At 64.9% G+C, this 57,671-nt stretch carries 50 protein-coding genes and 1 pseudogene (2 of these 51 only partly in view); 18 read left to right on the top strand and 33 right to left on the bottom strand.

The window, feature by feature from the left end; genetic code table 11:
* From CLV78_RS02560 to CLV78_RS02525, 8 genes are all read right to left on the bottom strand, one after another.
* Nucleotides 1-682, bottom strand: the 5' portion of a protein-coding gene (locus CLV78_RS02560) for a hypothetical protein (protein ID WP_106203189.1). Its footprint begins 149 nt before the window's first position; 682 of the gene's 831 nt are visible here — the first part of the coding sequence; the start codon lies at nt 680-682; its stop codon lies beyond the left edge, outside the window.
* On the bottom strand, nt 675-1,055 hold the full coding sequence (locus CLV78_RS02555; protein WP_106203188.1) for a hypothetical protein: 381 nt from the start codon (nt 1,053-1,055) through the stop codon (nt 675-677). The genes CLV78_RS02560 and CLV78_RS02555 overlap by 8 nt, the downstream gene beginning before the upstream one ends.
* A 91-nt stretch (nt 1,056-1,146) precedes the next feature.
* Nucleotides 1,147-2,265 (bottom strand): dynamin family protein, encoded by a 1,119-nt coding sequence (locus CLV78_RS02550; protein WP_158263404.1) that lies wholly within the window; start codon nt 2,263-2,265, stop codon nt 1,147-1,149.
* A gap of 17 nt (nt 2,266-2,282) precedes the next feature.
* Nucleotides 2,283-4,379, bottom strand: coding sequence for a dynamin family protein (locus CLV78_RS02545; protein ID WP_106203186.1), 2,097 nt, complete (start codon nt 4,377-4,379; stop codon nt 2,283-2,285).
* A gap of 153 nt (nt 4,380-4,532) precedes the next feature.
* A complete protein-coding gene (locus CLV78_RS02540) occupies nt 4,533-5,747 on the bottom strand; it encodes a hypothetical protein (RefSeq protein WP_106203185.1) in 1,215 nt (404 codons plus the stop codon).
* Nucleotides 5,744-6,691 carry a PP2C family protein-serine/threonine phosphatase gene (locus tag CLV78_RS02535; protein WP_158263403.1) on the bottom strand — a complete coding sequence of 316 codons (948 nt, stop codon included), beginning with the start codon at nt 6,689-6,691 and terminating at the stop codon, nt 5,744-5,746. Before CLV78_RS02535 ends, CLV78_RS02540 begins: the two co-directional genes overlap by 4 nt.
* On the bottom strand, nt 6,675-7,730 hold the full coding sequence (locus tag CLV78_RS02530; RefSeq protein WP_245924808.1) for an FHA domain-containing protein: 1,056 nt from the start codon (nt 7,728-7,730) through the stop codon (nt 6,675-6,677). Before CLV78_RS02530 ends, CLV78_RS02535 begins: the two co-directional genes overlap by 17 nt.
* 2 nt (nt 7,731-7,732) lie before the next feature.
* The gene (locus CLV78_RS02525) at nt 7,733-9,043 is read right to left on the bottom strand and encodes a serine/threonine protein kinase (protein WP_106203183.1); all 1,311 of its coding nucleotides are present in this window, start codon (nt 9,041-9,043) and stop codon (nt 7,733-7,735) included.
* A 368-nt stretch (nt 9,044-9,411) separates the two neighbouring features.
* On the opposite strand from CLV78_RS02525, the gene CLV78_RS02520 reads away from it, so the two are divergent.
* From CLV78_RS02520 to hypE, 9 genes are all read left to right on the top strand, one after another.
* Complete coding sequence (locus CLV78_RS02520) at nt 9,412-10,434, top strand: Bug family tripartite tricarboxylate transporter substrate binding protein (RefSeq protein WP_170111640.1); 1,023 nt, start codon at nt 9,412-9,414, stop codon at nt 10,432-10,434.
* A 96-nt stretch (nt 10,435-10,530) separates the two neighbouring features.
* Nucleotides 10,531-11,016, top strand: coding sequence for a tripartite tricarboxylate transporter TctB family protein (locus tag CLV78_RS02515; RefSeq protein ID WP_106203182.1), 486 nt, complete (start codon nt 10,531-10,533; stop codon nt 11,014-11,016).
* A complete protein-coding gene (locus CLV78_RS02510; RefSeq protein ID WP_106203181.1) occupies nt 11,016-12,536 on the top strand; it encodes a tripartite tricarboxylate transporter permease in 1,521 nt (506 codons plus the stop codon). The genes CLV78_RS02515 and CLV78_RS02510 overlap by 1 nt, the downstream gene beginning before the upstream one ends.
* Nucleotides 12,537-12,855: 319 nt before the next feature.
* Nucleotides 12,856-13,083: a HypC/HybG/HupF family hydrogenase formation chaperone gene (locus CLV78_RS02505; RefSeq protein WP_106203180.1), complete on the top strand. Its 228-nt coding sequence runs from the start codon at nt 12,856-12,858 to the stop codon at nt 13,081-13,083.
* The gene (gene hypA, locus CLV78_RS02500; protein WP_106203179.1) at nt 13,076-13,468 is read left to right on the top strand and encodes a hydrogenase maturation nickel metallochaperone HypA; all 393 of its coding nucleotides are present in this window, start codon (nt 13,076-13,078) and stop codon (nt 13,466-13,468) included. The genes CLV78_RS02505 and hypA overlap by 8 nt, the downstream gene beginning before the upstream one ends.
* Nucleotides 13,461-14,213, top strand: a complete 753-nt coding sequence (hypB, locus tag CLV78_RS02495) for a hydrogenase nickel incorporation protein HypB (protein ID WP_106203178.1) — start codon at nt 13,461-13,463, stop codon at nt 14,211-14,213. The genes hypA and hypB overlap by 8 nt, the downstream gene beginning before the upstream one ends.
* A gap of 2 nt (nt 14,214-14,215) precedes the next feature.
* The gene (gene hypD, locus CLV78_RS02490) at nt 14,216-15,325 is read left to right on the top strand and encodes a hydrogenase formation protein HypD (protein ID WP_106203177.1); all 1,110 of its coding nucleotides are present in this window, start codon (nt 14,216-14,218) and stop codon (nt 15,323-15,325) included.
* Nucleotides 15,322-17,628 carry a carbamoyltransferase HypF gene (hypF, locus tag CLV78_RS02485; protein ID WP_106203731.1) on the top strand — a complete coding sequence of 769 codons (2,307 nt, stop codon included), beginning with the start codon at nt 15,322-15,324 and terminating at the stop codon, nt 17,626-17,628. Before hypD ends, hypF begins: the two co-directional genes overlap by 4 nt.
* A complete protein-coding gene (gene hypE / locus CLV78_RS02480; protein ID WP_106203176.1) occupies nt 17,625-18,641 on the top strand; it encodes a hydrogenase expression/formation protein HypE in 1,017 nt (338 codons plus the stop codon). Before hypF ends, hypE begins: the two co-directional genes overlap by 4 nt.
* A 972-nt stretch (nt 18,642-19,613) precedes the next feature.
* Here the strand turns inward: hypE and CLV78_RS02475 are convergent.
* The 14 genes and pseudogenes from CLV78_RS02475 to CLV78_RS02420 all read right to left on the bottom strand — a co-directional run bounded on the left by CLV78_RS02475 (nt 19,614) and on the right by CLV78_RS02420 (nt 34,279).
* Nucleotides 19,614-21,689: a M13 family metallopeptidase gene (locus CLV78_RS02475; protein WP_106203175.1), complete on the bottom strand. Its 2,076-nt coding sequence runs from the start codon at nt 21,687-21,689 to the stop codon at nt 19,614-19,616.
* An 887-nt stretch (nt 21,690-22,576) separates the two neighbouring features.
* Nucleotides 22,577-22,915: a hypothetical protein gene (locus tag CLV78_RS02470; protein WP_106203174.1), complete on the bottom strand. Its 339-nt coding sequence runs from the start codon at nt 22,913-22,915 to the stop codon at nt 22,577-22,579.
* 577 nt (nt 22,916-23,492) lie between these two features.
* Nucleotides 23,493-24,983, bottom strand: coding sequence for a sensor histidine kinase (locus CLV78_RS02465; protein WP_106203173.1), 1,491 nt, complete (start codon nt 24,981-24,983; stop codon nt 23,493-23,495).
* Nucleotides 24,980-26,035, bottom strand: coding sequence for an adenylate/guanylate cyclase domain-containing protein (locus CLV78_RS02460; RefSeq protein ID WP_106203172.1), 1,056 nt, complete (start codon nt 26,033-26,035; stop codon nt 24,980-24,982). The genes CLV78_RS02465 and CLV78_RS02460 overlap by 4 nt, the downstream gene beginning before the upstream one ends.
* A 1-nt stretch (nt 26,036) precedes the next feature.
* Nucleotides 26,037-26,396 (bottom strand): group I truncated hemoglobin, encoded by a 360-nt coding sequence (locus CLV78_RS02455; RefSeq protein WP_106203171.1) that lies wholly within the window; start codon nt 26,394-26,396, stop codon nt 26,037-26,039.
* Between the two features lie 36 nt (nt 26,397-26,432).
* The gene (locus CLV78_RS02450) at nt 26,433-27,281 is read right to left on the bottom strand and encodes an alpha/beta fold hydrolase (RefSeq protein ID WP_106203170.1); all 849 of its coding nucleotides are present in this window, start codon (nt 27,279-27,281) and stop codon (nt 26,433-26,435) included.
* A gap of 103 nt (nt 27,282-27,384) precedes the next feature.
* A complete protein-coding gene (locus CLV78_RS02445) occupies nt 27,385-28,560 on the bottom strand; it encodes an NAD(P)/FAD-dependent oxidoreductase (protein WP_106203169.1) in 1,176 nt (391 codons plus the stop codon).
* A 15-nt stretch (nt 28,561-28,575) separates the two neighbouring features.
* Nucleotides 28,576-29,826 carry a flavin-containing monooxygenase gene (locus CLV78_RS02440; RefSeq protein ID WP_106203168.1) on the bottom strand — a complete coding sequence of 417 codons (1,251 nt, stop codon included), beginning with the start codon at nt 29,824-29,826 and terminating at the stop codon, nt 28,576-28,578.
* A gap of 18 nt (nt 29,827-29,844) precedes the next feature.
* Complete coding sequence (locus CLV78_RS24715; protein ID WP_281261120.1) at nt 29,845-29,970, bottom strand: hypothetical protein; 126 nt, start codon at nt 29,968-29,970, stop codon at nt 29,845-29,847.
* Between the two features lie 313 nt (nt 29,971-30,283).
* Nucleotides 30,284-30,862, bottom strand: a complete 579-nt coding sequence (locus CLV78_RS02435) for an OsmC family protein (protein ID WP_106203730.1) — start codon at nt 30,860-30,862, stop codon at nt 30,284-30,286.
* Between the two features lie 237 nt (nt 30,863-31,099).
* Nucleotides 31,100-32,512: a pyridoxal phosphate-dependent decarboxylase family protein gene (locus CLV78_RS02430; protein WP_158263401.1), complete on the bottom strand. Its 1,413-nt coding sequence runs from the start codon at nt 32,510-32,512 to the stop codon at nt 31,100-31,102.
* A 46-nt stretch (nt 32,513-32,558) separates the two neighbouring features.
* Nucleotides 32,559-32,903 carry a glutaredoxin gene (locus tag CLV78_RS24390; protein ID WP_281261129.1) on the bottom strand — a complete coding sequence of 115 codons (345 nt, stop codon included), beginning with the start codon at nt 32,901-32,903 and terminating at the stop codon, nt 32,559-32,561.
* A 108-nt stretch (nt 32,904-33,011) separates the two neighbouring features.
* Nucleotides 33,012-34,049, bottom strand: a pseudogene (cysK, locus tag CLV78_RS02425) (cysteine synthase A); the annotation flags it as partial.
* Nucleotides 34,050-34,090: 41 nt separating this feature from the next.
* Nucleotides 34,091-34,279, bottom strand: a complete 189-nt coding sequence (locus CLV78_RS02420; protein WP_106203165.1) for a hypothetical protein — start codon at nt 34,277-34,279, stop codon at nt 34,091-34,093.
* 268 nt (nt 34,280-34,547) lie between these two features.
* On the opposite strand from CLV78_RS02420, the gene CLV78_RS02415 reads away from it, so the two are divergent.
* The 3 genes from CLV78_RS02415 to CLV78_RS02405 all read left to right on the top strand — a co-directional run bounded on the left by CLV78_RS02415 (nt 34,548) and on the right by CLV78_RS02405 (nt 38,156).
* Entirely contained in the window at nt 34,548-36,758 is a 2,211-nt protein-coding gene (locus tag CLV78_RS02415) for an ATP-binding protein (protein WP_106203164.1), read from the top strand.
* Nucleotides 36,755-37,471, top strand: coding sequence for a response regulator (locus tag CLV78_RS02410; RefSeq protein ID WP_106203163.1), 717 nt, complete (start codon nt 36,755-36,757; stop codon nt 37,469-37,471). Before CLV78_RS02415 ends, CLV78_RS02410 begins: the two co-directional genes overlap by 4 nt.
* 145 nt (nt 37,472-37,616) lie before the next feature.
* Nucleotides 37,617-38,156 (top strand): hypothetical protein, encoded by a 540-nt coding sequence (locus CLV78_RS02405; RefSeq protein ID WP_146136622.1) that lies wholly within the window; start codon nt 37,617-37,619, stop codon nt 38,154-38,156.
* Nucleotides 38,157-39,240: 1,084 nt separating this feature from the next.
* Here CLV78_RS02405 and CLV78_RS02400 read toward each other — a convergent pair.
* Nucleotides 39,241-39,852, bottom strand: coding sequence for a TetR/AcrR family transcriptional regulator (locus tag CLV78_RS02400; RefSeq protein WP_211300929.1), 612 nt, complete (start codon nt 39,850-39,852; stop codon nt 39,241-39,243).
* Between the two features lie 79 nt (nt 39,853-39,931).
* On the opposite strand from CLV78_RS02400, the gene CLV78_RS02395 reads away from it, so the two are divergent.
* Nucleotides 39,932-40,882: an SDR family NAD(P)-dependent oxidoreductase gene (locus CLV78_RS02395; protein WP_106203160.1), complete on the top strand. Its 951-nt coding sequence runs from the start codon at nt 39,932-39,934 to the stop codon at nt 40,880-40,882.
* A gap of 201 nt (nt 40,883-41,083) precedes the next feature.
* On the opposite strand, the gene lon is transcribed toward CLV78_RS02395, so the two are convergent.
* From lon to CLV78_RS02375, 4 genes are all read right to left on the bottom strand, one after another.
* Nucleotides 41,084-43,498 carry an endopeptidase La gene (lon, locus tag CLV78_RS02390; protein ID WP_106203159.1) on the bottom strand — a complete coding sequence of 805 codons (2,415 nt, stop codon included), beginning with the start codon at nt 43,496-43,498 and terminating at the stop codon, nt 41,084-41,086.
* Between the two features lie 392 nt (nt 43,499-43,890).
* Complete coding sequence (locus CLV78_RS02385; protein ID WP_106203158.1) at nt 43,891-44,502, bottom strand: DUF6854 domain-containing protein; 612 nt, start codon at nt 44,500-44,502, stop codon at nt 43,891-43,893.
* A 119-nt stretch (nt 44,503-44,621) separates the two neighbouring features.
* On the bottom strand, nt 44,622-45,752 hold the full coding sequence (gene tgt, locus CLV78_RS02380; RefSeq protein ID WP_106203157.1) for a tRNA guanosine(34) transglycosylase Tgt: 1,131 nt from the start codon (nt 45,750-45,752) through the stop codon (nt 44,622-44,624).
* Between the two features lie 60 nt (nt 45,753-45,812).
* Complete coding sequence (locus CLV78_RS02375; RefSeq protein WP_146136621.1) at nt 45,813-46,637, bottom strand: hypothetical protein; 825 nt, start codon at nt 46,635-46,637, stop codon at nt 45,813-45,815.
* Between the two features lie 211 nt (nt 46,638-46,848).
* Here CLV78_RS02375 and CLV78_RS02370 point away from each other — a divergent pair, with 211 nt between their 5' ends.
* From CLV78_RS02370 to CLV78_RS02350, 5 genes are all read left to right on the top strand, one after another.
* Nucleotides 46,849-47,208, top strand: coding sequence for an SUF system Fe-S cluster assembly protein (locus CLV78_RS02370; RefSeq protein ID WP_106203155.1), 360 nt, complete (start codon nt 46,849-46,851; stop codon nt 47,206-47,208).
* A 95-nt stretch (nt 47,209-47,303) separates the two neighbouring features.
* Nucleotides 47,304-47,675: a HesB/IscA family protein gene (locus CLV78_RS02365; RefSeq protein WP_106203154.1), complete on the top strand. Its 372-nt coding sequence runs from the start codon at nt 47,304-47,306 to the stop codon at nt 47,673-47,675.
* A gap of 286 nt (nt 47,676-47,961) precedes the next feature.
* Nucleotides 47,962-48,810: a LysR family transcriptional regulator gene (locus CLV78_RS02360; RefSeq protein WP_106203153.1), complete on the top strand. Its 849-nt coding sequence runs from the start codon at nt 47,962-47,964 to the stop codon at nt 48,808-48,810.
* 102 nt (nt 48,811-48,912) lie between these two features.
* Nucleotides 48,913-49,662 (top strand): triose-phosphate isomerase, encoded by a 750-nt coding sequence (gene tpiA / locus CLV78_RS02355; RefSeq protein ID WP_106203152.1) that lies wholly within the window; start codon nt 48,913-48,915, stop codon nt 49,660-49,662.
* 13 nt (nt 49,663-49,675) lie between these two features.
* On the top strand, nt 49,676-51,364 hold the full coding sequence (locus CLV78_RS02350) for an ABC transporter permease (protein ID WP_106203151.1): 1,689 nt from the start codon (nt 49,676-49,678) through the stop codon (nt 51,362-51,364).
* Between the two features lie 78 nt (nt 51,365-51,442).
* Here the strand turns inward: CLV78_RS02350 and CLV78_RS02345 are convergent, their stop codons facing one another.
* The 6 genes from CLV78_RS02345 to CLV78_RS02320 form a co-directional block, all read right to left on the bottom strand.
* Complete coding sequence (locus tag CLV78_RS02345) at nt 51,443-52,219, bottom strand: VPLPA-CTERM sorting domain-containing protein (RefSeq protein WP_106203150.1); 777 nt, start codon at nt 52,217-52,219, stop codon at nt 51,443-51,445.
* 412 nt (nt 52,220-52,631) lie between these two features.
* A complete protein-coding gene (locus CLV78_RS02340; RefSeq protein ID WP_106203729.1) occupies nt 52,632-53,654 on the bottom strand; it encodes a Fe(3+) ABC transporter substrate-binding protein in 1,023 nt (340 codons plus the stop codon).
* Nucleotides 53,655-54,028: 374 nt separating this feature from the next.
* Nucleotides 54,029-55,405: a TRAP transporter large permease gene (locus CLV78_RS02335; protein ID WP_106203149.1), complete on the bottom strand. Its 1,377-nt coding sequence runs from the start codon at nt 55,403-55,405 to the stop codon at nt 54,029-54,031.
* A complete protein-coding gene (locus CLV78_RS02330) occupies nt 55,405-56,061 on the bottom strand; it encodes a TRAP transporter small permease (RefSeq protein ID WP_106203148.1) in 657 nt (218 codons plus the stop codon). Before CLV78_RS02330 ends, CLV78_RS02335 begins: the two co-directional genes overlap by 1 nt.
* 208 nt (nt 56,062-56,269) lie before the next feature.
* On the bottom strand, nt 56,270-57,271 hold the full coding sequence (locus CLV78_RS02325) for a DctP family TRAP transporter solute-binding subunit (RefSeq protein ID WP_106203728.1): 1,002 nt from the start codon (nt 57,269-57,271) through the stop codon (nt 56,270-56,272).
* A gap of 365 nt (nt 57,272-57,636) precedes the next feature.
* Nucleotides 57,637-57,671 carry the 3' end of a P-loop nucleotide/nucleoside kinase family protein gene (locus CLV78_RS02320; protein WP_106203147.1) on the bottom strand. It continues 466 nt past the right edge of the window, so the window shows 35 of its 501 coding nt (coding positions 467-501); the start codon falls outside the window, past its right edge; its stop codon occupies nt 57,637-57,639.

Below are 57,671 nucleotides of genomic sequence, written 5' to 3'. Positions count from 1 at the left end.
TTGCATGGGGCCCCGGCTGTGCGATTGGCAGGACATCTTCCGCCGAAATCAGGATGTCCCCGAGCCCGGGCAGGATATCCTCCGCACCGTCGCCGGTCACGGAACCACCAGCCGGACGCGCTACCCAGGCCCGCACCAGCGGTGCGCAACGTTCGAGAAAGACCTGAAGCAGCGGCCCTTCCAATGTCGGGGTGTCGTCAAATTGAGTCTGGATCCCCGCAAGGGCATGGCGGAGCGTCGCAACAGAGACGCCGGTTTCCTCCAGGCTGGACTCCCGCACCGGCGGCGTTGCGCGCACGGTCATCCCGCCATCGGTGCAAAACGCCGCGAGTGCCGCCGCGAAGGCTTCGAGGTCCCCTGCCCCTGCATAGGTCAGCGTCCCACGGCCTGCGCCCAGCGCATCCGCCCGGCCTTCGGGGAGTCCCGCGATATCCGCCCAGAGCAGACGTCGCCCGCGCACCTCCAGCGCCAGTTCGTTGCCACTCTGGTTGCGGATCAACAGGCGACGGGCCATGACCGTTGCGTCGACCTCGTCTAGGAGCGCACCAGCACCGCCGGGAAGCGATCGCAGACCGGGCGATGAACCGGGGTCCGGCGGACGCGACAGCCGCCCGATCATGTGGGTGAGGCTGGCAAGGCGTGCGCTGCCATCGCCATCCGGAGGGCTCACCGCGTCACTCATCGGCCCGCGCGACCTCCCGGAGCGTCGCTCCAACGCCTTCCAGGGTCGTTCCGGCGTCGAGCGACACGCAGATCACCTCACCCTCCGTGGTGCCGGAGCGCAGGAACACACAGGTCTGCAGTGGCGCGGCAAGGATCGCCTGCGAGAGACGGTGCGGGGTGGCGCCCTGCCCGAAGACACGGGCAAGCAGCCGCTCGGCGCCTGGACCGAGACAGGCCGACGCCTCTGCCAGAAGTGCATCATGATCTTCCTGACGCAAATCCGCGTCGGCACAGGCACGCAATACCGTGCCAGCTTCCATATCGCCGAACACCGCCGCGCGACAGCCGGGGATGTCCCTGTGCAATCGGGTCAGCTGCTCGACGAGGGTCATTGCGCGGGGCCTCCTGGCCGGGACGAGGAACGAAGTCCTCGCCTGTATCGCGCAATAACCTTACGGGAACCCTACCGCGCGCCGCTGCGGATCATGTCGTCCGGAAAATATCCGCCAGGTCGGCCTGATCGCCCGTCGGACGCGCATGACGGCGCGTGTCCCCCTTCAGCGAAACCCTGCGCGGCACGATCCTTGGCCGCACCGGGGTAGCGTCAGCCTGCGCCGTGGCGTCCTGGGTCTCCGGCACCGGGCTTTTTGCATCGCGACCTGCGCCCGTTTGGGCATCATCCGCTGGCGATCGCACGAACGCGGCTTCCACTGGCATCCTTGCGGCAATTCCAGTGGCCGATTCCTTCTCCATGTCGGCGGATTGCGAACGGTCGGTCCGGGGTGCTGCATCGGCGCCGGTGTCGTCGGCCGTCCTCGGCACGGACAGCCCACCGGGCGGTTCATGGCCCAGTTGCCGGGAGAGCGACATCACCATGTCGAGCAACGCATTCATGAAAGTCTCCGCCCCGCTGGCATCCCAGGCCGACCTGTCGTCACCGGCCGCAAGCGCCTGTGTCAACGAGATCGGGAACACACTGGCGAACAGCCCCTCGGTCTCCCGCATCACCCGTGCGAGCACCCGCTGGCGGTCTCGCGGTTGGGTCAGCTTGTCCATCCGCGTGAGCAGCAGGAAACTGCGCTCGTACAGTTCTGGCGGGATCTCGTCCCAAACCGCTGCTTCGCTCTGGCGCCAGGCCTGAACCGCATGGCTGCACCAGATCACCGCATCCGCCTGCGAGATCACCCGCTGCCACACCTCCGCAGGCATGTTCGGGTCAGAAATGCCCGGAAAATCGATGATATCGCAAAGCTCCAGAACTCCGGCCGGGCGCTCCACCCGCAGGTATTGCGTCCGCATCAGCGCCACCTGGTCGAGATCCTCCAGATCAACGTCGAATTGCGTCCCGGAGAGGTCGACGCCATGGGCCGTTCCGGTGCCATGGCTGAGCCAGACCGGGGGCAGTTGCGTCGCCGTGACCTTTACCGGCAACGCGTCCGAGCCGATCAGCATGTTCGTCAACGTGCTTTTGCCGGCGCTGAACTCTCCCATGATCGCAATACGCGGCCGGCGGCCGGGTGCGGGCTCGGCCCCTTCGGGAAGACCCAGTGTCCCGGTCTCCGATGTCGGCACCTTCATCTTCAGATCCTTGCTGTGAAACATGGCGGGCTCCTTCTGGCTCATGCGGCGAAGCGGCTAAGTCGCACGACCGCCTTTTCAATCTGTTCCGGCGATGTCTCGCTCGGGGCTCCGCCGCGGCTGGCCGTGTCCTCCGACCTGCCAAGCCCGGCAAAGACCATGCGCTGATCGGCGAAGTACTCCCGCAGCGTCTGCCGGAGCTGCTCGGCGGCGGCCGCGCAATGGGTCTCCTTCAACCCCTGCACGATCGGCCGGGTCTCTGCCTCGATCATCTGGTGGAATTCCGGTGCAAACGCCTTGTAGCCACGCCGGCGGCTCCACCAGCGGCGCCACCAGCTGCCGCCAAGATCCAGCGCGATGGTCTGGCCGAGCAACACCGGCGGGGCAAAGGTGGGCAGCGTCGGGGGCTGCACCTGGAAGTCACCGGGCGGACGCCCGATGGCGCAGGCGTAGATACCGGCAATCTCGGATGCGGCCTGTTCCCCGGCAGCCTTTCCGGCACCACGGGCCTGTCGCACGAAGACCTGGTAGCCGGACCGCAAAAGCAACCGCAAACCAGTCGGGTCGTATTTCCACGGCGCCAACTCGCCGTAGAGATCGAGGTGTTGGATCAGCGCCGCCGTCGCACGGTCAAGGAAACTGTGATGCGCACGGTCCAACCGAGAGTCCGCGGCAGAGAGCGCACCAGTCAGCGCGGTGTCCAATTCCGACAGCACGCGCGCCTCTGCCCCGTCAAGTTCCCGAACCATCGCGTCGACGTCGATCTTCCCCGCATGGGCCGCCATGGCCTGTTGCGGATCGGACGCGGCGGCTGCCTTTATCCCCACGGCGAGGTTCATGGCGCTGCGGGCAACCGACTGGATCCGTTCGCGCCCCGCACCTTCGAGGACCCGGTTCCAGATCGCCGCATAGAGCGCGGGCACACCGGACAGCCACCAAATCAGTTCGAGCGGCTCGAAATCGCGGTCCAGCTTGCCGATGACATGCTCGGCATAGCTCAGCAGCACGTCACTCGACTCGCCGTCGAGGATGGAGAAATCGCCTTGCAGAGCCAGCGTCGCCCATTGCGCGCTGCCGAAGATGATCTGCGCCTCGTGCGGCCCCTGATGGGCCTTCAAGTTGGCACGGATGCTGTCGCGGATCTCCTCGATCTGCCGGGCCGGATCGGCAAGCTCGTCGATCCGGTTGACGAAGATGATCACCTCCCGCGACTGGACGTTGGCGATCAGCCGGATCAGCGCCATGTCTACCGAACTCAGCGCCTGGTGGGCGGAGAGCACGACCACGCACAGGCGGCTGTCGCGGATCGCGCCAATGGTGATTTGCTCGCGCATCATGAAAGTGTCGTTCACCCCGGGCGTGTCGCGCAGGCAGAGCCCCATGGGCCAGTCGTTTCGTGGCAGGCGCAGGTCCGCGGCCTTGGTGATGTCGGCAAAACGGCCCTGCGTCTCCGCCCCGGCGGCGGACTCCTCATCGAGGAAATCGTCACCGAGGCAGACATAGCGTTCCACCAGATCCTGCGTGAGCGTGCCATAGGTATGGCTCGTGCCCAGCAGCAATTCGAACTTCCGCCCGAGGCGGCGGCGGGTCTTCTCCCGCATGGCATCGATCTGGGCGCGGACTTTCTCCGCCTCTTCCTCTGCGCCGGATCGCCCGGCCAGTTCGCCAACCCGTCCCCCCTTATGGGTCAGCCGGTCCCAATCCTCGGGATCGAAGAAGGTGAAACGCGCGGCGTAGGAGGCGGTGCTGGCCTGGGGCCCGATGTGCAGGGAGGTAACGACCGAAGTCCATGGATTGACGTCGGCCGGCAGCAGTCCCGGCTCCCCCACCATGGCATTCACCAGCGAGGTCTTGCCCGCCTTCACCTGCCCGATCATGGTCACCGCAGGCTCCAGCGCGAGCAAGCTGCGATGCTGCCGCTGGCCCGCCTCGGCCGTGGCACGGTCCCCGCAGGCGATCAGGTCGTCCAGAACGCCCAGAACCTCCGCTCGTTGTGCGAGGAGCGGCGACAGCCCCTCCAGGCACATTCTGACCAATGGCCCGGACGGCGTCGCGGCCTGTCTGGCCACCTCCGGCGTTTGGCCGCCCGGTTCCGTGACCGGGATGCCGTTGGAATATGAACCTTCGTCCCGATACATTGTTGCTCCAACCCAGATAATCTCTCCCCACCCTGCAGTGTGTCGCTGCCTGCAACGGTGCGGAAATGTGGCGAGAGCTGGGCGAATGTCCGCAATGCGACGGGCTTGGTACGGGGGGCAGGCCCGGGTCGGGCACGGGATCAGGTATGGTGGTCAGGCGCAGAGCAGGCTCTCGCAATCGTTGCGGACCTGCAGGACAAGCGCCACGGCATCGCAGACGGCATCCGCGGTCGCCTCAAGCTGCATCAGCAGCATCAGGTCCGACGCCTCCGCCAGCACCAGCCCCGCCGCGCCACAATCCTCCGTGGCCATCCCGGCGCAGGTCTCGATCGATTCCATGCAATGGGCCAGAACATCCGGCGCTGCGGCCTCCAGCGCATCGCCCCCCGGCACATCGCACAGGCGCGACAAGGCCTCCGCCCGGGCGGAGAGGAAGCAGACAATCTCAGCCGGTGCCCGTGATTGCGCATCCGTTACGGGGTCGGGACGTGCCGCGTCCACACCCGGTGCGACATCGGTGGCGGGAGCCTTCGTTTCCAGCCCGGCATCCTGCGGCTCGGGCGTGGTTGCAGGGCCAACCTCTGGCACGGCCCGGTAGCGGTCGAGGAAGACGAGGGCGCTTTCGAGGTCCTCTCGCCGCGCCGTCGAGACATGATCGAACAGGTCCGCCCTGAACTGCGCGAGCCGTTGCGCCTGCCCTGCCCCGTCACCGATCCAGTGGAGACCGCGCACCTGCGCTTCCGGATCAAGCTCGACCGCCAGCGAATCCCCACCTCCGGTTCGCATGGCGACCGTGCCGGTGACAGCCAGAAAGGTATGATCCACAAGGGCCTCCGGCAGTCTTTCAAGGATCTCCTGCCCCTCAACGCCCGCCCCGGCAGCACCCGGCTCCGTCGTGCACAGCACCGCCATGTCCGCCCGCCGCGCAGCCCAGGCAATCGCGGCTTCGATATCCGGCATTCGGCCTTCGAGCGGAACCAGAAGGAAACTGGCTTTTTCCAGCAGTGGCACCGGGGCCGCGAGGGAAACCATCGCCAGATCCCAGGGGACAAGCCGCGCGAAGGTCGCGAGATCCACGGCGCTCTCCTGCCCCTCGGCAGTGACGACGCGGATCGCGGGATCGAGGCCGAAGGACAGGTCGAGCGGCGGCATGCCACTGCGGTCGGGCACGATGTCCCCCTCGAGCACAGCGTTCACGACCCCGGCCAGCCCGGCGTCGGGCGCGCCGAGGACCGCGATGCGCACGGGCGATGACACCCGCTCCAGAACCCGCCGTCCGAGGTCCTGCACACCTGTCGGGAGCGTGCCGGCGCCAACTACCGCGGCAAGCTGATCGGCAGACCTCAGGGCCGCAGGGGTCGCCTTCATTTGCCCCGCTCCGCCTCAGGCGTGCCGCCCGGGGGCGGGTCGAACTGCGCCCGGAAGGCATGTCCGACCCCGGCGGTCGAGGGGATGCCATCGAGGCCCAGCCAGGACATGAGCCCGCCGCGCTCGGACCGTGGCGCTCGTGCCGCGCGTTTGTCCGACGCCAGAACCCGGAGCACGGCGACGGAAAGGTTGTCCTGCCCCATCGCGTCACAATCCTCCACGCGCCCCATCAACCCGCCCACAAGATCGGAGGCGGCGGCGTTCCGGCGAGACGCCAGCCCATCGCGGATCGCCCGCTCCGACAGCGTCAGGATCCCGTCGCTGGCGGCAAGCAACACATCACCGGCGCGCAGGGGAAACGGCTCCAGCGGGCAGTCGATCTGGCGCAGCGGGTCCTGCCCGAGCGCCGAGGTCAGGCAACTGCGGTCCGGATGGTTGGCCGCAACCTCCGGGTCGAGCTCTCCGGCCGCGGCAAGGAAGTCGAACTGCGGCGCAAGGGAATGCACCTCGTTGAGCTGGCGGGTCTCCGCGTCCCGAAGCAGGTAGAACGGGCTGTCGCCGATCGACAGCCAATGCAGGGCGCTGTCCTGAACGACAACGAGCAGCAGCGTTGCCCCCATTCCGGCCGTCTCCGGGTTGGCCTCCGCATGGGACAGGATCGCATGGTTGGCCGCGAGCGCGGCATCCACCAGCAGGCCCGGGATTTCGCCCTCCAGACGGCCGTTGGCGGCCCGTTGCCGCGCCAGTTCATCCAGCGCCGTGGCGACCGCGAGCCGGCTGGCCAACGCCCCGGCAACATGTCCGCCAAGCCCGTCGGCCAGCACCACGAAACCGGCGCCACCGCCGCGCGGCACGTCGCACAGGACGGCGTCCTCCTGGCTCTCTCGCGCGCCGAGGCTCAGCCCCGTCGCGGCATCGAGGCACAGCTCACTCGGCGGCGACATGCGCATCTGCGGTCCTTTCATCCTCTGCGGTCCAGTCGAACCGCTCGCCGCAGAAGGCGACAAAGCGAAGGCTGGTCTCGCCGATGCGGATCGTGTCGCCCTCGGACAGGTCCTCGGTCGAGAGCACGGGCCGTCCGTTCAGCCGGACGATATTGGACTTGCCGCCCTGGCCGAGGAAGAACCGGCTCGACTCGTCGTCGAACGCGATCGACGCGTGGTTCTGGCGGGATATAGACCGGTCGCCAAAGTCGAGGCGAACGGTCTGGTCTTCGCCGCGCCCGATGCTCGAAACGCCGCTGCTGAGGGTGAAGGAGGCACCCCGTCCAGGTCCTTCGACCACCACGATCCAGCCGACCGGAAACATCGGGGCCGCAGCATCCCCCTGTCGGGCCGCGCCGGCAAAGGGATCGCGCTCCGCGAAGGCCGCGGACTGAAACCCGAGCACGCGCGTCTTGGCCCGGCCACCATCCGGGACCGCCTGACCGGGGGCGAGCCCGGCCTGCGAAAACCGGGCGATCTGCTGACGTGCAAGGGCCACATCGTCGGCCGGCGCCCCGGCCGGTGCGCTGGCGGCATCCATCGCCGGCGCCGTGTGTTGGTCCTCCGCACCGGAAGGGGCTTCGCCGGGCACGGCATGCGGCTCCTCCCGTTCCAGGTCCCAGATCCGCCGCCGGGCGGGCATGCTCTGCTGGTAGTTCGCCATCCGCGCCCGGGCGACGAAGGGCGCGCCGTCGGTGTCAACGGGCGCCACGCTCTCAGCGGCTGCCACCGGGGCCACAGCAACCGGCGGCAACGGCTCCGCGTCAGGCGGTGGAGGGTCCACGGCGTCCACAGCAGGAGCGGAAACTGCCGGCGGATCGGGCGGGTCGGCCTGAGACACTGCCTCGCGCGGGATCCCTAGCGCGGCATAGGGATCCTCTGGGCACCTCACGTCCGGCGCCACAGCGGCGTCGGGCCCGTCCGGCGCATCTGCGTCCTGATGCAATGCGTTGTCAGATGCGGTGTTTTCAATGCTGGGTTTCCTGCGAAACAGCTTCATGCTCAATACCCTTCCATCTGGCCCACGCGCCGGGTCGATGCGACCCGCCGCAGGCCGGAGAATGTCCGTCGGACCCAGCCCGGACGCCGTTCGGGATTGTCCCTGACAAGGCTGTTCCCATCACCGTCCCGCGCGACCGTGGCGGAATCGTTTCGTGCCGCTGCGAGGGCCGCCTCCGCACTTTCGCGTGCCTCCCGCAGGGCCTCCTCGCGGGCGCGGGCCCTGGCGGCCTCCCGCTCAAGTCGCTCGGCTTCCTCGCGGCGGGCCTGCTCCGCGCGCTGTGTCTCCGCTCGTTCCTGCTCGACCTTCACGATCGCATTCGTGTCGGCGACCAGTTCCCGGATCCGCCGCGCCACCTCCGGGTCGTCCGACACCTTCGCCGACAGCTTGCGGTGACGCACCGTGTCGTCAATCATCTCCAGCCATTCCTCGGCGCTTTGCAGGCGGTCCTTGGCAAAGACGTTCAGGGCCTTGTCGATCGCCCCGAGGAAATGCTTGTCGAAGCCGGGCACCCGACCGACCAGCGGGACGTAGGGATCGGGCTTTTGCTCGGCCAGCGCTGCCAGCCGGAACGTGGTGAAGATCGGCAATTCTCCCGTCAGCATGTGATGCAGCGTCGCCCCGAGCGAGTAGAGATCGCCCGACGGCCCCTGCTGGCTCCCGGCGAGGTAGAATTCCTGCGGCGAATACCCGTCCTTGACCACTTGCAGCGCCGAAAGCACGCGGCTTGCGCGGCGGGCCCGGTCGCGGGCGGCACCGAAATCGATCAGGATCGGCTCGCCTTTGCTGTCGAGCAGGATGTTGTCGGGCGAAATGTCCCGGTGCAGGATCCCGAGCCGGTGCACATGGCCGATCGCATCCAGCAGCTTTCGGGTGATCTGCCGGATTTCCGGCGGCCCTAGGCGGCTCGGCTCCAGTTCGATGATGTCGAGAAGGTCGTTGCCCTCAACGTAGTCGAGCACCATGTAGCCGGTTCCGCATTCCTCGAACACGTCCTGCACGCCCACGATATTGGGATGGTCGAGCTTTGCCAGCCGCCGCGCTTCCTCGCCGAAAAGGCGCACCACGAGGTCGAACTCCGTCTTGTCGGTGCGTGTCCGGGCATGGACAACGCTCTGGCTGCGGCAGCAGATCGAGGACGGATAGCATTCCTTCAGCACCACCCGCCGTTCGAGGCTGTTTCGCGCCAGGTAGGTGATGCCGAAGCCGCCCGCGTTCAGGAACGACTCGATCAGGAACTGCCCTTGCAGCAGCGGCGTGCCGGGGGGAAGGCTGTCGGGCGGCGCGCCCGGCATTGTCATACTGTCGGTCATGGTTTGCCTCTTCGTCCGTCCCAATGGGTCGCGGGGCCTGGAAGGGGGCTCTCGCTCTGTCTGGAGTCTGGCCTGAATTGTGGCCGGATTGCGGCGCGACGACCGCCGCAGGCGTGGCATACACCCTGCTTTTTATGGGAATTGCGCGGATCGGAACCGCCGGTCGAACCCGTCGTTCGCGGCGCCGGGCGGTCGCACTGGACCCGCCGCCCCATCGCTGGTTCGACTGCTGGCCGAACCGGGTGCGCCGGGTCGCCGGCAACCGGCATCCCGACAACTGCCGCGGCTTGGAGAATCTCTTGACTCAGCCGAAGTTACGACGTTACCGTTTCGTAAGTTACTACTTGGTAGCAAACTGGGAGGAAAACATGTTTGGCCACAAGGGAACACTCTTGGCGACGGTCGCCCTGGCTTCGATGGCGGTATCCGTTATGCCTGCAATGGCGGAATGGAAACCCGACAAACCGATCAACATCATCGTGCCATGGTCGGCCGGCGGCTCTACGGACCAGGTGACCCGCGTGGTCGCACCGATCCTCGAGGAGGCACTCGGCACACCCATCGTGATCGTGAACCAGCCCGGGGCCTCCGGCTCCATCGGCACCAAGGCCGCGCTGGACGCGCCGCGCGATGGCTACACCTGGACGGCAAACGCGATTGCCAACAATGCCACCTATTCGGTGACGGGCATGATCGAGGGCACCTCGATCAACGATTACTTCGTGATGCTGCACGTCGCGAACGTGCCGGTTGTCAGCGTCAATGCCGACCGCGAATACGCCGATTTCGGCGCCTTCCTCGAGGCCATGAAGACGCAGGACGTCACCATCGGCACCGCGGGCGTGAACTCGTCCGGCGGCATGGCGATGGCCGCGATCAAGGAAGCCGCCGGTGGCGAAGAGCTGATGGCGCGCATGGTCACCTATGATGGCGGCAACCCCGCTGTTCTGGCCGCGGCCGCCGGCGAAGTGGACGCAACGACCCAGCTTGCGACCGAACAGACCGAGATGATCAAGGCCGGCAAGATCAAGAGCCTGGCCGTGCTCTCGGACAAGGCGCTCGAAGTCGAGGGACTCGACCCGATCCCGCCGATCACGGACTGGCTGCCCGACATGCCGGTGGCGCCCGATTACTTCGGTGTGTTCATCCCGGTCGGCGCCCCGGACGAGGTCTATGAGACCGTCGGCAAGGTTTGGGAGGAGAAGGTCATGACCTCTCCGGAGATGATGGCCTATGCCTCAGAGCGTGGCGCCGTCTTCGACCCCAGCTACGGCGAGGCGGCCATGGAAAAGGCCATGCCAGTCGTGATCGCGGAAGCCTGCGCACGCGTGACACGCGGCGAAGCCGTCCTCGACCCGTCCGAGATCGGCATCACCTGCCCGGCCGAATAACAACACCAGACGACCACTCGCGAAACGCGTGCGGGGAGAGATCCTCGCACGCACCCTCTACAGGCAGAGTGCCGCCGCTCTTGAAAGTCCGTTCCGATGCGTTTCGATTCCGCAACTGCTGACCGCGTCACCGCGGCAGTGTTCTTTGCGCTGGGGGCCGCGATGGCCTGGGGCGGCTATGTGATGGACCGGCTGGAAATCCGCCAGATCCATCCCGCGTCCATTCCCGGCCTTGTGCCGATGATCCTCGGCGGTGCGCTGATGATCTGTGCCGCCCTGCTGGCGATAAATGCCCCCCGGACGCCACGCGACCCGGACGAGGTCGAAAGCGGATCCTGGGGCAACTTCCTGTTCACCCTGCTGTGGAGCTGCTTCTACGCGCTGGTGATGGTCGGACGGCTTGAGTTCGCAATTGCGACAGCGATCTTCATCACCGGTTTCGCCGGCTGGTTCCTGGTCCCCGCCGCGACCGACACTCCCTCCCGGCTCAAGGCGGCCGGCTTCGTGGCGGTGTTCGGGATCGTCGCGGCGGTCGCCATCTCGGCGCTGTTCCGCTACGGGTTCCTGGTGAGGTTGCCGTGATGGAAGGCCTGAGCAACTTCGTCGCCGCCATCGTCGCACTGGCCTCTCCGATGTCTGTGTTCCACGTCGCCTGGGCGACCCTGCTCGGGATTTTCGTGGGCTCCCTGCCCGGCCTGACCGCAACGATGGGCGTGGCGCTGCTGACCACGCTGACCTACACGATGGAGCGCGACACCGCGATCCTGGTGCTGATCTGCATGTATGTCGGCGCCATCTATGGCGGCTCTCGCAGTGCCATCCTGCTCAACATCCCCGGCACCCCGGCCTCCGCCGCGACCTCTCTCGACGGCTACCCGCTCGCGCAGCAGGGCAAGGCCGGCTACGCCATGGCGCTGGCCACCGCGGGCTCCGCCCTGGGAACGCTGGTCGGCATCCTCATGCTGGTGATCCTTGCCCCGCCACTGGCAGAGATCGCGCTCGATTTCGGATCCTTCGAGTTTTTCTGGCTGGCGGTCTTCGGGATCGTGATCTCGGGGCAGCTCACCGGTGGGGTCACACCACTCAAGGGCTACATCGCCGGTCTGCTTGGCCTGATGGTGGCGATGATCGGGTCCGAAGGGATCCATGCCCACGTTCGATTCAACCTCGGCTTCCACCAGATGAACGGCGGCATCGCGCTGATCCCTGCGATGGTCGGAGCCTTCGGCTTTGCCGAGGTGCTGACAGTGATGTGGCGCAACAAGCCCGAGCTGATCGAGAAGGAAACGACGAGCGACCGCATCCTGCCGCGCATCGCCGACCTGATCCGCTACAAGTTCACCATCCTGCGTTCCGGGATCATCGGCACGCTCGTCGGGATCATTCCCGGTGTGGGCGAGGATATCGGTGCCTGGGCCTCCTATGCCGCCGCAAAGAAGACCAGCCCGGAGCGGGACAGTTTCGGCAAGGGGTCACAAGAAGGCCTGACCGCCGCAGAGACCGGCAATTCCGCCGTCGTCCCCGGCTCCCTGATCCCGGCGCTGACCCTTGCCGTGCCCGGTTCTGCCCCGGCGGCGGTGCTGATCGCCGCGCTTTTCATCCATGGCATCCGGCCCGGTCCGATGATCATGTTCGAACAGCCGACGTTCATCTATTCCATTGCTGCGATGCTGGTCTTTGCGACCATCGCAATCGCGATCTACGGCCTGTCGCTGACGCGGCTGTTCATCCTCGTGCTGAAGATCCCCAGAGAGATCCTGATGCCGGTCGTTTTCACCCTCTGTGTGATCGGCCCCTATGCGCTGACCCAGCGGCTCTTCGATGTTTGGGTCATGGTGGGGTTCGGCCTCTTCGGCTTCGTGTTGCGCCAGATGAAGTACCCGATGGCGCCGCTGGTGCTGGGCATTATCCTCGGTGCCCTTCTCGACAAGAGCCTGCGGCGTGGCCTGACGCTCAGCAACGGATCGCTTGAGCCCTTCTTCACGCGCCCGATCTCTGTCTTCTTCGTCCTGGTGATCGTTCTTAGCATTGCCATGGGCCTTCCGCCCGTCCGTCGCGCGATGGGTCGGCTGACAGGACGTGGGCGGCCGACGGAGAAGTAACGCGCGGATCACCCACGCGCCCTGCGTGGTGACACCAGCGGCGCCGCCTGCAATCCACCGGGCCAACCGGCTGCACCGGTCGCCCGAACCGCCGGGATGAACAGGCTGGGCGCCTGCCCCGCTGAGCAATCTCCACCGCGGGCGAGGTGTCTTTCGGCACGATCGCCACCGGGGACCCTCGCCCTTCCCCCTCACTTCCTGTCCTGTTCCGCCTGACCGGCGACCATCCCCCTTCCGGGGCGGGTCAAAAGTTCACGTGTACTTGCCGTCAAAACGCATTAGAATTGGAGAATATATCGATTGGAAAAGGACAGATCCCATGTGCCTTGCCATTCCGATGCGGATCCGTGCGATCGAGGGTCTTGTCGCGACCTGCGAGGCCGGCGGCATCGAGCGCGACGTGAACCTGTTCATGGTGCAAGGCGAGGATCTGACTGTCGGCGATCACGTGCTGATCCACGTCGGATATGCCATCAAGAAGATCTCCGAGACCGAGGCCCGGCTCAGCTGGGAGGCCTTCGAGGAGGTCCTTCGGCACGATGCATGAACTCGCGCTCTGCCGGGCGTTGATCCAGCAGGTCAATGCCATCGCCCAAAGCCACGGTGCCCGGCATGTCCGCGAGGTCCACATCGACATTGGCCCACTTGCGGGGGTGGAGCCGGAGCTGCTCGCCCATGCCTTCCCTCTGGCCAGCGCGGGAAGCCGTGCGGACGGCGCCCGGCTGAGGATCGACACGCCGCCGGTCCGCATCTGGTGCCCTGCGTGCCAGGCCGAAAGCGACGCCACCGTGAACCGGCTGACCTGTCCCCGGTGCGGCGGCTGGCAAACGACGTTGCGCTCTGGCGATGAACTGCTGCTGCGGTCGGTCGTGCTGGAGAACGCGCCCCCTGCCCCGCGCCCACAAGAAAACTCGGAGGACCGACATGTGTGACACCTGTGGCTGCACCGAGACATGGCAGGAGAGCGGGACGTCCACTGGCAGGCAGGCCACGCAGATCCACTCCAGCCTGCTTCAGGCCAACAACGCCCAGGCGCTGCAAAACCGGGCGCATTTCAACCGGCATGGCGTGCTGTCCATCAACCTGATGTCCTCGCCGGGCACGGGCAAGACCGCGCTTCTGGAAGCAACTGCCGCGTATCTTGGCCGCGACCTCCGCATGGGTGTGATCGAAGGCGACCTGGAGACCGAGAACGACGCCGACCGCATCCGCGCCTGTGGCCTGCCGGTCGTTCAGATCTGCACCGGCACGGCCTGCCACCTCGATGCCCGGATGGTACATGACGCCCTGCACCGGCTGGATCTCGCCGCTCTGGACATTCTTTTTGTGGAGAACGTCGGCAACCTCGTCTGCCCTGCCGGGTTCGACCTCGGCCAACACCGGAAAGTTGCGCTGCTGTCGACACCCGAGGGCGACGACAAGCCCGCGAAATACCCGGTCCTCTTCCGGGCTGCGGACCTCGTGCTGCTCACGAAGCGCGATCTCGCGCCGTTCATGCCGGAATTCGACCCTGCGCGGGTCGCGACACATGTCCGTCACCTCGCAAACCCGGCGCCGGTGCTGGAGGTTTCGGCGAAATCGGGCGACGGGATCGCGCACTGGGCAAACTGGCTGGAGCGAAACCTCGCAGAGCTGCGTGCGTCCCATGCCGACACATCCGAAACGCCGGGAGGCTGACCATGGCCCTGACCGCGTCCGACTGGTTGCAGCGTATTCGCAGGCTGTATTTGCCGCAGAAGGTTCGGATCATGAATGTCTGCGGTGGGCATGAGCGGTCCATCACGCAGGCAGGGCTCCGCGCGGCGCTGCCACCGGCCATCGAGCTGATCCCGGGGCCGGGGTGCCCCGTTTGTGTCTGCCCGGAGGAAGACGTTCACCTTGCGATCCGGCTCGCGATGGAGGAGGAGCTGACGCTGGCGACCTTCGGTGACATGCTGCGGGTTCCGGTCAACGTGCGAAAGTCAGACGTCCGCTCGCTGGAGCAGGCCCGGGCCGCCGGTGCCGACGTGGTTGCCGTGGCCAGCCCGCAGGAGGTTGTCGGGATCGCACGGCAGGCCCCGGACCGCCCTGTCGTCTTCCTCGCCGCCGGTTTCGAGACGACAATCGCACCCGTTGCCGCGATGATGGCGCAGGGCGTGCCGCAGAACCTGTCGCTGCTGCTGTCGGGCCGGCTCACGTGGCCTGCGGTCTCGATGTTGCTGAACTCCGGAGAGGTCGGCTTCGATGCCCTGATTGCCCCGGGCCACGTGGCAACTGTCATGGGGCCGGAGGAGTGGGACTTCGTTTCCGCCGACCACGGGATCCCCACCGCCGTTGCGGGGTTCGACAGCGAAAGCCTGCTGGCGGCGATCTACGCGGTGCTGAGGCAGTTGCGTGATGGCGGGGCCTGTCTCGACAATTGCTATCCCGGCGTCGTCCAGCCCGGCGGCAACCCGATGGCGCGCAGGGTTCTGGAGGATGTCATGGATATCACGGACGCAGCCTGGCGTGGCATCGGCACGCTTCCCGCCTCCGGCTTTGCGCTGCGCGCGGAATATGCCGCCCATGATGCGCGAAAGGTCTTTCCCGTTGTCCGGGACGACACCCGCCGGCGTGCGGGGGAGATGCCCGCCGGCTGCGATTGCGCCCGGGTTGTGCTGGGGCAGATCCGCCCCGACCAGTGCCGGATCTTCGGCGGACCCTGCACGCCCCGCACCCCGGTCGGGCCCTGCATGGTCTCCGACGAAGGCGCCTGCCGGATCTGGTGGGCCGGCGGGCGGCGGAGCCGCGCGAAACAGGCAATCGCATGACCTGCACCCCGGACGTCCCTGCGCATGACGCCGATGCGTCCCCCGTGGCGCGGCGGATCGTTCTGACCGGCCATGTTCAGGGTGTCGGCTTTCGTCCGCATGTGTACCGCATCGCGGTCGCGCATGGCCTGCGGGGCTGGGTTCGCAACCGGATGGGCGAGGTGCACGCCCATGTCGAGGGACCGCAAGAGGATGTCGGGGCCTGGCTCCGGGACGTCGTGGACAAGGCCCCGCCCCTTTCCCGGCCGGCCCTGGGCAAGGTTGCCGATGCTGCCCCGCTGGGGATGACGGGGTTCACGATCCGCGACAGCGACGCGCGGTCCGATGCGTCGATCTTCGTTCCCGCCGACACATCCGTCTGCGCGGATTGCCTGCGGGAAATGCGCGACCCGTCGGATCGGCGCCATCGCTATCCCTTCATCAACTGCACCCAGTGCGGGCCCCGCTACACGCTGATCGAGGGGATGCCCTATGACCGGCCACAGACGACGATGGCCGATTTCACGCTCTGCGCGGCCTGTCGCAGGGAGTACGAGGACCCCATGAACCGCCGCTTCCACGCCGAACCCATTGCCTGCCCGGACTGCGGCCCCTCGCTGCGGTTCGCGCGCTGGGGACAGCCTGACATTGCGGGCACCGAAACAGCCCTTCAGGCGGCTATTGCGGCGCTGACATCCGGGGAGATCCTCGCCGTTCGGGGGATCGGTGGCTATCACCTGATGTGCGATGCTGGCAACGCGGCAACCGTTCAGCGTCTTCGCGACCGCAAGCGCCGCCCCGACAAACCCTTTGCCATCATGGTCGCAGAATGCGGCGCCGATGGTCTGGACAGCGCCCGGGCGCTCGTCACCCTCACCGCCCCCGCGGCCGAGGCGTTGCGGGCGCCGCACCGTCCCATCGTGCTGCTGCCACGCCGGGCAGAGACCGATCTGGCGCCCGCCGTCGCACCGGATTGTGGCGATCTTGGTCTCTTCCTGCCCTACAGCCCGCTGCACGTCCTGTTGCTGGACGCGCTCTGCCGACCGCTGGTCGCAACCTCGGCGAACCTCAGCGGCGAGCCGGTTCTCACCACTCCGGCGGAGGTCGACGCGCACCTGTTCGGCGTGGCCGATGCCGTCCTGCACCACGATCGGCCCATTGCGCGCCCCGCCGACGATCCGGTGCTTCGGGAGATCGGAGGAACGATTGTCCCGCTGCGAACCGGCCGTGGCACCGCGCCGCTCGAACTGGCGCTTCCACGGTCGGTCGCTTCCCCGGTGCTCGCCCTTGGATCCCAGATGAAGGCCACCATGACTCTCGGCTTCGGCAACCGCGCGGTCCTCTCCCCCCACATCGGGGACATGGACAGCCCACGTAGCCTTGAGGTGCTGCACGCGGTCTCGGGCAGCCTTCAGGACCTCTACGGTGCGCGGGCCAGCGTCCTGCTGTGTGATGCCCATCCGGGCTACACCACCCACCGCTGGGCGCGAAAGCAAGGCCTTCCGGTGGTGCAGATCCTGCATCATCACGCCCATGCCTCGGCGCTGGCCGCAGACCATCCGGAGGCCAGCGGAGACTGGCTGACCTTTGCCTGGGATGGCGTGGGACTGGGCGAAGACGGCACGCTCTGGGGCGGCGACGTGCTCTGGGGCCAGCCCGGGCGCTGGCGTCGCGTCGCCCGGTTCCGGCCATTCAGACTCACCGGCGGCGTGCGGGCGGGGCGCGAGCCCTGGCGCAGTGCCGCCGCGCTCTGCTGGGCGGAGGGGCGCGACCTCCCCAACCCGCCCGACGGGGTCAGGATCGCCTACACCGCCTGGAAACAGAGCATCAACACAATCGAAACCACCGCCGCCGGGCGGATCTTCGATGCGGCGGCCTGCATCGTGACGGGCATCACCCACGGCAGTTTCGAAGCGCAGGGGCCGATGCGGCTGGAAACCCTTGCCGGGCGCATCGCCGGCCAGCCGACCCGAATGCCGATCACCAAACGCGACGGGATCTGGGAAGTTGATTGGGCGCCGCTCCTGCCCGCCTTGACCAACGACCGCCGACGTCCGCGGGAACGGGCCGTCGATGTCCACGCCAGCTTGGCGCAGGTTGTCCCGGACCTTGCCCGGATCCTATGTGCGCAGTTCCCCTGTTCGCAGATCGGCCTGACCGGAGGCGTGTTCCAGAATGCCCGGCTGGTACGGGAAATCCTCGACAGGACGACCGGTCTGAAGATCCCGCTGCGGATGCACCGGACGGTCCCTTGCAATGACGCCGGGCTCTCCTTCGGGCAGGTGGTGGAATATGCCGCGCAGGCAGGAAGGCACATCCGATGACGCTTCAGGACAGCCATATCGCGCTCGCACATGGCAATGGCGGACGCTACATGCGCGACTTGATAGAGCAGGTCTTCGCCCGACACCTCGGCAGCGAAACGCTGGACACCGACGCCGATTCCGTTCCGTTGACGCTGCCGGGCGACAGGATCATGCTCACGACCGATGGCTTCACGGTTCAACCGCTGGAGTTCCCCGGCGGCTCCATCGGGTCGCTCGCGGTGCACGGAACCGTCAATGACCTTGCGGTGTCGGGGGCCGATCCGCTCTACCTGAGCCTGAACGCCTTTATAGAGGAAGGGTTCGACGTTGCGCGGCTGGAACGCATCGTGGCAGACATCGGGCGCGCGGCCGCGCAGGTCGGTGTCTCGGTCGCCGCAGGGGACACGAAGGTCCTGCCGCGCGGAGAGGGTGGCGGCCTCTACCTCGCCACGACGGGGATCGGGGTCTCCCGGCACCCCGACGCGCTGGCCATGAGCGAGATCCGGTCAAGCGACGTCCTGCTCGTGAGCGGCCCGATTGGCGACCACGGGATCGCTGTCATGCTCGCCCGGGAGCAATTCGGCCTGCGCGGGGACATCCGGTCGGATGCGGCCTGCGTGCTGCCCCTGACCCGGGCCCTGCGCGGTGTTCCCGGTGTTCGTTTCATGCGCGATCCCACGCGCGGCGGCCTCGCCACGGTCGCGCACGAGATATCCCGGGCGACCGACCTCTCCATCGCGCTGGACGAGGCGACGATTCCGGTGCGGCCGGCGGTTCAAGCCGTCTGCGACATGCTGGGATACGATCCCTTTTATCTCGCGTGCGAGGGCCGGGTGGTTGCCGTGGTTGCACCTGAAACGGCCGCGCAAGCCCTGGCGGCCTGGCAGGATCTGCCCGGCGGAACCGATGCCGCCATTGCCGGAACGCTGGGTGGCAATGCAGGCGGAGGGCGCGTGACGCTCAGGACGACGGTCGGTGGCGAGAGGTTCCTCGAAGAACTGGAGGACGACCCGCTGCCGAGGATCTGCTGATCACGCCCCAAAGGCCGAGTGTTGCCGGACGCCGTGCGGCGCATCCTTTCCGGGCGGAGGCAGACAGCGCCAACACATTGCACGTGCTCATGAAGGCTGCGCGCAGCGGTTGCCGACCCGACAGTCGTCAGGGCGCATTGCACCACGGCCGCAGCCCACCATGGCTGTCGGCGGCCATCTGCACGCCCGCGCCCCGAAACGTCTTCGAAACCGCATGGCGTACTCCCGTCCCTCGAACATCGAGGGGCCATTCGGAAATGCACTCGGAACGAGCAGGCACCGGGTACGTTGCCCGGCACCTGCGCCCGTCGCGCAGCTCCGGGTCAATAAGAGCACAACGAAGCAGGTTGGAAACCGCATACCGCCGGACGGCAGTGCGATTTCGGAGACACGGGAATCGATGATGCGCGCCCTGCCCTGAAGGGTGGCTGCGCCCCCATGGCAGGCCGTGGCCCGAAGCTCGCCCCGCACCATGGTTCAACCGGAAGACGCTGTGCGATGCCGGCGCCGCGGAGCCGGGACGAGGATCGTGACCGCCCGACGGTGCAAACGCCGCGCCGGTGTACCCTGCCGCCGGATCGAACCCGCGTGATCGCCGCGCGGCACGTGCAGCGAGGGTCTCCGAGGACCTGATGCGTGTTCGGACGTCGGGGCCGATGGACCCGCACGCTCGGGCGCCTTCACCCCATCGTGGTGGGCATTGCGGCGGTGGCCGTCGCGGTGTTCCCGGTCTGCGATGTTGCTACCAGAGCATTTTTTCGCCAAACCTTGCCGGGGCCCCGAAGCACGACACCAGATCCTTGCAAGGACGCGCTGCGCGTCGCTGCGTGTCGCGCGCGTGTCCCCAAACCGACAGGCCCGGGTCCGCGGATCATCGCACTCAACTTTCCGATCGGGGAGCGTGGCACCGCCTGCCGGGTCCCACACCGGTCGGGTTCGACTTCCCTGCCCCGCCACACCGTGTCTGTCCGGCTACCAGGCGTTCACACGCTGCTCTGGCGGCAGCCACATCGGGTCGCCCTCCCCGATGTCGAACGCCTCGTAGAAGGCCTCCAGATGCTGGAGCGGCGCATAGGCGCGGTATTCGCTGGGCGGGTGCCGATCGCCCGTCACGATGGTCTGAATGAACTGCTCACTCGCCTTCCAGGTCCACATCTGCGCCCAGGCGATGAAACACCGTTGCGAGGGTGTCAGCCCGTCGATCTCCACGTTCTCGTCGGGGTGTTCGTCGAGATAGCGCATCAGCGCCTCGTGCGCGAAGGTGATGCCGCCCACATCGGCCATGTTCTCCCCGACATTGAGCGGGCCGTTCAGATGCAGCCCGGGGCGGATTTCCACGGCATCGGCCTGCTCCACGAGCTTCTTCGCCTCGGCGACGAAGGCCACGCCGTCGTCAAAGGTCCACCAGTCGCGCAGGTTGCCCTCGGCATCGAACCGGCGGCCGCCACTGTCGAGACCATGGGTCATCTCATGCCCGATGATCGCACCCAGTCGGCAGAAACGGACCGGCGCGTCGGCCGAGGCGTCGAAGACCGGCGGCTGCTGGATCGCGGCGGGAACCTCGAACCCGTTGTAGGTGGGGTTGTATGCGGCATTCACAACGATGGGCAGGGTGGACTCGGTGTTGAACTGGTCATGGGTGACCGGCCCCCGGGACCGTTCCCGAATGCGATCCGCGAGAAACGCCGCGATGTTCCTGATATTGCTCACGGCATCCGGACCGATCTCAACGCTGCTGTAGTCGATCCATTCATCCGGATACCCGACCTTGTAGTAGAGGTTCTCCAGCTTGTTCAGCGCCTCGGCCCGGGTCTCCTCGGACAGCCAGTCGCGGGAGGGCAGCCGGTCGATGAAGACCGCCTGTATCCGGTCAATCATGTCGAGCGTCTTGTCCCGGGTGGTATCGGCGTAGAACTGGTTGATATAGACTTGGCTCAATGGGTGCCCGAGCGCCTCCTTGAGGAAAGCCAGCGCCCTCTCCTCCCGCGGGAGTTGCTCCTCGACCCCTGTCAGCGCGGCATTGAAGGCGCGGTGTGGCTCGTCGAACTCCGTGGTCAGAACATCCGTGTAATTGTCGATCAGACGGAAAGTGAAATAGTTCCGGAAATCCCCGATGGGCCGTTCGCGGAGCAGCTGCGACAGCGCTGGCAAATACCGCGGCTCGGCGACGATGATCGTCTCGGGGAGCGGGAAGTCGATGACGTCAAACAAGGTGGCAAGATCGAGTTCCGGGATCTGGGCCTGCACCTCCTCCACCGGCATCGGGTTGTAGAAGACGCGGGGGTCGATCTTCTCCTCCGGCGTCAGTTGGGCCGCCAGCATCGCGGATTCGAGCTGCAGGACGGTCTCCGCGATCCGCGCGGCCTCCGCCTCACTGCGACCGGCAATTTGCATCACCGCCTCGACATAGGTCCGATACGCGGCATAGCCGGCAGCCCCCGGCCCTTGCCGCAAAATCTCCGCATGTTCCTTCGGCACCCCGAACGACCCCGCGCCGCCATAGGTCGCATAGGCCTTGCTGTTGGCAAGATCCACATCCGGGCCAAAGCTCAGCAGAAGCGACGGACCGCCGATGTCGAGCATCCCACCGACAAACCGGACAAGGTCATCCATCGTCCGGATCGCCTCGATCCGCTCCAGCTCCGTCGTCAGCGGGTCCAGCCCGGCGGCGTCCAGCGCCGCCGTGTCCATGTAGGCATTGTAGAAATCGCCAACCAGTTGCACCGGGCTGCCTTTGGGAGCGTCAGCTGCGGTCCGGCCGGCCTCGGCCAGGGCGATCTTCATCCGTTCCTTGGTGCGTTCCGCGGCGATGGTCAGCGCGCCATAGGCCGCCAGGTGCGACGGTCGCTCGACCCGGTCCAGCCACTTGCCGGAGGCGTAGCGGTAAAAATCCACCGCCGGATCGATGCTGGTATCCATGTTTTCCACGGAAAAGACGAGGTCATCAGGGCCAGCCGGCGGCAGGTCCGCGGCCTGGCCCAGAACGCCTGTCGGCAGGGTCAGGAAAGCCGACGCAAGACCGGTTGCAAGTGCTGTCTTTGATCTCATCGCGTGTCTCCGGAGGTTGATGGGGGCGTTGCGGTGGTCGTGAAACAAGGGTCAGGAAGACCGGGATGCGGTGTCGGAGGACCCCTGCTTGGCGGCAGAGCTTTGCCTGTTCGCGTCGGTGTCAGTCATCGCGCAGATACATGCCCGAGTGGCGCGGATGGTGGGATCGGAGGGACGGAATCGCGGCAGAGGGCACGCCTCCGGCTGCGGAAAACCACGAGTACTCGGCTCTGCCGTGACGGGTCGGGGGCTGTCCCGCCCGACCGTCCGCCGCGCGTTGCGACCTGTCGCCAAAGCCTCGACAGAATGGGGGAACTGAGGGTCCACTGCCGCTTTTTCGGCCAGCACCCCGTTGGGTGGACGGCGGGCGAGCGGGCCGCACAGATCCGGTCGACGTCTGCCACATCCGCCCTGCGCCAAGGCAGGTCCCGCGCAGCGATGCCGCGATCCATCTTCAGCCGTCGGGCGCACCAGCCATCGCCCTGCGACACGATAGGTCGACCCTCGCAACGACGGAACAGGCCAGCACCACGTAGCGTCCCCGCCACGGACAGGACCGTGCCGGGGCACAAGGCCCGCAAGCCGGAATGTGTCGCGTAACTTTGTCCTGACGCCATGGATCGACCATAGCCAGCCCTCCGGTTTCTGGAAACCCCGGGAAGGTTTGCCAGTGGGCAATCAGACCGGGCGCGGTTTGGGCGGAAGCGGCGGCTCACGGCGTCGAAGGCGTGTTCAGGCGAGGCTCCATGCAGGATGTCCGTCACAGAACGACGTCGCTCCTCCGCAGATCACTACTCAGGCGCGAGAGGTGCAGAGGCCCGTCGTTCAAATCACCAGAAAGGTCGAAGTGCGGGTCAGTGCCCGCATGCCCGGATTCCAAGTGGCGTTCAATTGACCTTCGAAAAAGCATACATCACCCTGATATATTTGAAAAAACCGACACGAAAGACCTCCGCCTTCGCGACAACCTCGCCGACTGATGTGGCCGTGAGACCTTTGATCCACACCGCGTTCTGCCGGACGGCTTCATCGGTCCACGCGGAGATGGCGACGCACTTGGCCGGGCGAAGGGTCGCGTAGAGGCAGAGGCATTCCGTGCCCTGAACGCTTAATCGCCTGCAAAGGCGCGCCAATGGTGACTGCCGTGTCCGATACCGGTTCGGCGATGCTTGAACGGCGATTTTCCAATACCGCATGGTCGGGATCGCCTTGACGGCGGTCGCCAACGAGCGCCTGCTCAAAGGCGGGAGCAGAGGGTCACAGTCGAGCGGTAGACTGGGCGACCAACGGGGCGGTTCTCGACGAAAAGATTGACGTGCTCATGTCTGCGACGTCGTCCACGAAGTCTCTTGTGCTGTGCCACCTGAAGAGATGGATCGTGCGCTTCGTTTCACAGACCTGCGCAAGTGCACGGTTAGCTCGACAGTGCCAAAGGCCCGGACGCCGCTGCCCCGCAGCACTCCGAGGTCTTTCATCGTTGGCGGCTCTGCCGAACACTTGGGAATCGGGCGGTTGATGCAGGACGGTCTCACACCGGATACGTTGCCCGTCGGATTGTTACGGTCGTCGCAGGGACATCGCAGCCTGACGTGGCGGCGCAATCATGATCACTTCCGGCCGTGGGACCTCGGAACCCCACGAAGCAGGCCGCGCTGGTGCAGCTTGCCCGGATGTCCCCCAATCTGCCCTGCGAAACATGGCGACGACTGCACACGAGTCCGCGCGGTTTCAGCACCTATCCCTGAAGGCAGGCTGGCCTCCCGTGGCCGTGCCAGCTTGTCCTTGAGCATCACTGCATGGGGCTCAGGGGCCGGCCACTGGCAAATCAATCACGAAGGTCGCGCCGCTTGTGCTGCGCCGCTCCAACTCGATCGCACCGCCGTGGGCAGAGATCACGCGATGGCAGAAGGCCAGGCCGACACCGGTGCCCCTGCCCTTCGACTTCGTCGTGAACAACGGATCGAAGATGCGGCCGTGGATCTGCTCCGGCACACCGGGACCATTGTCGGCGATTGTCACGCGGACCTGCCCGGTCGCGGCCTCCTCCGCCGCCGAAATCCGGATCCGATCTCCGATACCGGACTCGCCGATGGCCTGATCGGCATTGGCAAGGATGTTCAGGATCACCTGAACGACCTGAATGTCGTCAACGCGCACCAACGGCAGGGATTGTGGCAGCGACACCTCGATTTCGACGGACGATGTCTCTGCGTGGCTCTGCAAGGCATCGAGCGCAGTCTCGACCAGTTCCGCCAGCGAGACGTCGCTCAGGTTGAGGGGCTGTTGCCGCGCCATCGACAGGAAGGTGCGGACAATCCGAACGCACCGGTCGGCCGCATCACTGAGCTTGCTCACGCGCCGGAGCGCCGCCTCGCCCAGGTCTTCTTCGCTCAGCATGGTCGCATTGCCCACCACGACCGAGAGCGGGTTGTTGAGTTCATGCGCAACACTGGCCAGCAACTCCCCAAGTGCCGACATCTTTTCCGACTGAAAGGCAAGGTCCTTCTGCCGCTCCAGTTCCGCCTGAAGGGCGATCTCGTCGGTCAGGTCGATCATGTTCGCCACCACCACCTCGTCGCCCCGGTAGTCGATCAACCGTGCCGAAAGCGATGCCGGAAAGGCCGATCCGTCGCGGCGGCGCCCGGTCACCCGCATGTCGTCCACACGAGCATCGGGCAGAAGCGCGGTCACGAAATCCGCGCGCTCCTCGACCCTTGCGAAGTGATCACGGCTGTTGCGTACCGCACCCAGCAACTCGGTTGCGGCCGGTGTCCGGTAGAGGATCTGACCGTCGCCGATCCGTGACATCGTTAGGTTGGCCGGGCAAGCTTCGAGCACTTTCGACATCAGCACCTCCGCCAACTCGTCGCTTTCCGCCCGTCCACGCGTGTCGATCACTTCGGTCTGGACCATTGCGAACCCACCGTTCGACGTCGGCTTCAGCCGGATCTCGTAGGCCCGGTTCGCGTCGCCGCGATGCTCGATTGCAGCTGGGGTTGCACCCTGTCCGCCAAGCATCGTCTCGGCGAGACGCAATTGCTGGCAGACCGCGCCGTCAAGCGCCGCGTGGCGCTCTGCCTCAAGCAGGAAAATCTCCCAGGACGACCCCTCCCGGATATACTGCGCGATCTCGCCATAGGCATCGCGAAAACTCAGGTTGGTGGCAAGGATCCCGCCATCGGCATCAAAAAAGGCAACCGCATCCTCCAACAGGTCGATTGCCTCACGCATCGGCACGGAATCGGGCGCCGGGGTGGAGCCCGCCCCGGCGATCATGTCGTCCGGACGTGTCACAGGGCTCCGTGCGCCTCGCTCTGGCTGGCTTCCTCAAGCAGGTAGAGGCCACCCTGCGGTTCCGGACGAACCCTGGCCGGCGGCAGCGCGGTCAGGGTGAAACGCGTATCCAACAGGTCGCGAATGCTGGCATCGGCGACGATTGCCATGCCCGGAGCGCGTGCACGTGTCTTGCTCGCCCGCTCGACCGCCGGTCCGAACACGTCGTAGATATATCGCTGAACGCCAACGACAGATCCCACGACCGGACCGGAGGCCAACCCGAGGCGGGCCTCCCAGCGGATCGGGTGGCTTTCATTGCGCCGCGCCAGATATCGCAGGAAACGTACCGCCGCATTGGCAACGGATTCCGCATGGTTCAGCACCGGGTCGGGAACACCGGACACCGCGAAATAACTGTCGCCATTCGTGCGCACCCGCTCGCATCCGAATTGCTCTCCGATACGATCGAATGCGGTATAGATATCGTTCAATTCGCTGACGATGACTGCCGGATCGTTGGACTCCAGGATCTTGTCGAAATTCTCGAAATCCAGTGTCAGCACGGAAACCGATTCAAAGATCCGCGGCGCCACGACGCCAAAGGATTTGTATTCTTCATAGGCGGATCTCGGCATCATGTTGAGAAGGAGTTTCTCGACCTGTTCCTTCTCGCGCTTGATCTCGTGCGTATTGCGCTCGACCATCATCGAATAGGAATCGATCATCGACTCCAGTTCCTTGATCCGCGTGATGTTCTGACAGACCAGCACCGCGATCCGTTCGGTGGAATTCCCGGCGCGGGTGAAATCCATCGCGACAGTCATGCGCCGCCGCTTGAGTTTGAAACTCGCCTCCGCCGTGAACGTGCCGCCATTCTCCATTTCCCCGGACAGTGCTTCCAGGTCGAGCGACGGAAAAAGATCCCCCAGACGCAGGCTCGCCTCCGGTCCGCCGAACCAGTCGATGAAAGTGTCATTGCGGAACTTCAGTTCGAGCGTATCGAGATCGGCAAGCGCAACGCCGACGCCGATGGCCCGCAACAATTGCTCATTGATGGCTTCGATGGTCATGTCAGTCGCCGAGCAGCAATTTGCGCCGGGATTCGAATGCCCCGAGGACCGTTTCGATATCCTCCCGCTCGACCTCGAATTTCTCAAGCGTGCCTTCGATGATTTCTTTCAGGCGGTCGAAATGAACCGGCGCAATATCCAGGTTGTGGTGGGCCCGCTGAATATGCGTGTCGGTGAAAGACGCTGGCCCACCCATCAGCGACGCGACGAATTTTGTTTGATGATCGATCAGCCGGGGCATATCGACATCGTCAAAAAACGGCCCGACATCGTCGTCGTCCAGCAGGGTGTCGTAAAGGTCCATGACGATCTTGCTGACCGTCGAAAAACCGCCGTACTTCTCAAACAGTGTCTTTTCCACGGGGTTTCCTCCCCAATCAATTGAATGCGAATTGGCCTAGGCCGCCTGCCGCAGGGTAACCGTGCTATCCTGCCATTGACGATCCACGCGCACAAGAAATTCGACGATCATCGGATCGACGAGGTGCGGATCGGTCAGATGCGGGAAATGGCCGGCGCCCTCGATGACCTCTTCGCGGACGAAGGGCACGGAGCGGCGGATCTCCAGCGCGAGGTGTTGCAATGCCCTGGATGTCCGACCTCCACGGATCAGCAGAACCGGGCAGACGATCGTGGCAAGCTCCGCCGGCGTCATCCGGTCTGCGGTGACCGAATGGAGGTCGGACAACGCGCGACTGGCCAGACCAGAGAGGTCCTGGCGGTGGACAGGTGCCGTCCGCCCCCAAGTTCCCTGACCGTTGATGCAGTCGATGTAGCATTCCATGGCCCCGTGCGTATCGCCGTTTGCCAGCGACGCACGCATCTGCGCCATTGTCCGCATGACGTCCCGCCGGATCGGCCCGGACGTTTCGTCGGTCGGCGACAGCACGTTGAAGGCTGTCGGCTCGACCAGCGTCAGGCTGGCAACGTGTCCGGGATGCGCGGCCGCGATTTTCATTACAACAACGGCGCCGAAATCGTGCCCGACGAGGTGCAGGGCTTTTCCGGGTTGCAGGATTTCACGGGCAACGGCGTCCGTGGTTTCCTCCAGCTCCCGTGCGCCACCCGTGCCTGCCATTGACCCGGCGAGGGTCGGGGCGGAGAAGGACAGACGGCTGCCTGCATGTTCCCGAAGGCCGGTCCAGGTCGCGGCGTTCATTGCGGTCCCATGCAAGGCGACCACTGGCAGGTTCGAGGACGTGGCAGCGGCTGCCACGGCGAAATCAATTCGAGGTATCATGTTCATTTCAATGGTCCCTTCAGATCATGTCATCAGGATCTAGCGGCCGGGTGTTTCACTCAATTGTCCCGGGACGCCGGGAAATGTTTCGTTTGTTTCCGGCGCGCGGTCAGGCGGCCAGCGGCGCGGGTGTGAAGGCCTTTTCCATCCAGCCCTGTTCCCGCTTCATCTCTTCGTTGAGCTGTTTGTGAAGCTGTTGAAGCTCGCGCAGGGACCAGTTGAAGGAGGCGATCCTGTCGGTGATCTCGAACAACCCGCGCGACAGTCGGTCCCGCGTGTCCTGATACGTGACCAGCGCAGCTTTCGTTCCCGCGACCACGGCATTGGCGAGGCATTCAGCATCGCGCAGGGCATCCGTGATCCCATGCGCCGTGAGCGGGTCCTTGAAATAGCCGGCATCGCCAACCAGCGCCCAGCCGGGTCCGTGGCATTGCCGCAGATGGCCCGGTGCCCCCGCAAACAGAATCGGGCGTGTGCATGGCTTCGCATCCCGCAGAACCGCCGCCAGGTCCGGGTTGGACTGCTCGGCCAGCCGGGTCAACAGTTGCGACGGTGCGTGTAGGCTTTTCAGGGTACGAAACGCGTCGGCCGGGATCGCGGCAAACACACAATGGGAACCGTCATTGGTCGGGATCGCCCCCGCTGACACATCCGGCCCATAGTACCAGCGGAAGCCATCGTCGGGAATGCCATCGAAATAGCCATAGACGCAGCCCGTGGCATGCACCGATTGCGAGATGCTCCGCGCGCCGACCTGCCGGGCTACGGACGACCGCCGCCCGTCGGCGCCTACGGTGATGGCGGCGTGAACATGCTCGGTCCTGCCGCCGGGTCCGGACAGCGTGGCGCCAATGACGCGACCGGTCGCCGGTTCGCGCAGCAGGGCCCGGAGTGCCGTGCGGTGACGGACAACCGCACCGGCCGCGCGGGCGGCCTCGACAAGCTGCGCGTCCAGCACAGACCGGCGCGGGGCCACAAGGATGTCAACGCCGTGACCCGGACGAATGTCCAGCGGCAACGCCTCTGCGCCATAGTGGAAGGTCGTTTTGCGGATGGGCGGCGCCCCTGCGGATAACAGGCCATCGAGAAGCCCCCAACGGTCGAGTTGCATGACCGCGCCGCGCATCAGCGCATGGGTCGACATCGTGTCCGTTCCGGCCTCGTCCCGGTCGATCAGCAGGACCTTCAGCCCGGCGCGTGCAAGAAGCATCGAGGTGGCGGCACCCGCACACCTGGCGCCGACGATCAACGCATCGAAATGGGTATTGGGCCTGGTCTGGGGCATGGTCTTTCTCCTGTGTCAGGCAACCGCTCGACAGGTGATGTCGAGGTGCCGGGCAATTTCCGTGGTGATCTCGATTGCGTCCTGGCCGACGCCATCGATGAAGGTGGAATTTCGCCTGCGCATGAATGGCAGGCCGAGCGTGTAGAGGCCGGGGCACGGGGTGATCCCCCCGGATTGCAGGATTTCCCCGGATGGGTCGAACACCGGGAGTTGCAGCCATGGGTAGCTGCGGCGATAGCCCGTGGCCCAGAGGATGGTGCGGATACCGGCGGCGCGCAGATCGATTGCGCGCAGGCTAGCGGACACAGGCATGGTCAGGGGCGCGGCATCGGCCGAAACGGGCGCCGTGGCACCGGTGGAATGGATGTGATCGTCGATCCGCGCGAGGGTGCGGATACGCCGATCCTCCGCGGCCAACATGTCGGCGGGAAGGCTGTCGGATATTCTGACGGTGTTGCCCCCGATGCCATCCACCCTCCCGGTGATGGTTATGCCCAATCGCGCCAACGTCATCAGGTCGAGATCACGAGCCGGGGTCGAGCCGATCAGTTGCAGCGACGGCTGCGTCAGGGCGCGGTGGTTCGGAACCGAAGGGTTCCGTGCCTCGGACAACACGCCGCAACGGTCCAGCCAATCGAGGACATCCCGCCCCCTATAGCGGCGTGGCAAGCGGGCATGGGCGCCGGCAGCGAGGGTGACCGGACGGCCTGACAGGTGGATCTCCTCGGCCAGTTGGATACCGGTCGCAGAGGCGCCGACAACCAGCACGCCGCCCTGTTCGAGCTGTCCGGGATGAACGTAGTCGCCGGGGGTGACCTGAGTGATATCACGCGCCACCCCGCCTGCGAACGCAGGCACCGCCGGGCGGTCGCAGGCTCCGGTCGCGACAACGACAGAGCGGGCGATCCAGGTCTCCGCCTGTGTCGTGACACGGAACCCGTCAGTGGTCCGGCACAGGCTCTCGACAGCAGAGAACTCCCGGATCGGCGCGGCAAAGGACCGGGAATACCGGTTCAACATGCCAACGACCTCGTCCTTGTGCATGAAGCCCTCCGGGTCGGGGCCACGGTACTGCCAGCCTGGCAGGCGCGTCATCCAGTTGGGCGTGAGCAGGTGCAGCGACGCCCAGCGTTCCGCCCGCCACCGTTGCCCGACGGCACCGCGATCGAGGACAACGTGCTCGATTCCCTGGCCGGTCAGGCAATGGCTCATGGCCAGTCCGGCTTGTCCGGCGCCAATGATCAGGACATCTGTCTTGCGGGTCATGCTGGGCTCCCAGGTGGGTCAGCCGGAAAAGATGCCGGCGATGAAACTGTCGATGCCACGCCCGGGCCGCGACGCGGACCTGCGGGTCGCACTGCGTTGCATGAGGGTGCGGGCGTGGCGGTTGCTTCTGGTGAAACGGGCCATCGGGTCTCCTTCCGGGTCAGACGATCCAGCCGTCCTTGCGGTCCGGCAGAATCTCGGGAAGGCGCAGGACCCGACTGGCGATCCGTCGGGCGGAATGGGCAGCAGCACGCGGGCTGCGGGATCTGCGGACCATGGTCATCCTGCCTGCCCACGGCTGCGGCGCTGCATCATGCGAGTTGCGGTTGCGTGGCGCTGCGGCAGGCGATCGTTGCGGAGTGGCGGGTTGCGAAACAGGGTCGGGAGCATTGGGGTTTCCTTTCGGGTGTCAGCGGGGAGAGGCGGCGGCGGGTCTGACCCGCCGCCCTTCGGGAGTTCACGCGGCGATCGCCACGTCGACCTTCGTGCCGTTGGACAGCATGTCGAAGACGGCGGAGCGGGCAATCGACTGCTGGACGACCTTTTCGAGCTGCTCGGCCGGGGCATTGCCCTTGATCTTCACAGTGGCGCGAATGCCCTCGAAACCGTTACGGACCTCGTCGTTCAGGCCGAGGATGCCCTGCATGTCGATGTCGCCTTCAACAATGGTCTCGACGGACTCGAGATCGATCTGGCGCACGGAAGCGATATTGCCGACGCCAGCCGTCAGGCAGGCCGCGAGCGCAGACAAAAGATACTCGACCGGGGTGGGCGCCTTGTCGGCGCCGCAAACAACGGCGGGGTGATCGCCTTCGATCACGAAGTCCTCGTCGCGGTTCTGCTCCTCTCCCGCGCCGAAGAAGCCGTTGACGGTCGCACGGCTGTGGGTGCCGCTGACCCAGGCGCCCTTGGCGCGGAACTGGAACTTCGCGGCAACCGGCATTTCCTTGACGGCGCCGATGGTGGCCAGAAGCGTGGGAACGTCGACGCCGTTCTTGGCGATCTTGGCGGGCTTTTCCATGACTGCGGTGTTCATCTGTGTGTCTTCCTGTCTGGTGTTTGCTTTGGGATCGGAAGGCCGTTCTCGTTCGGCCATGACAGGAGTTCTACGGGGCCCTCGTTTCAGTATTCGGTCGGAATGCACCGATCTGCGTGTCAAAAGTTTCAATTCAAAAAAACCGTGTAACAATCTGAAACAAAGCACGAAAAAGCCCGCCGAAATCTCCGGCGGGCGTGTCGATACTGTGCATGTGTCGCTGATGCGGCGCTTGGTTCACGTGGTCCGAATGGCACTCCATTCGCGGTCAACGCAGGCCGCCAGGGCCCGGATGTCCGCGACGCCCGTCTCCCGCGAGATCACGGAGACGCGGAGCACGGTCTCGCCCTTCCAACTCGCCGTTCGGAAGAAGTAGCGGCCATCGAGGTTCAGCCGCTCCTCCATCGCGGCGGTGACGTTCGCTCCCCCATCGCCGGTATGGAAGGACACGGCGAGCTGGTTAAGCACCACATCATTGTGCACCCGGACCCCGGGCAGATCGCGTAGGAGATCGCCGAGCAACTCGGCCGCCGCGCAATGCCGCTCGATCATTTCGGCGACACCTTCCCGCCCGAGCGCGCGCAACACGGCCCAGACCGCGAAACCGCGCGCCCGGCGGGACAGTTCCGGGCTGAACTGCGTCGGATTGCGCCCGCCCTCGGGCGATTGCGTGAGGTAGCTCGCCGTCATGTCCATCGCGCGGGCATGCGCGTCGGGATGCCGGACAATGGCAAAGCCGGAATCGTAGGGAACCTGCAGCCACTTGTGGCCGTCGGTCGACCAGCTGTCGGCGCGCTCCAGACCAGCGGTCCGCGCCTTCCGGTCCGGGGCCGCGCGGGCCCACAGGCCGAATGCCGAATCCACGTGCAGCCAGGCGTCGTTTTCGGCGGCAAGGTCGGCCAGCGCCGGAAAGTCGTCGAACGCCCCGGTATTGATGTGGCCGGCGGTGGCCAGGATGATCTTCGGGCCTTCGGTGTCGGACAGGCTGCGGGCAAGCAGCGGCACGACCATCCGGCCCTGTGCATCTGTGGCAATCCGGATCACATCGCGATTGCCGATGCCAAGGTAACGGATCGCGGCCAGGTTGGTGACATGCGTGTCTTCCGCGACGAACACCTTGACCGGCGGCGCATGGGCAAGCCCGAGCTCGTCGAAATCGTGGCCAGCCCGGCGCAGCACCTCGCCACGCGCTGCGGCAAGACACGTGAAGCCCGCCATGGTGGCGCCGGTGGTGAAGCCAACCGATCCATTGCGCGGCAGATCAAGCAGCTCCAGCAGCCAGCCCGCGGCAACTTCCTCAGCGGTGCAAGCCGCAGGCGAGCATTGGTAGATGCCCGGGTTTTGCCCCCATGCGGAGGTCAGCCAGTCGGCGGCGACACCAACAGGATGGGACGCGCCCATGACCCAGGCATGAAACCCGGCATCGGTATTGCCGACAAGCCCGGGCTCGGCGGCCGCGATGAGGTCGCGGATCACCCCCTGCCCTTCCTGCGGTATGTCCGGCAGCGGGCCACCGAACGCTTCGCGAAGCGCCTCCAGCGTTGCCGTCGGATGGATCGCGCGGACATTGGCCCCGTCGCCCATCGGCCGCACCGCGTTTGAGCGCCACGCCCGGCCGTGTTCCGCGGCCAGCTTCATTGCATCAGTCATCCGGATCCCCCTGGTGGGCAGCAAAATGCGGTCCTGTTTCATCACTCTACCTCGCGTGCAGCCACTTGGGCAGGAAGGAATATGCGTCCCGTTCCATGCCGGGGTCGAAACTCACCGCCCCTGCGGCCAGAGCCTCTTGCAATGTGCCGGAGTTGAAGGCATCGAAAGTTTCTGTGGCGCCGCCGACATGCTGGCCGTTGACGAACACCTGCGGGATCGTCGGTGAACCGGTCATGTCCCGCAGGACGGCGCGGTAGCGGGTGCTTCGTCCCGCATCGCCCTTCTGGAACGCCACGGAATCGAGGTCCACGCTCTCGTAGTCGATCCCGGCTTCGGCGAACATGTTGCGGACGGACCAGGTGAACTCGCACCATTCCAGGGCGAAGATCACGACAGGTTTGCTTGCGACTATCCGCTCGACCTCGGCTCGTGTCGCCGGATCGACGGCAGGTTCCGCGGTGGCCACGGCGGGCACTGGGGGCGGCGGACTGACGTCGAAGCGGTAGTTCGGCGTCGATTGCGACAGCGCCATTTCCTCCGCAGTCATGTCCTCGGGGACGTCCGCGAAGAGCGGCGTGGAGAGATACCGCTCGCCGGTGTCGGGCAGCATGGCGAGTATTCTCGACCCCTTCGGCGCGGTCCTTGCGACCTCGAGCGCGGCAGCGAAGGTGGCCCCGGAACTGATGCCACAGAAGATGCCCTCGCGCGCTGCCAGATCCTTGGCGCACTGGATCGCATCGTCGCCCGGCACCGGGCGGAAAGCGTCGATATGACCGGCGTCCAGAACCTGTTGCGCGAGTTGCGAGATGAAATCCGGCGACCAGCCCTGCATCAGGTGCGGGCGCCAACTCGGATGGCTTCCGACGGCGACGCCATCGGGTCCGAACTCCTGGGCAACATCGGAGTTCAGGAGCTGGGAATTGTCCGGCTCGGTGGCGATGATCCTCGTCCTCGGGCTGCGCTGCTTGAGCACGCGCGCGACCCCGTTCATCGTACCGCCGGTTCCAAAGCCTGAAACCCAGTAGTCCAGCCCGTCAACGCCAAAATCGTCCAGGATCTCGATAGCGGTGGTGGTGGCGTGGATCTCGGAGTTCGCCGGGTTGTCGAACTGCCGGGTCCAGTACCACCCGTGTTGCTCCGCGAGTTCCTTCGCCTTTGCGACCATGCCTGTGCCTTTCTCGGAGGCCGGTGTCAGAACCACCCTGGCTCCGAGGAAGCGCATCAGCTTGCGGCGCTCGATGGAGAAACTCTCTGCCATCACCAGAACCAGCGGATAGCCCTTCTGGGCACAGACCATCGCCAGACCGATGCCGGTATTGCCGGAGGTCGCCTCGACCACTGTCTGGCCGGGCTTCAGCGAACCGTCGCGTTCAGCAGCCTCGATCACGCCTAGCGCCAGCCGGTCCTTGACCGACCCCAGCGGATTGAAGGCCTCGCATTTCACGTAGAGCTCGACGCCCTCGGGCGCGATGTTGTTGATCCGCACAACGGGCGTCTTGCCGATCGTATCGAGAATGGATGATTTCAGTCCGGCCATGTGTCTGGTCCTCGAATGGAATGGATGGGTCAGGGAATGGGTCAAATGGCCTGCGCGGGGCGCAGGGTCCGGTGCCAGTCGGGGGCCCGGCGGCTGTCCTGCCGGGCCGTGCCGATGTCGCCGGCAAGAGTGCGGGGATCGGTTTGGCCCGGTGCTGCGCGGCGCGGAACGAGCACGTCCATCGCGCCATCGATGCGGTACAGAGGCTCGCGGTTTCGGGGGGCGCTCATGGGGGGCTCCTTTGGGCTTGCGTGCATTGGCGAGGTTGCCGATAGGAGCAAGACTGTGCCGGCGGCGTTGCGCCAGCATGTCTGAACGCGGTCAATCGTGTTTCGAACGCTTCAGAGCATGCGGATCGCACAGCCTCCCTCATCCCTCTGAAATAAAAGCAAAAAAATATATCGAGCAGTCGCAGACGACAGCCAATGCTGTTACAATTGAAACCTTTCCCGCCGGGGATGAAAACGACCTGAAACACCAGCCTTTTAGGTGGGATTTATGAACCAGCACGAACACTCTCCCCACGTGACGGACGCGCAACGCGAAGGCGTCCTTCTCGACGCGATAGAAGCGCTCTCCGAAGGCATCGCCGTGTTCGATCCCGAACGGCGCCTCGTGATCCACAATGAACGCTTCGCTGAAATGCTCGGCCCGATCCGCGAGATGATCGCGCCCGGTCTGCGGTGGGAGGACATGCTGCAAGCCTGCGTTGCCGGCGGGATCTACACGGATGCGGCTGACCGCGACCGCGAATGGCACACGAACGTTGGGGGCGACGGCGCAACGATCGTGGAGATATCCCAGGGCGACGGCCGCGAATACGCGGTACGCTACAACCCGACCGCTGGCGGCGGCTTCGTGATCGTGCGAAACGACGTGACCCTGTCCCGCCAGAACAAGCGCTTGCTGGAGGAAAGCGAAGCGCTCCTGAGCAACATCCTGGGGACGAACCCGACCCCGGTGGTCATGTCGCGGCTGCGGGACGGGCTGATCCTGTACCGTTCACCCGCCGCCAACGCATTGTTCGGCGAGACCCGGAACGCAATCGAGCACTACGAGAACCCGTCCGACCGGGAGACCTTCGTGCGCATGCTCCGCCAAGATGGGGAAGTCGACGACTTTCGCATGGTGTTTCTCGCGGCGGATGGCAGCCGCGTTCCGATGTCCGCAAACGGGCGGCTGACACGCTACGGAGGCGAGACCTGCGTGGTCACAGCGCTGGTCGATCTGCGCGAGGCGGCGGAACGGGATGCGATAGCCCGAAAGGTTGTTGAGAACTGCCCCGCCCCGATCCTGATGACGGAGGCCGAAAGCGGGCGCGTCCTGTATCGCAGCCCGGAGATCGACCGGATATTCGGCACCAAGCTCAATACGAGGGATTTCTACATCGACCCGGCCGACCGGGAGGGGTTTCTGGAGGCGCTACGCCGGGACGGAATCGTTCTCGACTACAAGGCACGGTTTCATCGCGCCGACGGTGCACCGTTCTGGGGCGCCATCTCGGCCCGGATGTTCGAATACGAGGGGCGCGATGTGATCGTGTCCTATTCACGGGACATGACCGATCAGCTCGAAGCGGAGATCAGCATGTCACAGACTCGCGAACGCATGTTCCAGAATGAGAAGCTATCCGCCCTCGGCGGGCTGCTCGCCAACGTGGCCCATGCCCTCAACAATCCGCTTTCGGTGGTGGCAGGTCATGCGCTGATGCTCGGTGAGGAAAGTGACGACCCGGAGGTGGTTCGCAAGGCCGGTCGGATCGGGGAGGCGGCCGAGCGATGCACGGAGATCGTCCGAACCTACCTGACGATGACGCCTGCCCAGACGCCCGAACTGGAGCCGACGGAAATCAACGAGATCGCCACCACGGCGCTCGACGTGGTTCGGTACGAGGTTTTCGGCAACGACCTGTCGGTCACCACCGATCTGGCGCCGGACCTGCCGCCGGTGCTCGTCGATCCCGACAGGATGGTGCAGGTGGTGGTCAACCTGCTGCAGAATGCCCACGCGGCAATCGCGGCGACGGGCAAGGCCGGGCAAATCCGCATTGCGACCGGATCTGACTCCTCGACCGGCGGCATTCGGCTGGTGGTCGAAGACGATGGCCCCGGTATTCCGCAAGACATCCTCCAGAGGGTTTTTGAGCCGTATTTCACCACGCGAGGCCTTGGAAACGGCAAGGGTATCGGGCTGACCTGGTGCCACAACACGCTTCAGGGATTCAACGGCCGGATCCACGTCGACCCGGGGCATCCCGCCGGCACCCGTATCGTCGTCGACCTGCCCGCGACCGACGGCACCGATCCGCGCCCGGAGGCGAACGAGGCACCAGCGGCCCGTATTCTCGTCGTGGACGATGAGCCGGATGTGGCTGACCTCAATGCGGAGATCCTGGAGCGTGCGGGGTATGAGGTGACCATCGCCTATTCCGGCACCGAGGCGATCGAGGCACTTGCCCAGACCGGGTTCGATTGCGTCCTGTGCGACCTGAACATGCCCGACATCGACGGACGCGGCGTCTTCGAGCATATTGGGCGCACACATCCCGGCACTGTGTCCAAGATCGGCATCGTCACCGGGGACACGATGGGGCGGGCTTCGCAGACCTTCCTGCTCGAAGCCGGGCGTCCCTATCTGGAAAAACCTGTCTCGCCGACGGAGTTGCGGGATTTCGTGGCCGGGATTCTCGCCGGGGGAGGCAGATCATGACCGATACATCCGATCCGACCATTCTGGTCTGCGACGACGAGACCGATCTCTGCGAGATGCTCGGCGAATACCTTGGGAAACGCGGCTTCGCGGTCATATCCGCCCATGACGCGGTGCAAATGCGTGAACGCCTGTCGGAGGCGGATGTCGACCTCATCCTGCTGGACGTGAACATGCCCGGAGAAGACGGGCTGACCGCGCTTCGCACGCTTCGGGTCGAAGACCGAACCCCCGTCATCATGCTGACCGCTGCCGGCGAAACCATCGACCGGATTGTCGGGTTGGAAATGGGTGCGGACGATTACCTCGGCAAACCGGTCGACCTGCGCGAACTGGAAGCCCGCATCAAGGCCGTGTTGCGACGCGCTCCGACGCAGGCCGAAGCGCCGGTGGCGGAAAACGGGCGGACGTCGGTGCCCTTCGGCACCTTTACCCTCGATTTCGACGCTGCGAAGCTGTTTCGCGAGTCGGGCGAGGAAGTACCCCTCACGGCCATGGAGTTCCGTCTGCTCAAGCTTTTCGCGGAGAACCGATCACGGGTGCTCAACCGCGACCAGATCCTCGAACAGGCACACGACCGGTCCTGGGATCCGTTCGACCGAAGCATCGACATCCGGATCTCGCGATTGCGGCGAAAGATCGAGGCCAACCCCCAGAAACCGAGCCTGATCAGAACGGTGCGCGGCATCGGCTATGTGTTCGACCCGGAATAGCGCGGCGCCTTGGGCACACTGACCCCGATCCCGGCCCGGGCCAGCACCTCCACCCGACCCGCCCCGCCGAATTTCCGCCACTTTGAAAGGATATCGCAACACCTCGATGCGAGGGTGCAAGGATCCTGTCTGTGGAGGACGTCTGTTGAGATTGATTGTCGCCGGCCTGCTGGCCGTTCTGGCCGGGCCGGTCATGGCCGATGGATTCTGGGAATACGGGTCCTGGCGCGTGATCGTGGAAGACGTGGACACCGGGGAGGATCTGCGCCGCACCTGCACCGCGGCAACCGGCGGCGACGGGGAGCCGAGCGTTTCCGTTTCCGTGAGCAATGGCGACGCCGGCCCACCGGAGGTCTTCCCAAGTGTGCTGATCCGCGAACACGCGCCGCGACACCACCAGACCGGCCTGCAGGACGGGCAGGAAGCCTATATCCGGTTCGACAACGAAGAGGTCATGGATGGCGTAGTCGTTGGGTATTTCGACGACCAAGGCTTTGCAAATGCGGAGATCGCCTTCGACCACCCGCTCAGTCAGTGGGTTTTGCGCGCCATGCGTGCAAACGGCCAGTTCGATGTCGTGCTCGGGAACAACGTATTTATGTACGTCTACCTTGATGGCTTCACGGCGTCCTACCTAAAAATGGCGGAGGAATGCGGCTTCGACGGCGCGGGTGTTGTCGACTAACCATCACCTGCGGCCGCTGGCCTGAGCGGCGCCGAAGGATTTCCCCAAGCATCCCGACGCAGCAGCGTGGCCGGCCTTCCCGCACCAACCCTGCAAAGGGCAGCGGCACTCGGCCCGAATATGCCGGCTTGGTGGCGTTGGTCGCATGCAATCGGGTCGTGGCCCATGCACTGGCGGAGCACTCACCTCCCATGGGCAATCGCAGACGCCGGAGACGATTGCTTGCTTCGGGACCGCCACCACTCGCTTGCCGGAGCACGTCGCCACATAGGACGCGCAAGGGTTCTAGCGCACACGGCATCGCTGATACAGTGAACGGGAGTTCCCGACCAACGGCGTTGAATCCCCAACGTTTCCTAGGCATTCGCATTCGGGGTGCACTTGCGCCAATCGGCTATAGCCCCTGCCAGAACTCACGCAAGCATTGCAACCCTGTCGTCCGGCCACGCCAAAAGGGCCCTAGTGCATTGGCAGGCGCCGCGGCGCATAGCGGGCCTCGCGGGCTTCGCCCCCGTCCACCCTTGTCCGGTCACGCCCTGCTGCTCCCGGTGCGACTTGCGCCGCCGATCTGCCGTGCAGAAATCACCGCGGGGAAAACCGGCGTTTCGCCTCGGCAGATCTCCTGACCGACATTTGTTCTGTTTCAGGGCGAGCTGCGGGCTATGGCCGGTGGACCGTCGAGGTGGACGTGGGACGGAGGTTCGCCCTCACGCAGCAGCAAATGGCACCGCCGGAACTGCCCCAACTGATCGCGACCGAGGCCCGCAAGATCCTTCTAGTTCAGATCTGCAACCTGCACGCCGCCCCCATGATCTTGCTGGCTAGAGCAATGTCCGTTGCTTCCTCGTCAGGGCTGCGCGAGAGGATCATGGTGGTGACTTCCCTCCCCACGACCCGCGGACGGATTACCTCCAAGACCGGCGCGCCGAACGGAAATCCAATGGAAGAATCCGGGCTGGAGAATGGGACAACGCTGCGAATCCCTGCGCCGTGCCAGAGCAAAACCGGCGTGCCAGCCGGGGTGTGCACAATCTGTCAATCCGCCCGGCGCAAAGCCTTCAGTGTTTGCCTGCTGAACTGCCCGTCAAACCTCTGACCGCAGCGAACCGGGTGCGCCCGCCCTGCCCTCTCGGCCTGTCTTTTCCCCGACGACCACAAGGCACATGTCCCGCAGTGTTCCCAGCAACTGAACCAAGTGATCCCTGTCCCGGGCGCCTTTCTTTGCCGCTTTCGCCGAACGTTGAACAAAATCGGAAAGCGCCGGGAGCGAGAACCCTGCTGCGGCAAGGCTGGCCTCGTAGGGTTTCAGGATCTCCTCGATGACGGACCGGAACCGTTCCTCGGCAACCGCCAGTTCCTGCTGGCTGCTGGCATTGAACCCTTCGACGATATCCTCAGCATTCGGCGACGAGGCTATCAGGTCGTAGGGTTCCAGCGCGATCTTCCGAAAGGCGAGATCCAGCCTCTCCGACAGCCCCTGCGCCGCCCCGAGCCCGCTCCTGATCTCGTCCACACCCTCGTCAGCATAGACACGGATCAACCGGCGCAGGATGTCGTTCTTGCTGGAAAAGGCATTGTAGAGCGTCTGGCGGGACACACCGGCCTCGCTGGCGAGGTCATGCATGCTGCTGCGCTTGACACCATAGCGGGAGAATACGCGCACCGCCGCGTCCAGTATTATCTTCTCGCGGTCCATCATGGCCGCACCTTGACTCATCGACACCATTTGTCAACATTGACACCTATACTTGATTTGTCCAATTGCAGGAACTCCCATGATCCCCAACCGTCCCGACTTCGGGTTCGCCACCACCGCCGACGAGGTGCTCGACGGTATCGATCTTGCAGGAAAGACCGTCCTGATCACCGGTGGCACCTCCGGCCTTGGCGCGGAAAGCGCCCGTGCCATGGCCGCGAAAGGGGCTCACGTCATCATCACCGCCCGCGACACCGAGAAAGCCGGCCGCGCCCTGTCCGCCCTCAAGGACGCGACGGGTGCCGAAGTCCAGGCGGAGACACTGGAACTGGGGTGTTTCGCCTCGATCCGCGCTTTCGCGGATCGCATTCTTGCCCGCGACAGCCAGATCGACATCCTGATCAACAATGCCGGGATCATGGCCTGCGACGAGGCCAGGACAGAAGACGGGTTGGAGATGCAATTCGGCGCCAACCACATCGGTCACTTCCTCATGACCAACCTGATCGTTCCGTCGCTGGTCAGCGGCGGCCGGGTCGTCTCGCTGTCGTCCTCTGGGCACCAGATCTCGCCGGTTGTCTTCGACGACATCCAGTTCGAGACACGCGCCTACAATCGTTGGGCCGCCTACGGGCAGGCCAAGACCGCGAACGCGCTCTTCGCCGTGGGCCTGAACACGCGTCTGGCCGGACGCGGGATCGAGGCCTTCGCAGTGCACCCTGGCGCCATCATGACCGAGCTGGCGCGGCATATGCCGGACGACGATGTTGCAATGTTCCAGGAACGCATCGATGCCGGGACGCTGCCGATGAAGACCGTTGGTCAGGGTGCGGCCACGCAGGTCTATGCCGCGACCGCACCTGAAATCGCAGGGATGGGCGGCAGTTTCCTCGCCGATTGCGGGATCTGCCCGGTCGACGCGAAGACCGAGGTCCAGACCGTTGTGCGGCCCTATGCGGTCGATCCGGATCTGGCAGAGCGTCTTTGGTCCGTGTCCGAAAAGATCGTCGGGCAACAGTTCCAGCACTAGGCCCAGCGTCGCCCATTGTCACCGCAAAGGCGGCGCCAACCGGCTGGGTCCGGTCGCCGGCGCGTTGGCATCCGTCTGTCCGCGGGGCACCGCCGCGCCGACGCAGAGCGGGAAACGGGCATCGGGCAGGTTGGCGTCGCTCCGAACGCAAATTGCCCCGTTGCGTTAACAACGGGGCAATCCTTTTGACTTTTCGGCGACTTAGTGCGCAGTCGCAGCAGAGGCGGTCGACCCGGTTGCCGCGGCGGCGCGGGCGGCGGCGGCTTCTTCCTCGGCCGCCTCATCCCATTCGATGGCCTCCGGAGTGGACACCAGCGCGTGCTTCAGCACATCCCGAACATGGGCGACGGGGATGATATCCAGCCCCTCTTTCACGTTGTCGGGGATCTCCGGCAGGTCCTTCTCGTTCTCCTCCGGGATCAGCACCGTCTTGATGCCACCGCGAAGTGCCGCGAGAAGTTTCTCCTTCAAGCCACCGATGGCCAGAACGTTGCCGCGCAGCGTGACCTCGCCTGTCATGGCGATGTCCTTGCGCACCGGAATCCGCGTCAGCACAGAGACAATCGACGTCACCATCGCGACACCTGCGGACGGCCCGTCCTTGGGCGTGGCGCCCTCGGGCACGTGCACGTGGATGTCGAACGTGTCGAACTTCGTCGGCTTCACCCCGATCTCCGGGGAGATCGACCGCACGAACGAGTTCGCCGCGTCGATGGACTCCTTCATCACGTCACCGAGCTTGCCGGTGGTCTTCATCCGTCCCTTGCCGGGCAGCTTCAGCGCCTCGATGGACAGAAGATCGCCGCCGACGGAGGTCCAGGCCAGACCGGTAACGACACCGACCTGATCTTCCTTCTCGGCCAGACCATAGCGGAACCGCTTCACGCCAAGGAAATCCTCCAAATCCTCCGGCTTGATCTCCACCGTCTCGACATCCTTCTTGACGATCTTCGTGATCGACTTCCGGGCCAGCTTGGCGATCTCGCGTTCGAGGTTCCGAACACCCGCCTCGCGGGTATAGGTGCGAATGATCTCGGTCAGCGCCTCATCGGTCAGCTCGAACTCCTTCTCGCGAAGGCCGTGATTCTTCATCTGCTTCTCGATCAGGTGCCGCCGCGCGATCTCCCGCTTCTCGTCCTCGGTGTAGCCGGCAAGCGTGATGATCTCCATCCGGTCCAGCAGCGGGCCCGGCATGTTGTAGGAGTTCGCCGTGGTCAGGAACATCACGTTGGAGAGATCGTATTCCACCTCCATGTAGTGATCGACAAAGGTCGAGTTCTGTTCCGGATCAAGCACTTCCAGCATGGCGCTGGCCGGGTCTCCACGGAAGTCCTGCCCCATCTTGTCGATCTCGTCGAGCAGGATGAGCGGGTTCGTGGTCTTGGCCTTCTTCAGCGCCTGGATGATCTTGCCGGGCATGGAGCCGATATAGGTCCGGCGGTGGCCGCGGATCTCGCTCTCGTCGCGCACGCCACCGAGCGAAATGCGAATGAACTCGCGTCCCGTGGCCCGTGCGACCGACTTGCCGAGTGAGGTCTTGCCGACACCCGGAGGCCCGACGAGGCAGAGGATCGGCCCCTTCAGCTTCGCGGAGCGCTGTTGCACCGCGAGGTACTCGACGATGCGTTCCTTCACCTTTTCGAGGCTGTAGTGATCGTCGTCGAGGACCTTCTGGGCCCGATTCAGATCCTTTTTCACGCGGGATTTCTTGCCCCACGGAATCGACAGCATCCAATCGAGGTAGTTGCGCACAACCGTGGCCTCAGCCGACATCGGCGACATGTTCTTGAGCTTCTTCAGCTCGCCCTCGGCCTTTTCAAGCGCCTCCTTGGACAGCTTGGTCGCGGCGATCTTCTCTTCAAGCTCGGCGATCTCGTTGGCACCTTCGTCGCCATCGCCCAGCTCACGCTGGATCGCCTTCATCTGCTCGTTGAGGTAGTACTCGCGCTGCGTCCGCTCCATCTGGGATTTCACGCGGGTCTTGATCTTCTTCTCGACCTGAAGGACCGACATTTCGCCCTGCATCAGGCCGTAGACCTTCTCCAGCCGCTCCGCGACGGAGAGGGTCTCCAGAAGCTCCTGCTTCTGGCCGACTTCAACCCCGAGATGGCCCGACACAAGGTCAGCCAGACGGGCGGCTTCATTGGTCTCGGCAACCGCGGCGAGCGCCTCTTCGGGGATGTTCTTCTTGACCTTGGAGTAGCGCTCGAACTCTTCGGCGACGGAGCGAACCAGCGCTTCAACGGCGGCTTCATCGCCCGGGAACTCCGTCAGGAACTCGGCATTGGCTTCGAAAAAGTCATCGTTTTCAAGGTACTCGACAATCCGCACCCGGCGGATACCTTCCACCAGCACCTTGACGGTGCCATCGGGCAGCTTCAGAAGCTGCAGCACATTGGCCAGCACGCCCGCCTTGAAAATCCCGTCGGAGGTCGGATCGTCATCGGCCGGGTCGATCTGGCTGGCCAGAAGGATCTGCTTGTCGTCCTGCATCACCTCTTCGAGGGCACGGACGGATTTCTCCCGGCCCACGAAAAGCGGCACGATCATGTGCGGGAAGACCACGATATCGCGCAGCGGCAACACGGGGTAGGATTGGCTCAGAGGCTCACTCATGCTCGTTTTCCTGTTCTTGGCAAGAAGGCTCCGGCCCCGCTTTGCAGCAACACTCGGCCTCCTCCGGTCATGGTCTCGACATGTGGGGTCAGCCCCGGCAGGTTTCAACCATGTCCTGTGTTTGGCCACCACTCTGCCTGCGCCCGTGCGAAGGGGCAAGCAGACAATCCGCGCATCCCTCCGACCTCGCGCCATCAGCCGCGAAGCCCCTGAAATCACGCGGTCCCTCGGCGCCAGATTCGGCGCCGCACCGGCTGGTTTCACAGCCCGCGCGGCGCATGGGCCACGTTGAGCGGCCCTTCGGACTCGCTGTCTTGTGATCGGGCGGGCGAATCCGGTGAGCCCTTACACTACGCCCGCTGCCAGTGTTCTGGCAGATTGCCCTGCCGCCGCTACCCGGCGAGGCGGACGATATTGCGGAAATCGAGCTCGACCTGCGCCATGATCGACTTGTAGCCCTCGCTCGCCATCAGCGCCTCATAGGTGGCGTCTATGGCCGCCATCGACGGATAGCCCACTGCCATCAGGCGCCGACCGGCCGCTGATCCGGTCACCAGCGTGCCGTACCGCAGGATTTGCGCGCCGTTGTCGATGAAAATCGGCAGGAGTTCCCTGATCTCGTCGACCATGGGTGTCGCCGACCCAAGGCGGGTGATCACGCCATATCCCGGCCCCGTCGATGCCTTCACGGGGATGCTCACATCGGACAACCGCACGACATTGCGCAGCTTGATCTGCGACTTTCCGTCCGCCGCCATCGCCCGGAACCCCGCACTGGCCGCAATCGTATCCCATCCCTTCTCAACATCGGCGGCTGTCTTGTAGCTGGCCAAGAAGATGATGTGAGATGTCCAGTCGCCGGTCTGGAGCATCCCGTAGCGCGCCGTGGCGGCCGCGGAGCCACGCAGGTCGTTGGCAATGGTCTCGCAATGGCCGAAGGCTGTGTCGACGTAGTCGGAATCGACGTGAGCAACGGTTGCCGTCATGAAATTGACGTCTGCCATGGTATCCTCCCAAATGAACAAGGCCGCCCGTGATCGGACAGCCCTGCTGGCAGTATACCATATTCCGCGCCTCAAGACGACGTAGCGTCACCCGACGCCCCGCCCCTCGTGGCAGCACATCAGACGGGCTCGATGTCTCCCGCGGCACGTTCTGCGTGGAAGTCAGCCTCCCACGCGGCGAACCGGCCGGCTGCGATCGCGTCCCGCATGCCCTGCATGATTTCCTGATAGTAGTGCAGGTTGTGCCAGGTCAGCAGCATCGAGGAGATGATCTCCTGTGCGCGGAAGACGTGGTGCAGGTAGGCCCGAGAGTAGTTGGCGCAGGCCGGGCAGTTGCAATGCTCGTCGATTGGGCGCGGGTCGTCCTGGTGCCGCGCATTCTTGATGTTCAGAACCCCGCGCCGGGTGAAGACCTGCCCTGTCCGTCCGGAGCGCGATGGCAGCACGCAATCCATCATGTCGACCCCCCGCTTCACCGCGCCGACAATGTCGTCCGGTTTTCCGACCCCCATAAGGTAGCGCGGCTTGTCGGTGGGCAGCATGTCGGGCGCGTAGTCGAGCGTCTCGAACATAGCTTTCTGCCCTTCGCCGACCGCAAGGCCGCCAATGGCGTAGCCATCGAAGCCGATGCCGCGCAAGGCCTCGGCGCTCTCGCCGCGCAGATCCTCTTCCAGCCCCCCTTGCTGAATTCCGAACAGCGCATGTCCCGGCCGATCCCCGAAAGCGTCGCGCGACCGTTGCGCCCACCGCATCGACATCCGCATGCTCTCCGCGATCCGGTCGCGATCAGCAGGCAACGCCGGACATTCGTCGAAACACATCACGATATCGGAGCCCAGCAACCGCTGGATCTCCATCGACCGCTCCGGACTCAGCTCGTGGACCGAGCCGTCGATATGGGATTTGAACCGGACGCCCTGCTCCGTGATCTTCCGCAGCGCGGTCAGGCTCATCACCTGGAACCCGCCGGAATCCGTCAGGATCGGCCGCTCCCAGTTCATGAAGTCATGCAACCCGCCAAGCCGGTCGATCCGCTCCGCCGTGGGGCGCAACATAAGGTGGTAGGTGTTGCCCAGCAGGATATCGGCGCCGGTGGCGCGCACGTTCTCCGGCAACATCGCCTTGACGGTCGCGGCTGTGCCCACCGGCATGAAGGCAGGGGTCCGGATCTCCCCGCGCGGGGTTGAGATGACACCCGTGCGGGCCTTGCCGTCGGTGGCGTTCAGGGAAAACGAGAATGTCTTGTCCACGGCTCTCTCCTCGGGTCGCGCTGATGTAGCGGGCGCCACCGCAATTGCCAAGGTGCCGCGTCAGTCGTCGGCGGAAAGCGACGAGACAACCTTTCCGAGGATTTTGTCGCGCACGGCCTGACGGTCCAGAACGCCCTTCATCCGTCCGAGCGTATCGGTGATGACCAGCATCTCGCCTTCGATCTCCTCGAATGCCTCGAAGGCCTCGAACAGCGTCGCCCGTTCGTTGATCGCGGCGACATACCCCTCTCCAGGGGTCAGGCGCTTGGTTGGATGGACAAGAGCCGTGCCGAATATCGTTCGCTGGCGGATCGACGCCGCGACAGCCTCCTTGGACGTCCCGGTCGGGATCGTCCACAGCGACAATGATTCCTGAAAGAACCCGGCATCATATGAGCCGACATAGCTGTCATCTTCGTCCAGCACGATCACGCCAATGAGCCGCCCGCAGGCCAACGACCCGCGGATCGCCTCGGTCGCGTAAACAACATAGGGATCAATCATGTCACTTTTCCAATCGGGAACCAGGTTAGTGCGGATGACGAAATGCCGCTCGCAGGCCTGGAAATAGGCCGCGAGTTCATCGGGAGACGCCATGGTCAGGTCCTGCGGAAGGTCCTCCGTGAGTTGCTCCGAAAAGACATCGTCCAGCCGGCTCGCCCCGGCCTCCTCCAATTTTACGGCGAAGCCGAACCCGGACACCTCGATCAGTTTGCGGTCGCCAACGAGAAAGATCAGGACCGGCACGAAGATCAGGCTGGCCATCAAGGCATCACCGGCCTCCGGTCGGACATATTTCTGAAACAGCCATGCCAGCAGGACACTTGCCGCGAACACTGTCGCCGGCTGCAGGAGTTCCTGGTATTTATTTGCAATTTCAAACATCTAAGACACCACATGAAGCTATTGAATAGGGGAAGAACAACATTGGGAACTGGTGCACCACCAGCTTGCGTTCCGGCAGGGCGTTTGTCACGGGCATTTGTTTCGGCCGGTGCGCTCGCCGGGGGCGACTTTGAATGCGCCGGGTCGCACTGGACCACCTCTGCCGTATTCCCTATATGAATAATCAACTATCGATCGAGGACACTCCCAGATGACCGTCGAAACCCCCATGGAAGGCGAACCGCTTATCCGCCCGTCCAACTCCGAACACCCGATGCACGATTCGATCGTGGAGGCCTGCCGGTCCGTGTACGACCCGGAAATCCCGGTCAATATCTACGACCTCGGGCTGATCTACACGATCCTGATCAACGATGCCGGAGAAGTGAAGGTTATCATGACGCTGACCGCGCCGGGCTGTCCGGTTGCGGGCGACATGCCCGGATGGGTCGCGGAAGCCATCGAACCCCTGCCCGGGGTCAAGCAAGTGGATGTCGAGCTTACGTGGGAGCCGCCCTGGGGCATGGAGATGATGTCCGACGAGGCGCGGCTCGAACTGGGCTTCATGTAGGCACGTCGCCCCGCCGCAGCACACGATTGCGTTGCGGGGGTTGAGCCATGACCGACGCGCCCCTAGGTTATGGGGCCAGAGCAAAGGTGCATGTGATGTTCTCCATTCCCGGCAAACAGGCCGTGACCCTGACCCCGCGCGCTGCCGCGCAGATCTCGAAGCTGATGGAGCGTGATGGCCATCAGGGGCTTCGCGTTGGCGTCAAGAAGGGCGGCTGCGCGGGCATGGAATACACCATGGACTACGCCGAGGAGATCGACCCGCTCGACGAAGTTGTCGAGCAGGACGGGGCGCGTGTGATGATCGCGCCCATGGCGCAGATGTTCCTTTTCGGCACCGAGATCGACTACGAAATCTCCCTGCTGGAAGCCGGCTTCAAGTTCCGCAATCCGAACGTTTCCGAGGCCTGTGGCTGCGGCGAGTCGATCAAGTTCGACGAGAGCCTGTCGGAGGGCGGTGCCGGTTGATCCGCCGGAAACCGTCCGTCATACCCCTTCCAGACCGTCCGAACACCGCCGCGCGCAGCTTTAGCCGCCTGAGGCGCGTCGCCCATTTGGTGCGGCTGCGGATACGGGATTCGATCAGGTCCCGTTCCGTCAACTCGCCCCGTTCGCGCCAGCATTGGTCGCCTCGCAGGTCATATATCGGATGCACAGCCATCATATTCCTCTTTCATTCGTGAATGTCTTGCCTCAATAAATCACCTGCATTCGCCCTCGGGGAGCCGCCGACATCGCAGGTGTAGTTTCAAAAATGAAATGCCCACTCCCACTCGACGACCTCGCCATGTTCCTATTGGTAGCGGAGACGGGATCGCTCACCGCCGCCGCCAGGCAAAGCGGCATCAGCGTTCCGACGATGGGCCGAAAGATGACCCGGCTGGAGGCGGAGCTAGGCCGCAGGCTTTTCGTGCGGGGGGCGAGCGGCTACAGGCTCACCGCCGACGGGCGGGAGCTTCTGGACAGGGCCGTGCCGCTCAAATCCGCCGCCGCCAGCATCGGTCGCTGGCGGGATGAAGGCAGTTCCGTTGCGCGGGTCCGGATCACGGCCGGCACCTGGACGTCCTGGTTCATCGCCCACAACATCCGCCGCATCTGGTCCGAGGAGTCGATCTGGGCACCGGACTTGCTGACGTCCAGCCTGCAGCTTGATATCGCCCGGCGGCAGGCCGATATCGGCATCCGCAACAAGCGGCCAGAGCAGGAATGGCTGGCCGGGCGGCGCACCTGCCGGATCGAGAATGCCGAATACGGCACCTCCGAGGAGTCGACCGGATATATCGCCCTGCCGCAGGACGGGCGTTTGACCCCGACGGCGCGCTGGGTCCGCGACAACCGCTCGGACCAGATAGTCATGCTGGCAAGCGACACCCGGCTTGCCGTCGATCTAGCCCTTCAGGGGATCGGGCGCATCGTCCTGCCATGTTTCGCCGGCGATGCCGTGCCCGGGCTTCACCGGCTTTCACCACCGATTGAGGAGCTGTCGCACGACGAATGGCTCGTTGCGCACCACGAGGCGCGGCACGATCCGCCGGTTCGCGCCGCGCTGGAGGCGCTGGCACGGCTGCTGAGCGATCACAGCTTACGCCCCGGCCCGGACTGAGAACTCAAGAGGCATCATTTGGCCGCGCCCCGTGCCCCTTGACGCTGGGCGCCGCCCCTGCAATCTGCCGCCAACCCCAAACCCCAATCGGAGGGATGATCCATGGCGCAGAAACTTGCCGCCGGAAACTGGAAGATGAACGGCACCGAGGCCTCCCTGGCCGAGATCGACGCGATGATCGCGGCCTACCCGGACCCGGGCTGCGGCGTGCTGATCTGCCCGCCCGCGACCCTCCTCGACCGCCTGAGCAAGCGTGTCGGCTCCGGCCCCATCGCCACCGGCGCCCAGGATTGTCACGCCAATGCCTCCGGCGCGCATACCGGCGATATCTCTGCCGAGATGATCAAGGATGCCGGCGGCGCCTACGTGATCCTAGGTCACTCCGAACGCCGCACCGATCACGGTGAGACCAACGAACAGGTCAACGCCAAGGCGGTCGCCGCCACCGGCGCGGGCCTCGTCGCCGTGGTCTGCGTCGGCGAAACGCTGGAGCAGCGCGACGCGGGCGAAACCCTCGATCTCGTCGGCGCACAGCTTGCCGGCTCGATCCCCGACGGCATCTCCGGCGAAACGCTCGTCGTCGCCTACGAACCCGTCTGGGCCATCGGAACCGGGCGCATCCCCACCATCGAACAGATCACGGAAGTGCATGATTTCATGCGCGCAAAGCTGACGGAGCGGTTCGGCGCCGAAGTCGGTGGCGCTGTTTCGCTTCTCTACGGCGGTTCGGTTAAGCCTTCGAACGCCGCCGAGATCTTCGCGGTGGAGAACGTCGATGGCGCGCTGGTCGGTGGAGCATCCCTGAAGGCCGCCGATTTCGGCGCCATCATCGACGCGCTCCAGAAATCCTGATAAAAACGCTTTCATGAGCTTGCGCCCCCTTGCCCTGGCCGAGCGTCTTGCGTCCGGCCTGCTTCGCGGGGGGGCGCTTTTCGTTGCGGCCCTCTGCCTGCTGCCGATGATCGCGGTGGCCGTTGCCGCCATGCTCGGCTCCACGGAGACGCTGCGGCACCTCTCCGAAACCGTGCTGTGGACCTATTCGGCCACGACGCTGCAACTGGCGGTCATCGTCGCCGTTGGCACAGCTGCCATCGGCACCGGAGCCGCCTGGCTGGTTACCATGACCCGCTTTCCCGGCGCCCGGATGTTCGAGATCGCGCTGGCTCTGCCGCTGGCCTTCCCTGCCTATGTCATGGGCTATGCCTACACGGATTTCCTCGACCATCCCGGCCCCGTGCAGACGCTCCTGCGCGACCTGACGGGATGGGGGCCTCGCGACTACTGGTTCCCCGAGATCCGCTCCGTCGAGGGGGCCGCGATCATGCTGATCCTCGTGCTTTACCCCTACGTCTACCTTCTCGCCCGAGCCGCCTTTCTTCAGCAGAGCGCCACGGCCTTCCTCGCCGCCCGCGCGCTCGGGCGCGGCCCATGGTCGGCCTTCTTCCGCGTCAGCCTGCCGATGGCACGTCCCGCCATTGCCGGGGGCGTGTTGCTGACGGTGATGGAGACCATCGCCGACTACGGAACCGTCTCCTATTTCGCGGTTCAGACTTTCGCCACCGGCATCTACACAAGCTGGTTCACGATGGCCGATCGGGCCGCGGCGGCGCAGCTTGCGCTCTGCCTGCTCGGCTTCGCGTTGCTGCTGGCGATGCTGGAGCGGATCCAGCGCGGCGCGGCCCGCCATCATGGCGCGGGAAAACGTTTCGAGCGCTTGCCGCCGATGGAACTGCATGGCGCGGCCCGCTGGGGCGCCGTCGTGCTGTGCGGCCTGCCCGTCTTGCTGGGCTTCGCGCTGCCCGTGGTCTTGCTGGTGAGCATGGGGCTCGAGTCGGAGCAGAACCTGCTTTCCCCGCGCTATCTCGGCTTCATGCAGAATTCAGTCATCCTGGCCGGGATCGCCTCCCTGCTCACGGTGCTCGGCGCGATCCTTATCGGCTTCCGGCAAAGGCTCTGGCCGGGCCGGGCGTCGCGCGTTGCGGGCAACGTGGCCCGGATCGGATATGCGGTTCCGGGGGGCGTGATCGCGGTGGGCCTGCTGGTGCCCTTCGCGGCCTTCGACAACGCGCTGGATGCCTGGATGCGGGCCACTTTCAATGTCTCCACCGGGCTTCTCTTCACCGGCTCGATCTGGCTTCTGGTCGCGGCCTACATGATCCGTTTCATGGCGGCGGCGCTGAACAGCTACGACAGCGGGCTGGGCACGATACACAGCAACATCGACGCGGTTTCCCGCACGCTGGGCAAGCACCCGCTTGAGATGCTGCGCCGGATTCACCTGCCGATCCTGCGCCCCTCGGTGCTCACCGCGCTGCTGATCGTCTTCGTCGACGTGATGAAGGAACTGCCCGCGACTTTGATCATGCGCCCCTTCAACTTCGATACGCTGGCGGTGCAGGCGCATCGGCTAGCCTCCGACGAGCGGCTGGAGGGGGCGGCGGTGCCCAGCCTCGTGATCGTCGCCGTGGGTCTGTTGCCGGTTATCCTTGTCTGCCGTCACCTCGGCGCGCAAACCTCCCGCGAATACGGTGCCGCGCCATCGACCACGACATAGAGTCCGGCCCCGCCCAACGAAAACGGGCGGACCAGGATGGCCCGCCCGTCTCAGGACAAATGAAACCGTAGCCGCCGCTCAACGTCGGCGGCGGCGGACGGCAAATCCCAGGGCGCCGACGCCGATCGCCAGAAGCGGCAGCCCCGCCGGCACCGGAACCGGTGCAACGGTCGTGGCCAAAAGGTTGTCGAAGTAGAGCGTCCGATCCAGGCCCGCATCCGTGTTGATGCCCTGCAGGATGACATTGGTGAAATCGGTCGCAGCGCTGGCGCCCGCCGTGAACAGGGACTCGCCATTGATGAGGAAATCCAGACTGTCGGTCCCGATATCGAGGTTTATCGACATGGTGACGAACTCGCCGAAGGCAAAGCCCGATTGCGTGCCGACAGCGTTCCAGCCGCCACCGGACCAGACCTGGAACTGATTGTCGAAAAACTCGAAGATCGGGTAGTCCACGATGCCGTCGCCGGCATCCACCGCCGTCAACCAGAATCCACCGGTCCGGCCGGATACGTTCTCGAACCCGCTGTCGACGAAGAAATCGACCGAGACGGACCCTGCCCCGTCGATATCGTACTTGCGGCCTTGCGTGTTGTAGAAGCTGGAACTGTAGGAAGACGGGCGGCTTGTGCCGCCATCGCTGCTCGAAAGCGTCAGCGCGAGGCGTTCGTCGCCCATGAAGGATTGCGACGTGAAGCCCGAAGGCGCGTAGCGGTCCGTGTACCAGACGCCCGGAGCCTTCGCGGCGGCGATAGGCGGCGGGGTGGAGAAATCCTGTTGGGTGATGGTTGCCGCGTCCGCGGCACCCGCGGCCATTGCCAGCGACAGGGCGAGTGCGAAGCTTCTGACGAACATGTGCGTCTCACTGGAATTATTGAGTGTATGCAAAGGCTAGGCTTCTGCCAGAGCACGCACAAGGCAGGCCGCGTGAACGGAGCTGCTACCTTTGCGTGAGCCAGTCCCCCGCGCAACCTGCTTCGCGGCAATGAAACAACGCCTTTGGGCCGTGTTCTGGGCCCGACTGACGGCGGGCGTTCGCCCAGAACTCTCCTGCCGAATGTCGCTTCGGCGCAACATCATTGCGTCCCGGATGCAGTTGCGCCGGGGGACAGGCGGCGTTTTGCTGAGTCGGAAAGAAACGCGCCTCAGGTTTGGGCGCTAGCTCTCCCCTGCCCTTGAACGAAAAAGGCGGGCACCCGGGGGGCCCGCCTTTGGTGTCCTGTCGCCGGTGCAGCCGGTGGTGTCCGCAGACCCCGGCGCCCGCGCCTTACTTCCAGCCGACCTCGTTGAAGATCTTCTGGGCGGTGTCCAGATTGCCGGCAACTTCGGAGAGGTCGATCTCGTCCGGCTTGAATTCCCCGAGCTTCTGCACCGCGGCCGTGGTCTCGATCCCTTCAACCGCCGGGAACTCGTTGTTGCCGCCGGCGAAATACTCCTGCGCGGAATCGCTGGCGAGGTATTCAAGGAACTTCACCGCGTTTTCCTTGTGCGGCGCATGGGCCGCGATGCCCGCCCCGGAGAGGTTCATGTGCGCGCCGTTGCCGTCCTGATCGGGGAAAATCCAGCCGATCATGTCGATCTGCTCGGACACGCCTTTGACATCTTGTGCCATTGCGCGGGCGAAGTAGTAGGTGTTGCCGACCGCGATTTCGCATTCGCCTGAGACGATGCCGCGAATCTGGTCGGTGTCGCCGCCCTGCGGATCGCGCGCCATGTTTGCCACCACGCCTTCGGCCCATACCTTCGCGGCGTCCTCGCCTTCGTGGGTCACGATGGCGGCCAGCAGGGTCTGGTTGTAGACGTTACCCGACGAGCGGATACAGACCTGCCCCTTGTACTTGGGATCAGCCAGATCGGCATAAGTCATCGGCGGTTCCGCGACCTCGTTCTTGTCGTAGTAGATCACGCGGGACCGTTGCGAGAACCCGAACCACTGGTTGTCGACATCCTGAAGGTAGGCGGGAATGCGGTCTTCCAGAATCTCGGACTCGGCGGCTTGCAGGACACCGGCTTCCTTCGCGCGGTGCAGGCGGGAGGTATCGACGGCGATCAGGATGTCGGCCGGGCTGTTGGGGCCCTCCGCCTTCATTCGCGCGATCAGTTCATCGGCATTGCCTTCGATCCGGTTGATGGTGATGCCCGTGGCGTCTTCGAACTCACCATAGAGTTGCTCGTCGGTGTCGTAGTGGCGGGACGAGTAGATGTTGAGCTCGCCTTCGGCGGTTGCCGTCAGGGCCGAGCCGGTCAACAGAAGGGCTGCGGCGGCAAGGCGGGTGTGAGATGTGGACATGCGCGTCTCCGGTGTCATTTGGTTTCCGAGCGTTTTTATCGGACTAAGAACGCAGGTCAACCGGTTTCCGATTGTTTTTATCAGCTATCGGATAATCGGTGCAATCCGCCGCACCGGCCCGGTTCCCCGCAAGCCCGGCACTCGTGGCACCGACAGGAGAATCCGGCAACCCGCCCGCCTGATCGCCAGGGAGGCCCGCCCCGCCGGGCGAAGCCCCCACCCATTCCGCGCGGGTCACAATCTGCTGCGCCCTGATCGTACAGGGGCACCCGCATGCAGCTCATGTTCGCGCTGGTCTTCGGCTAGAAAAAGAAACACCCCGCCCGGTTTCGCGGGCGGGGTGTGTCGATGGTTCGTCAAGGAGCGACCAGCACCTATTTCGTGACGATCTCCGGTCCCATGAAGGTATTGGGCAGGTAGGTGGAGAGCCACGGTATGTAGGTCACCATGATCAGGAAGACGAAGAGCACGGCCAGGAACGGCAGCGCCGCCCGGACAACCCGCATCATCGGCATGCCCGCAACGCCAGAAGTGACGAAGAGGTTCAGGCCGACCGGAGGGGTGATCATGCCGATCTCCATGTTGACAACCATGATGATGCCGAGGTGGATCGGATCGACGCCTAGCTCGATGGCGATCGGGAACACCAGCGGCGCGACGATGACCAGCAGGCCCGAGGGCTCCATGAACTGGCCGCCGATCAGCAGGATCACGTTGACGATGACGAGGAACATCACCTTTCCGAAGCCCGCATCCAGCATGGCCCCCGCGATTTGCTGCGGCACCTGCTCATCGGTCAGCACGTGCTTCAGGATCAGCGCGTTGGCGATGACGAAAAGCAAGGTGACGGTGAGCTTGCCGGCATCGAAGAGGGTCCTCTTCGTGTCCGGATGGAACCAGACCGTCACCAGCGCATAGGGCTTTTTCAGGAGCGGTGTCTTGACCGCGCTATCGCCATTGGCGAGCGGCCCCATGTCCTTGTAGACGAAGCAGGCGATGAGGAAGGCGTAGACAGCGGCCACGGCCGCAGCCTCGGTCGGGGTGAAGACGCCGCCATAGATGCCGCCAAGGATGATGACGATCAGGAACAGCCCCCACCCGGCATCCCGGCCCGAGGCGAAGATCTCGCCCCAGCCCAGCCAGTCGCCTTTCGGCAGATTGCGCACCTTCGCGATGGCGTAGATCGCAACCATCAGCATGACGCCCGCGAGCAGCCCCGGGATGACACCGGCAAGGAACATGCGGCCGACAGAGACCTCGACAGCCGCCGCGTAGACCACCATCACGATGGACGGCGGGATCAGGATACCGAGCGTACCGGCGTTACAGATCACACCGGCTGCGAAGTCCTTGGAATACCCGACTTCGCGCATGCCGGCGATGACGATGGAACCGATGGCCACAACGGTCGCGGGCGAGGAGCCCGAGAGCGCCGCGAAGAGCATGCAGGCAAAGACACCGGCAATGGCGAGGCCGCCGGGAAAGTGGCCAACGCAGGCGATGGAGAAGCGGATGATCCGCTTGGCCACGCCACCGGTGGTCATGAAGCTGGAGGCCAGGATGAAGAAGGGAATGGCCAGCAGCGTGAAGTGGCCCTCGAAGGCGTTGAACAGGGTCTGGGCGATCGAGGCAAGCGAGCTGTCGGAGAACCACAGCAGGAACAGGACCGAGCTGAGGCCGAGCGAGACGGCAATGGGCACGCCGATCATCAGCAGGCCGATGACCATCGTGAAAAGCAGGACGACTTCCATTAGTTGCGCTCCTCCTGCAGGGCTTCGAGTTCATCTTCGACCTCGTGGGAGGCCACCAGCCGGTCCTTGTGTCCGTGCAGGAGCTGCCAGCCGGCCTGGAGGAAGCGGAACAGCAGAAGGCCCATGGCGAGCGGCAGGACCACATAGGGGATCATCCGCGGGATCTTCTCGTATTCGTCGCCGTCGTTGAATGCGTCTTCCATCCAGCGCAGCCACTCCGGCATCGGCGTGTCGTTGACCTCGTACCAACCCTTGGGCCGGAACTCCTGCTCGAAGCCGAGCGGGAACCAGCGACCCTCGGTGGCCGGAAGGTTGGCGAAATTCGCCCAGTAGTCCCAGGACCCCTTGAAGAGTAGGAAGGCGTAGACGATGCAGCAGGTGACCGAGATCAGGCCCAGCACGTATCGCGTGGACGGGCTCACCGCGTTGATAAGGGCGTCCACCCCGAGGTGGATATGGGTCTTCACAGCATAGGAGGCGCCCAGGAGCACCAGCCAGCCGAACATGAAGACGGTGATCTCCAGCGCCCAGAGGATGTTGGAATTGAACCCGTAGCGGGCAACGACGTTGGCAAAGGTGACGATGGTCATCAAGCCCAGCAGGAGCGCGATGAGCGTCTCTTCCAACTCGTTCACGAAGCGGCCAATTGCGGCCATGGAATGTCCCCCTTCGAAGGTGGCCGGTGTCAGGACCCGGTGTCTTGGGCAGGGGTGGTTCCCCCGTTCAGGCCCGGCCGATTGTCGTGTTCGAAGATATCATCCGGCTTCTGCCGGATGTGTCGGATCGCGTGCGCGATCCGACCGGCCGGGGGGCGGGGCGCGCCTGCGGCGCGCCCCGCCCCCCGGCAACCGCCGGAACAGGAAACTACATCCCTGCGTTGATGGCCTGTGCGGCGTCGATCATGTCCTGACCGACATCGCCGGCGAACTGCTCCCACACCGGCTTCATCGCCTCGACCCAGGCAGCGCGCTGCTCTTCGGAGAGAGTGCGGATCTCGCCGCCTGCATCGATGATCGACTGCTTGGCCGCCGCGTTCACGGCGATCGCCTCGGCGTTGCGGGTGGCGGTAACCTCTTCCATGATGGTCAGGAACTGGTCACGCACGTCGGCATCGAGGCTGTCCAGCCAGTCCACGGAGGTCACGACGAGGTAGTCGAGAATGCCGTGGTTGGTCTCGGTCACGCCGTCCTGCACCTCGAAGAACTTCTTGCCGTAGATGTTGGACCAGGTGTTCTCCTGCCCGTCCACGACGCCCTGCTGCAGCGCACCGTACACTTCGGAGAAGGCCATTTTCTGCGGCGACCCGCCGATGGCTTCCATCTGTGCCACGAGCACGTCCGAGCTTTGCACGCGGAACTTCAGGCCGTTGGCATCCTCCGGCGAGATCAGCGGCTTGTTGGCCGACATCTGCTTCATGCCGTTGTGCCAGAAGGCCAGCCCCTGCAGGCCGCGCTTCTGCATCGAGTCCTTGAGCGCCTGCCCGTTTTCGGAGCCCTGGAAGGCGTCCACGGCATCGACGTTCTTGAACATGAACGGCAGATCGAAGATGCGGTACTGCTTGGTGAACTTCTCGAACTTGGACAGCGACGGGGCGGCAAGCTGCACGTCGCCCTGCAACAGCGCCTCAAGCACCTTGTCGTCATTGTAGAGGGTCGAGTTCGGGAACACCTCCATGCAGGCCTTGCCGTTCATTTCCTCGTTCACGCGCTTTTCGAGCAACGAGGCGGCGATCCCCTTGGGGTGTTTGTCGGAGTTGGTGACGTGGCTGAACTTGATCACCACCTCGCCGTCGTCACAGGCGGCGAGCGCGGAACCGGTGGTCAGGCAAAGGGCGACGGCGGTCGCCGCTGCGGTCACGTATTTCATGCTGATGTCCTCCCAAGACATGTCAATTCTGGCATGCGACCTGCTCCTCGACAGGTCCTTGGAGTAACAAACAGAGTGCGGCGCCGGTCGCCAAGCAAAATCTCCCTGCGCCGCATCAATTCTGAATACCCTATCAATTTCAAATGCATGAATGGAGTTCGGGTCCCGATCCCCGGCCGTGCGCCGCGGCGTTGTGCGAGCGTCCGCACGGTCCGCGAACGGCTTTGTGCGAGATTCCGCACAGTTGTCACACCACCCGGCGGACAAACTGCACGGCTTCCGAAATCTACCCTCTGATGTCCACCAACCGTCGCCACACCGGCGTACCACCACCGAGCCCGCGAGCCGCGACGGCCCAGGCGTGGTCAATCATCGCCGATGCGGTGGGTCACCACGTTGA

This window comes from Aliiruegeria haliotis (assembly GCF_003003255.1).
GTDB classification, from domain to species: Bacteria; Pseudomonadota; Alphaproteobacteria; order Rhodobacterales; family Rhodobacteraceae; genus Tropicimonas; species Tropicimonas haliotis.
This window is presented reverse-complemented; position numbering and strand designations above follow the sequence as displayed.

What these genes read in the sequence shown, in the direction of transcription:
- hypE (WP_106203176.1), top strand. Translation starts at nt 17,625, where the DNA reads ATGACGCTTCAGGACAGCCATATCGCGCTCGCACATGGCAATGGCGGA.
- CLV78_RS02450 (WP_106203170.1), bottom strand. Translation starts at nt 27,281, where the DNA reads ATGAACATGATACCTCGAATTGATTTCGCCGTGGCAGCCGCTGCCACG.
- CLV78_RS02430 (WP_158263401.1), bottom strand. Translation starts at nt 32,512, where the DNA reads ATGACTGATGCAATGAAGCTGGCCGCGGAACACGGCCGGGCGTGGCGC.
- CLV78_RS02360 (WP_106203153.1), top strand. Translation starts at nt 47,962, where the DNA reads ATGAAATGCCCACTCCCACTCGACGACCTCGCCATGTTCCTATTGGTA.
- CLV78_RS02435 (WP_106203730.1), bottom strand. Translation starts at nt 30,862, where the DNA reads ATGAACACCGCAGTCATGGAAAAGCCCGCCAAGATCGCCAAGAACGGC.
- CLV78_RS02525 (WP_106203183.1), bottom strand. Translation starts at nt 9,043, where the DNA reads ATGACCGACAGTATGACAATGCCGGGCGCGCCGCCCGACAGCCTTCCC.
- CLV78_RS02510 (WP_106203181.1), top strand. Translation starts at nt 11,016, where the DNA reads ATGGAAGGCCTGAGCAACTTCGTCGCCGCCATCGTCGCACTGGCCTCT.
- CLV78_RS02410 (WP_106203163.1), top strand. Translation starts at nt 36,755, where the DNA reads ATGACCGATACATCCGATCCGACCATTCTGGTCTGCGACGACGAGACC.
- CLV78_RS02440 (WP_106203168.1), bottom strand. Translation starts at nt 29,826, where the DNA reads ATGACCCGCAAGACAGATGTCCTGATCATTGGCGCCGGACAAGCCGGA.
- hypD (WP_106203177.1), top strand. Translation starts at nt 14,216, where the DNA reads ATGGCCCTGACCGCGTCCGACTGGTTGCAGCGTATTCGCAGGCTGTAT.
- CLV78_RS02350 (WP_106203151.1), top strand. Translation starts at nt 49,676, where the DNA reads ATGAGCTTGCGCCCCCTTGCCCTGGCCGAGCGTCTTGCGTCCGGCCTG.
- CLV78_RS02370 (WP_106203155.1), top strand. Translation starts at nt 46,849, where the DNA reads ATGACCGTCGAAACCCCCATGGAAGGCGAACCGCTTATCCGCCCGTCC.
- CLV78_RS02375 (WP_146136621.1), bottom strand. Translation starts at nt 46,637, where the DNA reads ATGTTTGAAATTGCAAATAAATACCAGGAACTCCTGCAGCCGGCGACA.
- CLV78_RS02335 (WP_106203149.1), bottom strand. Translation starts at nt 55,405, where the DNA reads ATGGAAGTCGTCCTGCTTTTCACGATGGTCATCGGCCTGCTGATGATC.
- CLV78_RS02555 (WP_106203188.1), bottom strand. Translation starts at nt 1,055, where the DNA reads ATGACCCTCGTCGAGCAGCTGACCCGATTGCACAGGGACATCCCCGGC.
- CLV78_RS02515 (WP_106203182.1), top strand. Translation starts at nt 10,531, where the DNA reads ATGCGTTTCGATTCCGCAACTGCTGACCGCGTCACCGCGGCAGTGTTC.
- CLV78_RS02340 (WP_106203729.1), bottom strand. Translation starts at nt 53,654, where the DNA reads ATGTCCACATCTCACACCCGCCTTGCCGCCGCAGCCCTTCTGTTGACC.
- CLV78_RS02395 (WP_106203160.1), top strand. Translation starts at nt 39,932, where the DNA reads ATGATCCCCAACCGTCCCGACTTCGGGTTCGCCACCACCGCCGACGAG.
- CLV78_RS02325 (WP_106203728.1), bottom strand. Translation starts at nt 57,271, where the DNA reads ATGAAATACGTGACCGCAGCGGCGACCGCCGTCGCCCTTTGCCTGACC.
- CLV78_RS02445 (WP_106203169.1), bottom strand. Translation starts at nt 28,560, where the DNA reads ATGCCCCAGACCAGGCCCAATACCCATTTCGATGCGTTGATCGTCGGC.
- tpiA (WP_106203152.1), top strand. Translation starts at nt 48,913, where the DNA reads ATGGCGCAGAAACTTGCCGCCGGAAACTGGAAGATGAACGGCACCGAG.
- CLV78_RS02520 (WP_170111640.1), top strand. Translation starts at nt 9,412, where the DNA reads ATGTTTGGCCACAAGGGAACACTCTTGGCGACGGTCGCCCTGGCTTCG.
- CLV78_RS02400 (WP_211300929.1), bottom strand. Translation starts at nt 39,852, where the DNA reads ATGGACCGCGAGAAGATAATACTGGACGCGGCGGTGCGCGTATTCTCC.
- hypF (WP_106203731.1), top strand. Translation starts at nt 15,322, where the DNA reads ATGACCTGCACCCCGGACGTCCCTGCGCATGACGCCGATGCGTCCCCC.
- CLV78_RS02415 (WP_106203164.1), top strand. Translation starts at nt 34,548, where the DNA reads ATGAACCAGCACGAACACTCTCCCCACGTGACGGACGCGCAACGCGAA.
- CLV78_RS02535 (WP_158263403.1), bottom strand. Translation starts at nt 6,691, where the DNA reads ATGTCGCCGCCGAGTGAGCTGTGCCTCGATGCCGCGACGGGGCTGAGC.
- CLV78_RS02460 (WP_106203172.1), bottom strand. Translation starts at nt 26,035, where the DNA reads ATGACCATCGAAGCCATCAATGAGCAATTGTTGCGGGCCATCGGCGTC.
- CLV78_RS02330 (WP_106203148.1), bottom strand. Translation starts at nt 56,061, where the DNA reads ATGGCCGCAATTGGCCGCTTCGTGAACGAGTTGGAAGAGACGCTCATC.
- CLV78_RS02540 (WP_106203185.1), bottom strand. Translation starts at nt 5,747, where the DNA reads ATGAAGGCGACCCCTGCGGCCCTGAGGTCTGCCGATCAGCTTGCCGCG.
- CLV78_RS02530 (WP_245924808.1), bottom strand. Translation starts at nt 7,730, where the DNA reads ATGAAGCTGTTTCGCAGGAAACCCAGCATTGAAAACACCGCATCTGAC.
- hypB (WP_106203178.1), top strand. Translation starts at nt 13,461, where the DNA reads ATGTGTGACACCTGTGGCTGCACCGAGACATGGCAGGAGAGCGGGACG.
- CLV78_RS02550 (WP_158263404.1), bottom strand. Translation starts at nt 2,265, where the DNA reads ATGTTTCACAGCAAGGATCTGAAGATGAAGGTGCCGACATCGGAGACC.
- CLV78_RS02475 (WP_106203175.1), bottom strand. Translation starts at nt 21,689, where the DNA reads ATGAGATCAAAGACAGCACTTGCAACCGGTCTTGCGTCGGCTTTCCTG.
- CLV78_RS02385 (WP_106203158.1), bottom strand. Translation starts at nt 44,502, where the DNA reads ATGGCAGACGTCAATTTCATGACGGCAACCGTTGCTCACGTCGATTCC.
- CLV78_RS02545 (WP_106203186.1), bottom strand. Translation starts at nt 4,379, where the DNA reads ATGTATCGGGACGAAGGTTCATATTCCAACGGCATCCCGGTCACGGAA.
- hypA (WP_106203179.1), top strand. Translation starts at nt 13,076, where the DNA reads ATGCATGAACTCGCGCTCTGCCGGGCGTTGATCCAGCAGGTCAATGCC.
- CLV78_RS24715 (WP_281261120.1), bottom strand. Translation starts at nt 29,970, where the DNA reads ATGGCCCGTTTCACCAGAAGCAACCGCCACGCCCGCACCCTCATGCAA.
- CLV78_RS02420 (WP_106203165.1), bottom strand. Translation starts at nt 34,279, where the DNA reads ATGAGCGCCCCCCGAAACCGCGAGCCTCTGTACCGCATCGATGGCGCG.
- CLV78_RS02365 (WP_106203154.1), top strand. Translation starts at nt 47,304, where the DNA reads ATGTTCTCCATTCCCGGCAAACAGGCCGTGACCCTGACCCCGCGCGCT.
- CLV78_RS02505 (WP_106203180.1), top strand. Translation starts at nt 12,856, where the DNA reads ATGTGCCTTGCCATTCCGATGCGGATCCGTGCGATCGAGGGTCTTGTC.
- CLV78_RS02345 (WP_106203150.1), bottom strand. Translation starts at nt 52,219, where the DNA reads ATGTTCGTCAGAAGCTTCGCACTCGCCCTGTCGCTGGCAATGGCCGCG.
- lon (WP_106203159.1), bottom strand. Translation starts at nt 43,498, where the DNA reads ATGAGTGAGCCTCTGAGCCAATCCTACCCCGTGTTGCCGCTGCGCGAT.